This window comes from Bacillus sp. FSL L8-0199 (genome assembly GCF_038005705.1).
Taxonomy (GTDB): domain Bacteria; phylum Bacillota; class Bacilli; order Bacillales; family Bacillaceae_G; genus Bacillus_A; species Bacillus_A cereus.
In genome coordinates, this window is sequence record NZ_JBBOTS010000001.1 from 1063778 (window position 1) to 1121448 (window position 57671).

Consider the following 57671-nt stretch of genomic DNA (forward strand, 5'->3'; position numbering starts at 1 on the left):
TAGTGTCATTATTTCACACTATTTGCAATTGTACTTGCGATGTTTTGTAAATTTTCCATAGTGTATTCATTTTGATGTGATTTCCAAACAGCACCGAAACCATCTTTTTCACCGTAGCGTGGAATTAAATGAAGGTGGAAGTGGAACACAGTTTGTCCAGCTTTTTCACCGTTATTGTTAAGTAGGTTAAAGCCAACTGGATTAAACTCTGCTTTAATCGCATTTGCGATTTTTGGAACGACAGAAAAAATGTGTGATGCGATTTCTGGCGTTAACGCAAAAATGTCTTGTTTGTGAACTTTCGGAATAACAAGAGTATGTCCTTTTGTTACTTGACTAATATCTAAAAATGCAAGCACATGTTCATCTTCGTATACTTTTGAGCAAGGGATTTGCCCGTCAATGATTTTACAAAAAATACAATTGTCTGCTGTATGATTCATTGATCTCATCCTTTCAAATATCCTTAGCCGTATTTTACCATAATTACATAAGAGAACAAACACGAAAAACAGGAAGCTGACTCAGCTTCCTGTTTTCTGAAGAGGGATTGAAAAAGCATTATCGTAATTTACGTTTCGCAGACACCTCATTTATTTAAGAAATGCACGGTAAATCGGCTAAAGTTTCTGCCGTAGACACCCCATTTTCAAGTGAAATGAATTGCAATCTTTTTTAAAATGAAATTGTTTATTTTTTAAAACAGTATATGCTCTTTCAGAGACACCCCGTTTCGAAAATGAAACAAATAATCTGGTTATGTGTAAATTTCATTGTCCAACTTGGACACCCCATTTCATGATGACTTCACTATGTTGTTGTACTCATCAATTGGTGGTTGCTTTTTCAATGTGTTCCTTCTTCAATAATTATGATGTCCGCTTTCGGAAAAATATATGCTAATAAATTTAAAAATTTTTTTTGAGTACATGGATACTATGTAGTACAGCATAATTTTTGGTAAGATGAATATAGAATGAATACTAATGAAGAAAGTGGTGTCGTATGAGCGAGTTATTGCGTGTAGAAAATGTTACAGGAGGATATACGAAACGACCTGTATTAAAAGACGTTTCGTTCTCTGTTAATAAAGGCGAACTTGTCGGCTTAATCGGTTTAAATGGAGCTGGTAAAAGTACGACGATTAAACATATTATCGGTTTAATGGAACCGAAAAAAGGAACTGTCACAATTAATGGGAAAACAATTCGTGATGATATGACAGCGTACCGTTCTAGCTTTTCATTCATTCCGGAAACGCCAGTATTATATGATGAATTAACGTTAGAAGAGCATTTGAAATTAACAGCTATGGCGTATGGCGTTGATGAAAAACAATATGAAGAACGTGTAGGACAGCTACTACAAGAGTTTCGTATGAAAAATCGTTTAAAATGGTTTCCATCTCATTTCTCAAAAGGAATGAAACAAAAAGTAATGATTATGAGCGCATTTTTAGTGGAGCCATCTCTTTACATAGTAGATGAACCTTTCGTTGGATTAGATCCGTTAGCGATTCAATCCCTTCTTCAAATGATGGACCAAATGAAAAAGAGTGGTGCCGGTATTTTAATGAGCACACATATTTTAGCGACGGCAGAGCGTTATTGTGATTCGTTCATTATTTTGCATCAAGGTGAAGTAAGAGCGAAGGGAACGCTATCTGAACTGCAATCACAGTTTAATATGCCAGGTGCAACGTTAGATGATATTTACATCGCGCTAACAAAGGAAGAAGATTATGAATAGCACAGCGTTATGGAAAGAACGATTTCGTCACTTTCTAAAAGAAGTTCGTACATATAGTAAATACGTATTTAATGATCATTTGAAATTTATTTTCGTGTTCATCATTGGTGCGGGAGCGTATTATTACCAGCAATGGTTACAAACGTTAACACCTTCGTTTCCGGTGGCGCTCGTAATGGCAGTATTAATTGGACTCGTGTTAACGGCTGGATCCATTCAAACATTATTAAAAGAAGCGGATCTCGTTTACTTACTGCCAGTTGAAGAAAAGTTAAAACCTTACTTCACAAAGGCATTTCTTTTTACATTTATGATTCAGTTATACATAATCGCAATCGTAGCAGCTGCGCTTGCTCCGTTATACTTCCAGCAAATGAAGCAAACAGGAGCTGGCTACATATGGATCGTACTTGCATTTGTCATTGTAAAAGCGTGGAATTTATTTGTAGCGTGGGAAAAGTCATTTTTAACAGATCAAAATATACAAAGAGCGGATTGGTTCATTCGCTTTATCCTAAACGGTTTATTTGTATATTTCCTTGTAGAACGTACTTCAGTTCTTTTCATTGGTGGAATCGTCCTTCTCATGGTGTTATACCTTGCTATCATGCATCAAATGGTAAAGGGAAAGCCACTAAACTGGGAGTATTTAATTTCTGAAGAAGGTAAGAAGATGATGCTGCTGTACCGCATCGCGAACATGTTCGTTGATGTACCAGCATTAAAAGAAAGAGTAGCACGGAGAAAATGGCTCGATTTCATTCTTTCGATAATCGGTGAAAAGCGTACATATTTATACTTATATACGAGAACATTTTTACGATCTGGTAACTATTTTGGATTATATGTGCGTTTGCTCGCTCTTGGAGGAGTTATTCTTTACTTCATTCCATTTTTATACGGGCGATTTATCGTAAGTTTTATCTTCCTATATTTAATCGGCTATCAGCTCTTAACTTTATGGAAACATCACCGCATGAAAATTTGGCTTGATTTGTATCCAGTACGGGGAGAAGAGAAGAAGAAAGATTTTCTTACTTTATTAAACGCGGTTCTAATCATAGGGAGCGTAATCTTTACAGTTATATTTGCACTAGCAACGAAAGATTTCATGATGACAGGAATTTTACTTATCGTAAGCATATTATTTAGTATCGGTTTTGTTTACCAATACGGGGCGAAGCGCATTGAGCGTTTAAATTGAAAGGAATGAACCCATGATTACATACGAAGAGAAGGTTATAAAAGAATTGGAGCAGTGGAAAGCTACATTCATGAAAGATTCTTCTATGATGACACGGTTCTCCAAAAAAGTGCAGACGAAAGTGCAACAGCTCATTCCGGCGAAAGTACAAAAGGTACTAACAGAGACGATTCGTATGATGGTGCAAACGATCAGCGCCGGGTCAAACTTTATAAAGCCGAAGCTAAAAGAGACGACATGGTCATTGCAAAGACGAGACGATGAAGTACGTAAAAAAATGGATGAGTACAAAAAAATAGCAGCGGCAGAAGGGGCAGGGACGGGGGCTGGCGGTATTCTCCTCGGTCTTGCTGACTTTCCGCTTCTACTTACAATTAAAATTAAATTTTTATTCGATGCAGCAACGTTGTACGGATTTGATACGAGTAAACAAGAAGAGCGTCTTTTTATCCTTCACGTTTTCCAGCTCGCCTTTTCAAGTGACAATCACAGAAAAGAAATATGGAAAGCAATTGAAACGTGGGATACAGAAAAAGAAAATCATATGGACTGGGAAAAGTTCCAAACAGAATACCGAGACTATATCGATTTAGCAAAAATGCTTCAGCTCGTCCCGGTAATCGGTGCCCCAGTCGGCGCATATGCGAACTATCAATTGCTACAAAGACTTGGAGAAGTGACGATGAATTGTTATCGTATGCGATTGCTGAATAGGGATTAAAAAGAAGGCGTCCTACATGTGTAACGTAGGACGCCTTTTCTTAGAAGCCAAGTCCGATATAGCTAACTCCAACTATAATCAATACGATAAAAAGTACAATGATTAATGAAAATCCGCTCTTACCAGCTTGTCCTGCTTCACCGCCGCCATTACCACCACTACCGCCATTACCACCAAGTCCCATATGATATCCTCCTTATTGTTATATGTTGCTTTTACTTTATAACTTTCTGTAATTTCCAATAAACACCTTCTAGAACGCTAACTAAATTGAAAATCATTTCGTTTTATTTTATAATTTACTTACCGACCGGTAAGTAAAAACAAGTGAGGTACAGTATGACGAAGAATTTACAAACATCGCAAAACATTGTAGAGGCATCATTTAAACTTATGGCAGAACACGGCATTGAGAAGATGAGTCTTTCCATGATTGCGAAAGAGGTAGGTATTTCAAAACCGGCTATTTATTATCATTTTTCTTCTAAAGAAGCGTTAATCGATTTTTTATTTGAAGAAATTTTCTCTGGATATCATTTCGTGAGTTATTTCGATAAAGAGCAATATACGAAAGAAAACTTTGCAGAAAAGTTAATTGCTGATGGTTTACATATGCTCTCTGAATATGAAGGGCAAGAAGGGATATTACGCGTTATCAACGAATTTATCGTAACTGCATCGCGAAATGAAAAGTATCAGAAACGCTTATTTGAAATACAAGAAGATTTCTTAAATGGTTTCCACGATTTATTGAAGAAAGGCGTAGAACTTGACGTAGTGTCACAACATGAAACGGAAGAAAATGCTCATACGCTAGCACTCGTGATCGATAATATGAGCAACTATATGCTCATGGGATTCCAGTTAAAGTATAAAGAAATTTGGATTCGAAATGTGAAAAACGTCATGAAGGAGGAGTAAAAATGAAAATGCAAAAAAACTGGTGGCTCGGTTTTCTTGGATTTATTGGGGTTTATAAAATACCAGGTATGATTGAAGCTTTTCAAGCGGATGGAAATTGGATGAAGTTAATCGGTTTCATTTGGCTACTTTGGTTCGGATATTTTATTCCTGAGAAGAAAGAAGATTAAATTTCAATTTTCTGTAAAGTTACGTAAAATATAGATTGAGAGAATTCATATATTAGATTACTAGATTTGGAGTGGTTACATGGATCCATTGAAAAATGAAATTCACCCTGACATGGTCAAGGTGTGGAAAGTTCGTGCTGTAATTGAAGAAGGGATCGGTATACTCGTTATTTTAGCTTACCTTTTCCTCATGATAAAGTTTGATTGGTGGGCGTGGATTTTGTATGTGATGATTGGGCTAACAGTTGTGTTCGCACCATTTGCGTACTTCTTATTCCCGAAACTACGTCAACGTTATTACAGCTACCAACTAAATGAAGAAGAACTTGAAATTCAGCATGGTCTTTTTGTCGTAAAGCGCGTATTAGTACCGATGATTCGTGTGCAGCACGTAACGATTGAACAAGGACCAATTATGAGAAAATATGGCTTAGCAGAATTACACATTTCAACGGCAGCAACTTCTCACAGCATCCCAGGCTTAACGATGTATGAAGCAGAAATGTTGAAAACGAAAATCGCAGAATTAGCGAAAGTGAGTGATGAGGATGTATAAGAGGCAGCATCCAATCACGATGTTATTAGAATTAAAAATAACAGATTTTATACCACTCATTATTTTCATGTTTAGCTTAAACGGAAAATTCCCGTTTTGGTATTTAATTCCTGCAGCATTTGGTTTACTCACCGTTTTTTCAGCATTTGAAAAATGGTATTACACAACATATTGGGTTGAAAATAACGTATTACATGTGAAAAAAGGTCTCTTCGTGAAAAAGGAAAGCTACTTAAATAAAGAACGTGTTCAAACGATTAATACAAGTTCTAACGTACTATATCAAATGCTCGGTTTGAAAAAAATTCAGATTGAAACAGCTGGTGGGGGCGATGAAGCAGAAGTTAGCTTAGCTGGTATTACGGCAGAAGAAGCGGCGGAGCTTATTGCTTTGCTAAATGAGCCAACTCCAGAAGTGAAAGCAGAAGGAACGTTAGACGAAGCAACAGAAAATGTAGTAGAAAAAGCAATTGTTACAGAGGAAAAACAAACGACAGAATATAAATTAACTTGGAAAGAGATTTTATTAGCATCTGTTACATCTGGTCAATTTGGACTATTATTCTCTTTAATCTTTTTCGTTTATCACCAAGTAGATAAGTACATTCCGAAATGGATAGAGAATGGCGTAAAGTCGTATGTAATGGAACATGATATATATGGCTGGATTTTCATGGTAGCCATTTTACTCGTTCTTTCTTGGATTATATCTACAATCGGTTACGCGTTAAAACATGGCGATTTCACAGTGAATCGAAGAAATGACGAAGTTCGCATTTCACAAGGATTACTTGAGAAAAAAGAGCTCGTACTAAAATTGCATCGTATTCAAGGTATTACGATAAAAGAAAGTATTTTACGCCAACCATTCGGTTATTGTGCTGTGCAAGTAGAAGTCATTCAAAGTAAAGGAATGGGTGACGAAAAAGAAAAGGTTACACTGCACCCAATCATTCGAAAAGATCGAGTACAACAGTTACTCGCCCATTTACAATTACCATACGAACTGAATGCAAACATTATTGCATTACCAAAAGCAGCATTGCGCCGCTATCTCATTGATAGTTTTATCTTCTTCGCAATGCTAGCAATCCCGCTTCTTGGAATAAGTATATACTCTGAAAAGCACTTCATCATGTGGGCATTAATTCCGCTCGCAATCCTTATCTTTACACTTGGATACGCAACATTTAAAACAAATGGTTACAGTGTTAACGGAGAACAAATTACACTTGTCTATCGTAGCGTCGGAAAATATACAGGACTTATTAGAAGAAGACATGTCCAATCAATGGAGAAGACACAATCATATTTTCAGCGCCGTGCGGATTTATGTACGTATAAGTTTTCGAGTGCATCATCTAGTTACAAAATAGAGCATACGAGAGTAGAAGATGCGGAGAGAATGCAGGATTGGTATAAGAAGAAGTTAAGTGAGAATTAACCAGAGAAAGCTTGCCTATTATGAAGGGCAAGCTTTTTTGTTATAGGGAAAAGAGTGGTTTAATCCATATATTAGTACAACTACAGTATATGAAAAAAGGTAATTTGCTTCTATTTAAGGAAAATCTATGGGGTTTTTGATATAAATGGTATACTAAAATATAAATAGTATTAGGAGGTTATATATGATAAGTCAGTTGAAAAGAGAAGCACTTGATGCATTAAAAGGAAGATGGGGATTAGCGGTAGGGGCAACCTTATTAATCGGGATCCTTATTGGAGCTGTTGAAATGCTAACCACAGGTATTTTTTCGATATTTTGGGGTTGGGAAGAAGCAAGTGATTCACTTACAGTAAGTATTATTGTAATGCTTGTTATTGGTCCATTAACAATAGGTGCCTATTATCTTGTTTTAAATGCAATTCGTGGGACTGATGCTCGCATTGGTCATATATTTAGATGGTTTAGCGATGGAAGTAAGTTGATGAAGTCGTTTTTAACATATTTACTAATGTATGTATACTTGACTCTATGGACATTACTTCTTATTATTCCAGGTATTATTAAATCATTTTCTTATTCTATGACATATTTTATTTTGAATGATCATCCAGAATATACAGCGAATCAAGCAATTACTGAGAGTCGTCATATGATGAATGGACATAAAATGGATTACTTTTTACTATGCTTAAGTTTCTTAGGCTGGTTCATATTAAGTATTCTTACTATAGGAATCGGTTTCTTATGGTTAGCACCTTATTTCTACGCGACATCAGCCGCATTTTATGAAGAGATTTCAAAAGAATATTATAAAAAAGAAGGCACTACTTTCTAATAAAACATATAAACTATCTACCCTAAAGAATGTAGGGAGCAGATAGCAGATGGTTTAGGTGTTTTGATATTTGTCCTATTTTCGGGATTCACTTCAGGATAAGGTATAGATTTTTATATAGAAATGCTTCCCTCTATGTTTTATCATAGAGGGTTATTTTTTTATGTGAAAATGATAGGAAATAATGAATAATATATGTAAAGAAAAAAGCGAGGTGAATGAGAGTGAGCAAATTTTTAATACCGTATTCATTTTCTATATTAAGTTTCTTTATTTCAGCAACAGCACTTGATTTATATGATAGGATGGGAAACAATAGTGAGCTGGTTTCGCCGAACATAATTGGAAAGATAATTCAATCTACTGAGCAAATGGGAGTCCTTACATTGTATTTCGGAGTACCTATTATTTTAGGTGGCTGTCTACTTGGTGAGCTATTGTTTAGAGGTATCATTTTACGATTTAAACTAAGCTATATTATATCTTTATTATTATATCTATTTTTAGCTTTTAGTATTGTTTTCGTAACGGTAGGCATTCCAACTACATATGAAGATTCTAATACATTTTTCATGGGGATAACTATGATTTGTGCTGTTACATTCTTTGTGATTCGGAATATATGGGAAAACAAGTTAATAATGGAGTGACAAAATGAAATACACCTGTCCATGTTGCGGATATAAAGTTTCACTTTATTGGATCAGTTAGAAAACCGACTAGTGAAGATGTGAAGGATGCTAGTTGGCAGCGAATTTGTTAAGTAAAATGTTATTACTCAATTCAATGGGAGTAATAACATTTTTTATTTAGTGCTGAAAGAATTACTGCCGTCTTATAAAGTAATAAGAAGGACTAAATCGGTAAATTTTATTAATGGATATATTAGGAATGAATATGAAAGTATAGATGTATAGTCAATGTTGTGTATTTGATGTTATCATATTGAATGATATGGAAATTTTTAATAGAATAAGTAACTAAAAATTCAAAGGTAATGAAGCTTTTGTTGTATAAAGAAAATACTTAGTAGTAATCAACAATATTAAAAATAAGATTCGTATTTATATAAATTTAGTAGAAATGGGGTTTTAAAAAGGAATGAGTATAAGCATAACGCGGCAAAAGATTTTGGCGGCCGCTTCTCAAATTGTACAATGTAAAGGGGTTGCTAAATTAACTTTAGAAGCAGTGGCAAAAGAGGCGGGTTTAAGCAAAGGTGGATTATTGTATCACTTTTCAAATAAAGAAGCTTTAATAGAAGGTATGATAGTCCGAGGGGTAGAGGATTATGAAGGGGCCATTTACAATAAAGTAGCGGAAGACTCAGAGAGGAAAGGGAGATGGGTTCGCTCTTTTGTAGAGGAAAGATTAAGTAATGAGAGAAGAACAGAAGAGTTGTCTAGCAGTATGATGGCAGCACTCATGTTAAAACCTGAATTACTTGAGCCATTACAACAATCATTTCAGCAACTGCAAAAAAATATAGAAAATGATGAGATAGATTCAGTTTGTGCAACAATTATTAGATTAGCAGCAGATGGATTATGGTATTCGGAATATTTAGGGGTTGGAAGACTAAGCCCCGAGTTAAGAGAAAAAGTGATTCAAGCTCTTATTAGTAATTCATATAAATAGAATATACGAACTATATAATTTTAAAATGATTCACCATTGCTTCTTTAATGTAGTGGTGAATTATTTTTTTTATTAGAAAAATAGAACAATTTTATAGAGTATTGAATTATAACCGTCCAGACGGTATAGTAATATTTGGTTTAAGAGGAAAATGAAACAAAAAAAGAATAAAAGATATTTTTAGCACACTATTCGAAAGGATAGGCCGCAAAGCTTAGAGTCTACGGTAATACATATTGGTTACTAAGATCGTCTGGTTGCACATTTTTGATGCAACCGGACGGTCTTTTTTTGTTATATAAATATAAAAAAATAGGAGGGAACTATGCAAATGAAAAGTACTAAAACACATATTTCAATGGTTTCATTAGTTTTTCTAGTATTATTTTCAGTGCTGAATGTGTGGGCTCCAGTTATTCAAGCTGCTGTGATGAAAAGTCCAGTGGACGAAATTAATATTTCCCGTACTGATGGCACGACATCTGAACCATATCAAGCCTCAGATGGTATGAAAGTAGAAGTGAAGTGGTCAGCTAAAGAAAAAATAAAAAGTGGAGATCAATTCACAATTGATATGCCAAAAGAGTTTCGAAAAGACCTTATGAATATGAGTTTTCCTTTAAAAGATGCTGAAGGAAAAACAGTTGGTACATGTGAGATGAAAAAGGGTCTATTAACGTGTACTATGGGTGATTACGTAGAAGGAAAGAATAACATTAAAGGTTCTTTATTCGTAGAATTCTACTTTGGTCTAGAAGCATATGATGGTGTTAAAGAAATTCCATTAGAATTTAACGTTGATGGTCAAATCGTAAATAAAGAAGTAAATGTAAGTAATACTACAGAGAGACCGAAGCCACAGCCCAATACAGATAATCTATTGAAATGGGGTTCTTATAATCAAGAAGATCCGTCCATTGCTGATTGGCTTGTATATGTAAATGCGACTGGAACAGAAATGCAAGATCTTAAATTAACAGATACATTAGGACCTGGGCATGAGTTAATTACAGACAGCGTAGTATTAGAAGAGGCTGTATTTGAAGATGGTTATGCACCAACAAATATTAAGCCAGCAGATTTATCTAACATTAAAATAAATGCAACAAAGGCTGGATTTACAATTGAATTTCCAGACAGTTCAAAAGGTTATATTTTAAGATATAAAACAAAGATTACTAATCCTGCTGCAAAGCCTCATAAAAATACTGTGAAATTAGAAGGTAAAAATATTAAAACTGAAGAAAAAGTAGGACAAGTATTTGTAAGTGGTGGAGGGGGAACCGGTTCAGGTGACGATAATCCACCTAGCATTGAAAAAAATATAGTTGATGAGAATGGCAAGCTTGTAGAGAATGAGCAGCTAACACAAATGAATCAAGTTATTCAATATCAAGTTGGTACACATATACCAAACGATCCTCCTAAATACACATCAATGGTAATTAGTGATGATTTAGAAGATGTTTTAGAAGTATTAGAGGCAAAAGTGTATGATCAAAATGGCCAAGATATTACTTCTAAAGGAACGCTAAAGATAGATAAACAAAGAAGTGAAGTAACATTTACGTTTGATGAGAATTTTGACTATAAGTCATATGAAGACCAGATAATTAATCTTAGTATCAAGGCGAAAATTAAAAATAATGCAGACTTATCTTCTTACGTAGATAAGAAGATTCCTAATAAAGCGGAATTACATTTTGATGATAAAACATTAACATCAAAAGAAGTAACTATTACACCGCCTGAAGCTCCAAAAGATGGTACAGTATCGCTTCATAAAATAGATTCTGAGAATCCGAACAAAGGGTTAAAAGGTGCCGAATTTGAAGTTCGAAATAGTGCAAATGAAGTTGTTGCAAAACTGACAACGGACGAAAAAGGTTTTTCAGTATTTCAAACTTTAGCTCCGGGGACGTATAAAGTTTATGAAACAGTAGCACCAGAAGGATATCAAAAATTAACAAGCCCAGTAGAGGTTACACTTCAAGCTGGAGAAACAAAAACAATTGAAATTAAAAATACTGTGCAAAAGGGTCAAATTGAAATAAAGAAAATTGATTCGGAAAATGGTGAAAAACCATTAGCAAATGCAGAGTTTGATATAGTAAAAGACGGTGTAGTAGTCGAACATATTGTTACAGATAAAGATGGTAAGGCAACCTCTAAACCGTTAGCACTAGGAAAATATATTTTAAAAGAAACGAAAGCACCTGAAGGATACCAATTAAAAGAAACAGAGTTCGAAGTAAATGTAACAGGGGACGGCATATTCCCAATACAAGTGGAAAATGCAATGGTTGACAAAGGGAATATAGAAATCACAAAAGTGGACAAAGAAAACGGGGCAGTATTAGCGGGTGTCGAATTTGAAGTCCAAGATGAGAATGATGGAGTAGTAAGAAAAGTAGTAACAGATAAAGATGGAAAAGCAAACGTTTCAGATCTATCAGTAGGAAAGTACAAATTAGTAGAGACGAAAAGCTTACCAGGTTATAAAAAGCTAACAGAACCAGTACCATTTGAAATTACAAAAGGTATGACAAAAGCTTTAGCAATAAAAGTAGAAAATGAGCAGTTAGACAAAGGCTCAGTAGAAATTACAAAAATAGATAAAGATAGCCAAAAAGTATTAGAAGGCGTAGTCTTCGAAGTGCAAGATGAGCAAGGCAAAGTAGTAACAGAAGTAAAAACAGATAAAGATGGTAAAGCAAAAATCTCTGATTTATCAGTAGGGAAGTACAAATTAGTAGAGACGAAAAGTTTACCTGGCTACAAAAAGCTAACAGAACCAGTATCATTCGAAATTACAAAAGGTATGACAACAGTCCTATCATTGAAAGTAGAAAATGAACAGTTAGATAAAGGTTCAGTAGAAATTACAAAAGTAGATAAAGACAACAAAAAAGCATTAAAAGGCGTAGTCTTTGAAGTGCAAGATGAAGCTGGAACAGTAGTAAAGGAAGTAAAAACAGATAAAGATGGTAAAGCAAAAATCTCAGATCTATCAGTAGGAAAGTACAAATTAGTAGAGAAAGAAAGTTTACCAGGCTATAAGAAACTAACAGATCCAGTATTATTTGAAATCAAAAAAGGCATGACTGAAGTTCTATCATTAAAAATAGAAAATGAAATGGTAGATACGGGAAATGTAGAGATAACAAAGATAGATAAAGATAATAAAGCACCGTTAGCGGGAGTAACATTCATCGTCCAAGATGAAAAGGGTAATGAAGTTACAAAAGTAACGACAGATAAAGATGGAAAAGCAAATGTTTCAGATTTACCTGTAGGAAAGTATGAATTAGTAGAGGTAGAAAGTTTACCTGGTTATAAAAAGCTAGAAAAACCAGTATCATTTGAAATCAAAAAAGGCATGACCGAGGTTCTATCATTAAAAGTAGAAAATGAAATGGTGGATACAGGGAATGTAGAGATAACAAAAATAGATAAAGATAGTAAAGCTCCATTAGAAAATGTTGTATTTGAAGTACGTGATTTAAAAGGAAAAGTAGTTGCAAAAGTAACGACGGATAAAGAAGGAAAAGCAAACGTTTCAGATTTATCTATCGGGAAGTATGAGTTGGTGGAAGTAGAAACACCGGCAGGATACAAACCACTAGAAAAGCCAATTTCATTCGAAATTGAAAAGGGTAGAGTAACAGCGCTAAAGCTAACAGTAGAAAATGAATTAGTGGATACAGGAAATGTAGAAATTACAAAAGTAGATAAAGAAAATAAAGATGCTTTAGCTGATGCAGTCTTTGAAATTCAAGATGAAGCAGGACAAGTAGTCGCTAAAATAACGACAGATAAAAAAGGACAAGCACAAGTTACTAATTTATCAGTCGGCACATACAAGTTAGTAGAAGTAAAAGCACCAAAAGGATATAAACAATTAGTAGATCCGATTACTTTCCAAATTGAAAAAGGCATGACAAAATCTCTTGCTTTAACAGTAGAAAACGAAATGTTAGACAAGGGAAATGTAGAAATCACAAAAGTAGATAAAGAGAGTCAAAAAGTATTAGAAGGCGTAGTCTTCGAAGTACAAGACGAACAAGGAAAAGTAGTAACGGAAGTAAAAACAGATAAAAATGGTAAAGCAAAAATCTCAGACTTATCTGTAGGAAAGTACAAATTAGTAGAGAAAGAAAGCTTACCAGGCTACAAACAATTAACAGAACCAGTATCGTTTGAAACCAAAAAGGGTATGACAAAAGTTTTATCATTGAAAGTAGAGAACGAACTGTTAGATAAAGGTTCAGTAGAGATTACAAAAGTAGACAAAGAAAGTGGCGCAGTATTAGCGGGCGTAACATTCGAAGTGCAAGATGAAAAAGATAAAGTAGTAACAAAAGTAACGACAGATAAAGAAGGAAAAGCAAAGATTGCTGATTTATCAGTAGGAAAATATAAGCTAGTAGAGGTAGAGAGCTTACCGGGATATAAAAAACTAGCGAAACCAGTATCATTTGAAATCAAAAAAGGTATGACAGAAGTCTTATCACTAAAAGTAGAGAATGAACTAGTAGATAAAGGTTCAGTAGAAATTACAAAAGTAGATAAAGATAGTCAAAAAGTATTAGAAGACGTAGTCTTCGAAGTGCAAGACGAACAAGGAAAAGTAGTAACGGAAGTAAAAACAGATAAAAATGGTAAAGCAAAAATCTCAGACTTATCTGTAGGAAAGTACAAATTAGTAGAGAAAGAAAGCTTACCAGGCTACAAAAAACTAACAGAGCCAGTATCATTCGAAATTAAAAAGGGTATGACAGAAGTCTTATCATTAAAAGTAGAGAATGAACAGTTAGACAAAGGTTCAGTAGAAATCACAAAAGTAGATAAAGATAGTCAAAAAGTATTAGAAGACGTAGTCTTCGCAGTACAAGACGAACAAGGAAAAGTAGTAACGGAAGTAAAAACAGATAAAAATGGTAAAGCAAAAATCTCAGACTTATCTGTAGGAAAGTACAAATTAGTAGAGAAAGAAAGCTTACCAGGCTACAAAAAACTAACAGAGCCAGTATCATTCGAAATTAAAAAGGGTATGACAGAAATTCTATCATTAAACATAGAAAATGAAATGGTAGATACGGGAAATGTAGAAATTACAAAAATAGATAAAGATAATAAGGCACCGTTAGCAGGTGTAGTCTTTGAAGTTCAAGACGACAAAGGCAAGGTAGTAACGAAAGTAACGACAGATAAAGCTGGAAAAGCAACAGTTTCAGATTTATCAGTAGGAAAGTACAAGTTAGTAGAAGTAGAGAGTTTACCAGGCTACAAAAAATTAGAAAAGCCTGTACCATTTGAAATTAAAAAAGGTATGACAAAATCTTTAACGTTCACTGTAGAAAATGAAATGGTAGATACGGGGAATGTAGAAATCACAAAAATAGATAAAGACAGTAAAGCACCATTAGAAAATGTTGTATTTGAAGTACGTGACTCAAAAGGAAAAGTAGTTGCAAAAGTAACAACGGATAAAGAAGGAAAAGCAAACGTTTCAGATTTATCTATTGGAAAGTATGAGTTAGTAGAAGTAGAAACACCAGCAGGCTACAAACCACTAGAAAAGCCAGTTTCATTCGAAATTACAAAAGGTATGACGAAAGTCTTATCATTGCAAGTAGAGAATGAACAGTTAGACAAAGGTTCAGTGGAGATTACAAAAATGGCTGCTGAAAGCAAGGAAGTCTTATCAGGAGCTGTGTTTGAAGTTCATGATGAAAAGGGAAAAATAGTAGTGAAAGTAACAACAGATAAAGATGGAAAGGCAAAAATCACAGATCTATCTGTAGGTAACTACACACTAGTAGAAGTAGAAGCACCAAAAGGATATGAAAAATTAACTAATCCAATTCCATTTGAAATTACAAATGGAATGATAAATGCAGTTCAATTAGAAGTATTAAACAAATTGAATCATTTAGCGCCACCAGGCCCAGAAACACCAGATCCAGAAAAACCTGGAACACCAGATCCAGAAAAACCTGAAACACCAGATCCAGAAAAACCTGGAACACCAGATCCAGAAAAGCCTGGAACACCAGATCCAGAAAAACCTGGAACACCAGATCCAGAAAAGCCTGGAACACCAGATCCAGAAAAGCCTGGAACACCGAATCCAGAAAAACCTGGAACACCAGATCCAGAAAAGCCTGGAACACCGAATCCAGAGAAACTTGAAAAAGAATTACCGAAGACAGGGCAGAAAATGCCTGTGGAACCATATATGGGAGCACTTCTTGTAATGATGAGTTTTGGATTACTCATATTAGGTAGAAAACAGCAGAGATAATAAAGGTGAAAAGGTATCCTCAAAGTATTTGAGGATACCTTTTTTAGCATAAAAAAAAGCATCTAGCAAAAGTACTAGATGCAAATAAAAACACAAGGGAAGACAAAATTCTTCCCTTTTCCCGTATGTAATTATATCAAAAAATTTATAAAAAACTAGCTATATTTAAAATATAATTTTTAAAAAAGTTATATACATAAATAATTGCAATACGCGCAGTTTTATCTTTCTGAAAAATCTATTTCTTTATTTTTGAATATTAAGACTAATGTTGATAAATCTTCAGATAATTAGAAAAAATATCCAAAAGGATATATAATATTGCTTAATAAATAATTTTAATGAATTACGTATATTTCATTTGGTGTATTAATTGAATATCATAATTTTTAATTTTATTAAGCAAGAATCTCGGTTACTTATTGCATTTCTAACATAGGGTGAGATAGAAAAATACAATAGTGTGGAGGTTTTTATAATGACGTTTGTTCTTAGTAAAATGAGTGGCTTTAGCATAGAAGAAAAGGTACATGAATTTGAATCTAAAGGATTCCTTGAAATCTCAAATGAAATCTTTTTACAAGAGGAAGAGAATCATCGTTTATTAACACAAGCACAGTTAGATTATTATAATTTGGAAGATGATGCGTACGGTGAATGCCGTGCTAGATCTTATTCAAGGTATATAAAGTATGTTGATTCACCAGATTATATTTTAGATAATAGTAATGATTACTTCCAATCTAAAGAATATAACTATGACGATGGCGGGAAAGTTAGACAGTTCAATAGCATAAATGATAGCTTTTTATATAATCCTTTAATTCAAAATATCGTGCGTTTCGATACTGAATTTGCATTTAAAACAAATATAATAGATACAAGTAAAGATTTAATTATAGGGTTACATCAAGTAAGGTATAAAGCTACTAAAGAAAGACCATCTTTTAGTTCGCCTATTTGGTTACATAAAGATGATGAACCAGTAGTGTTTTTACACCTTATGAATTTAAGTAATACAGCTATTGGCGGAGATAATTTAATAGCTAATTCTCCACGGGAAATTAATCAGTTTATAAGTTTGAAGGAGCCTTTAGAAACTTTAGTATTTGGACAAAAGGTCTTCCATGCCGTAACGCCACTTGGAACAGAATGTAGTACTGAAGCTTTTCGTGATATTTTATTAGTAACATTTTCTTATAAGGAGACAAAATGAGAGAGAATAAAATAATTATGATTTCTGGAGCCAATAGCGGTATAGGTCATGCTTGTATAAAATACTTTTTAGAAAAATCATTTCATGTAATAGCGCTTGATATTAATAATAATAACTTAATAGATTATATGAAAACAGATATGCCTTTGAAAGTAGTGCAAATTGATTTAAGTAATAGCGAAGCGATTCATAATCTTTTTACTCAATTAGATTTAGAAAAGCTTTCTCCTGATATATTAATAAATGCAGCTGGTATTCGAGAGATAACACCTGTTTTACATTTATCCGATGATATGTTTAAAAAAGTAATTGATGTAAATTTAGTAGCCCCATTTATCCTTTCTAGGGAAGTAGCTAAGCGATGGTGTGAATCGAAAATAAAAGGTTGTATTGTGAATATAGCATCGGTTTCTGGATTAATGGCTGAACCAGAGCGAGCTGCTTATGTTGCATCAAAGCATGCTTTAATCGGATTGACTAAACAGATGGCTATGGAATTTGGGAAGCAAAATATAAGGGTGAATAGCATTTCTCCCGGTGTTATTAGAACTGAACTTACAGAAGAATACTTTAGTAATACAGCTTTGATGTCTATGATAAAAAGTAATCAATCTTTAGATACTTGGGGGTTGCCGCAGGATATTGTTTCATGTATTGAGTACTTGATTTCTGATCAGGCCCGCTTTATTACTGGTTCTAATTTTGTAATTGATGGTGGTTGGACTGCTGGGAAAAATTTATAATTGAGTGTTTTTGAGGAAAAGCACCTGTCCTTTTTTAGGCTGGTGTTTTTCTCACTATAAACCGAGTTTTTATTGGAGGGGGATTAATTTGCTTCAAAAAAGTTTTAAGCAAGAGAAAACGGTACCGGCTTTAAAGATGATAGCATCAATGGTTATCTTTGGATCAGTTGGATTCTTTTCAGTTCAAACAAACTTACCTTCGTTTGAATTAGTGTTTGTAAGGTGTATTTTTGCGACAATATTTTTAAGTGTATGCTGGTTGCTTACAGGGCAATATAAACAAGATAAATGGGAACGAAAAGAAGTTATTCAAGTTTTAATATGTGGCTTTTTCTTAGTATTTAATTGGGTTTTCTTATTTAAAGCCTTTGAAAATATGTCAGTTACAATTGCTATCTCGGTTTATCATCTTGCACCAGTAATTGTACTGTTAATTGGAAGTATCGTCTTTAAAGAAAAATTAACATTAATATCTATCATTTCAATAGTTGTGTGTTTTGCAGGAGCTTTATTAATTGCTGGTATCGATGGAAGTTTCTCTGTCGGTTCATTAATGTCTTCAGGTATGATATGGGGATTTCTTGCAGCTCTCTTTTATGCATTTACAACTTTATTTGGTAAAGGGATTAACAAAATGAGTGCGTATGCAATGACATTTTTACAAACATTCTTGGGGATATTTCTTTTAATACCATTTATAGATTTAGATGCTTTTAGTGGCCTCACTCAAAGTAATTGGACATATATTATAGCTACTGGTTTTATTCACACAGGGATAGTATATTATCTGTTTTTTGATAGTTTACGCTATTTATCTACAAAAACAATCTCAATATTAGTTTTTTTGGATCCGGCAGTGGCAATATTATTAGATACTGTACTTACTGGATTCCGTCCAACTTTAATGCAAATAACAGGAATTCTTTTTATTTTTATTGGTATGACTTTAACATTAAAAAAATCTAAAGATAAAAAACTGAGCCAAAAAGAAAAGCGAATTGAAAGCGATGCTAGTATATCTCAACAATAATGAAATATATTGTGTATAAAACGATAAACCTTGCATGAATCATGTAAGGTTTATTTTAGTTCAATATAATTCATATGTATAATATATAATTTTCAAAACTGAGGTGTGTGTTTCTTTAATATGCTTTTAATTCATATATTTTTATTTGACTATAAATTTACAAAAATGTATATAAAATCTTATTTTTTGATAATATATAAGTAATAAATTTATAGAATTGGAGTGATGAGATGCAGCCGTTAGAAAGGGAGATTCATTCTAATATGCTGAAAGTGTGGCGAATTCACGCTTTAATTGGGACGGCAGTTATACTAACAGTCGTAATTGCGTATTTCTTTTTTATGATTAACTTTAACTGGTGGGGCTGGTTGTTTGGACTATTAGTAACAGGAGCTATTACATTTATTCCACTTGATTATTTTGTGTTTCCAAATTTACGTCAGCGCTATTATAGTTACAGATTAAATGAAGAAGAGATTGAGATTCAAAAGGGAATGTTCGTTGTAAAACGCGTACTTATTCCGATGATCCGTGTGCAACACGTAACGATTGAGCAAGGGCCGATCATGAGAAAGTATAATTTAGCAGAATTACACATTTCAACAGCCGCAACTTCTCATAGTATTCCAGGTTTAACGAAAGAAGAAGCAGAACAGCTAAAAAGACAAATTGGAGAACTTGCGAAAGTGAGTGATAAGGATGTATAAGAGGCAACATCCGATTACGATATTGTTAGGTATTAGAGTTGCGAGTTTGTTGCCTCTTATCATTCTTGTTTTATTTAAACCTGATGAACAAGTGGAACCTTGGTATTTATTTTATCTTTTTCTTCTGGTTGTTTTATTCATCATGGCTATTTTTTCAGCAATTAAATGGTATTTTAAAGTGTACTGGATTGAGAATAATATTTTACATATAAAGCACGGTGTTTTTGTAAAGAAGGAAAGTTATTTAAATAAAGAACGTGTGCAAAATGTTAGTACGTCTTCTAACGTCATTTATCAGATGCTTGGGCTTATGAAGTTAAATATAGAAGTAGCGGGTGGTGGTAGTGAACCAGAAGTGATGTTGGCTGGTATTAAAGAAGACGAGGCAAAACATTTAATCTCTTTATTACATAAGAAAGAAACTACTGTAAAAGAAGAAATAGAAGAGGAAGAAAGCAAGACGGTTTATCAGTTAACAGCGAAAGAGGTTTTAGCAGCAGCGATTACATCTGCTCGGTTCGGACTAGTGTTTTCTGGACTGGTACTTCTTTACACAAAGTTTGATTTTGTTCTTCCTGAAGGATTCACAAGTAAAGTAGAAGCGTATGTGATGGGAAACGGTGTTTATAAACTAATTGTAATAGCATTAATTTTAATGGCAATTTCATGGATTATTTCCACGGCTGGATATGTGTTGAAATATGCAAACTTTAAAATTGAGCGAAAAGGGGAAGAAATTCGTATCGTTCAAGGGTTATTTGAAAAGAAAGAGTTTGTCTTAAAATTGCACCGAATTCAAGCGATTACTGTAAAAGAATGTATGCTTCGCCAGCCATTTGGTTATTGCGCTGTTGAAGTGGAAGCAATTCACAGTATTGGAGCAGCAAGTAATGAAGTGATGCTGCATCCTTTTATGAAGAAAAAAGATGTACAGCACCTTCTCACATATTTAGAGTTACCTTATGAAATTGAAGCGGAGATCGCTCACTTACCAAAAAAAGCGTTGCGTCGTTATTTCATTATGGGCTGGTTAATAAGTATCATACTCACAGTTCTAATTGCTAGCGTGAGTATATATTTAAAACAATATATTGCATTGTTTGTTATATTACCGTTATTTATCGTGTTTTCGTTACTTGCGTATGCTAGATATAAAAGTGGCGGTTATGAATTAAGAGAAAATCAACTAACGGTTGTATATCGTAATTTTTCGAAATATACAGGAATAATGCGAAGAAGACATGTTCAAGCAGTAGGTTATAATCAATCGTATTTTCAAAGAAAGGATGAATTATGTACAACTCTTGTAGCGATAGCTGGGCGAGGTTATGAAGTAAAGCATATGAGAAAAAAAGATTCACTTCGTATATATAATTGGTACAAAGAAAAAGGAAACACCGGTGTGTAATGGTGTTTCCTTTTTGTGTCATGATTTGTCGATAAGTCGATATATTCGAAGAATCGCTGATATAATTCGAGTTGCGCTGATATAATTCGAGTTGCGCTGATATATTCAGAAAAACGCTGATATAATTCGAGTTGCGCTGATATATTCGAAAAATCGCCGATATAATTTCACATACCGCGGTTTCCGAACTCCAAACTCAAAAAAAATTAAACTAATACATCAAAAGTAGTCACAAAAGAAGGGCGAGAGAAAATACTTTTCTGATGTTCCGCATGTGGATGCGCCTGAGCCTGAGCTTGTCCTTCTGCTTGTGCAGGGCGTTTTTTATGAGCGTTTTCGAATGAACGTGATTCTGTCCAATCTTTAAAGTTTTGCTCTGTTTCCCACATCGTTAAGATGACATATGTATCGTTACTTAATGGGCGTAGAACACGGATCGCTTGGAATCCTGGTTCGTTTTCAATAAGGCCTGCGCGGTTTTTAAAGCGGTTTTCAAATACAGGGCGACCTTCGTCTGTTACAGAAATATTGTTACAAACGATATAGCCAGGTTGTCCTTTAAATTCACCGACAGCATCTAGTACGTCATACTGAAGTGAGCCTTCTACAGATTCTTCTGTATTTTCTTTATAAAACATATTTTTCTCATCATTTTTTGCAGTGAAATGTGCTTGTTCTAGAGGTGTTTCGTATGAAATAATAGCCTTCATTTTAATGCCCCCTTACTAGTTTGTTTCTATTATATCAACTCTCTTAAAAAACTTCGAAGATTATATACATAAAGATACTTCTTTTTCAAATAATAAATGTACCATCATTTGGAAAGAAGGACGATGTATGAAGAAAGTAAAGTGGACTTTATTAGGCGGCGTCGCAACGTTCGTAGTAGCGATTGTACTCTATAAACTTATCGTGTTAGCTGGTGGCTATATGATGGATGAAAAGCAGCTCGTTTTCCACTCTTCATCACGTATCGTTGACCAGAAAGGGAAAGAAATTACGAAATTATACGTAGAAAATAGAGACCTCGTACCGATCGAGCAAATTCCGAAGTATGTGCAGCAGGCGTTTGTTGCGGTGGAAGATTCTCGTTTTTATGAGCATCAAGGGATTGATTATCCCTCTATATTCCGTGCTCTTTATAAAGATACGTTAGCTAGAGAGAAGGTAGAGGGCGGTAGTACCATTACGCAGCAACTCGCTAAAAACGTCTTTTTAACTCGTGAAAAAACATTTACGCGCAAATTGAAGGAAGTCGCAATTTCTCTTCAATTAGAGCAAAAATATACGAAGCAACAAATTCTTGAAATGTATATGAATCATATTTATTTTGGTCATGGGGCTTACGGTATTCAAGCGGCAGCAAAGTTGTATTTTAATAAAAATGTTGAGGATTTAACAGTAGAGGAAGGGGCAATGCTTGCAGGCCTTCCGAAGTCACCAAACGGATATTCACCGTACTATTCTGCAGAGAAGAGTAAGGAACGCCGCGATCTAGTATTGTCACTTATGCATAAACAAGGCTATTTGACTGCCGAAGATAGCGTTCGTTATCAAGGAAAGACGATTGCTTTATATAAAAACTTAGACGAAAATGAGCTTGCATATATGCCGTATATTGATATGGTCATAGATGAAGCCGCTCGTTTATACGGGTTGTCTCATCAAGAAGTACTTCGCGGAGGATATACGTTTGTCGTACCTATGGATGAAAAGATTCAAAAGGTAGCATATAACCAGTTTCAAGATGCAAGGAATTTTCCTGGGAAAGAAGAAGGGGCGCAAGGTGCATTTTTATTAATGGATAATCGTACGGGCGGAATTAAAGCGGCGATTGGCGGAAGAAAGTACGTCCCGAGAGGTTTTAATCGTATTTTCGCAAAAAGACAGCCAGGTTCTGTGCTTAAACCACTTATTGTCTATGCACCAGCACTAGAAACGAAAAAGTATAATCCGTATTCTTTATTAACAAATGAAAGAAATTCTTTTGAAGGGTATGAACCTCGAAATTATAATCATGAGTATTCAAAAGAAATGACGATGTATGATGCGATTTTAGAGTCGGCAAACGTACCGGCAGTTTCTTTATTAAATGAGTTAGGGGTAGAAGAAGGAAAGCAATATTTAGAAAAAGGAAATGTCCATATTGCAGATGCTGGTTTAAGTACAGCGCTTGGGGGACTAAAAAATGGCGTTTCAACATTTGATCTTGTAAAAATGTATCGTTCATTTTTAGCAAATGGAAATATTATTGAGCCGCACGTTATTGATAAAGTATTAAACAGACACGGTGCAGTCATTGGGGAATCTCCAAAAGTAGAGACGAAAATCTTCTCGAAGCAGACAGCATGGTATATGACGAAAATGTTAGAAGGAGTTGTGAAGGAAGGAACAGCGAGAGTTGGTGTATATAACGGTGCGTTAGCTGGAAAAACGGGTACAACTTCATTGCCAAATGACGATAAGGGAGCAAGAGATATGTGGTTCGTCGGCTATACACCTAACTTAGTAGGCGCTGTTTGGATTGGTTATGATCGCACGGATAAGGAGCATCAGTTGCAAGGAGAAAGTGCATCTGCGACAAAATTGTTTAAGAAAATTTTAACGAAGGCTAATGTAGAACATAAAGAGAAGTTTATGAAGCCTGAAGGTGTAGAAACAATCGGCGCTCCGATTCGGCTGCGCAAAATTGAAGATGTAAAAATGAAACTAGCATTTAGCCCTTTCGGTTTATTTAAAGCAAAATTAAGTTGGACGCCACTTCCAGATAACAGAATTATGTACCGAATCTATAGAGTGGAGAACGGAATTCATACACATGTTAGCACTGTAAATGGTGCTGGGGAATATGAGGAAAAGTTCGTTAACATATTTTCAAAACCGAGCTTTTACGTTGTACCATATAATACACAAACGAATCGTGAAGGAGAAAAGTCAAAAGTAGCTAAACCATAGTTTTTCTCTGTGTTATAATAAGAATGTTGTGAAAATAGTAAGCGTTTTTAAGAATGTTTGTGTCAATTTAATGAACAACGTACATAATATTATGCATTTTGTTTTTACAAGCTGTATAGTAAAAAAAGATAAATATCGAACGTATTCGAAGCATTGGTAAGGAAGGGAGCAAGGGTCTTGGTAAGAACTATAAATGAGACATTTTTAAAAGCATGTAGGGGGGAACGTACCGATTATGTACCAGCATGGTATATGCGTCAAGCAGGTCGTTCACAGCCGGAATATAGAAAGATTAAAGAAAAGTATTCTTTATTTGAAATTACACATAATCCAGAGTTATGTGCTTACGTTACAAAATTGCCGGTTGATCAGTATAACGTAGACGCAGCAATTCTTTATAAAGATATTATGTCACCACTACCTGCAATTGGTGTGGATGTAGAAATTAAATCAGGTATTGGCCCAGTTATTGATAATCCAATCCGTTCTTTACAAGACGTAGAAAAACTAGGGGAAATCAATCCAGAAGATGACGTACCGTACATACTAGATACAATTCGTTTATTAACGACAGAAATGTTAGACGTACCGTTAATCGGTTTTTCAGGAGCTCCATTTACATTAGCGAGCTATATGATTGAAGGCGGTCCATCTCGTAACTACCATAATACGAAAGCGTTCATGTATGCAGAGCCAAAAGCTTGGTTCGCTTTAATGGATAAACTAGCAGATATGGTTATTACATATTTAAAAGCGCAAATAAACGCAGGAGCAAAAGCAGTTCAAATTTTCGATTCTTGGGTTGGAACAGTAAATGTAGCAGATTATCGCGTATTTATTAAACCAGCAATGGAGCGTATTTTTGCAGAAGTTCGTAAGATGGGTGTACCGATGATTATGCACGGCGTAGGAGCTGCACACTTAGTGAATGAGTGGCACGACTTACCGCTTGATGTAGTCGGCTTAGACTGGCGCTTACCGATTGAAGAAGCACGTGCACGTGGCGTTCATAAGGCGGTACAAGGTAATATGGACCCTTCATTCTTACTTGCGCCATGGTCTGTTATTGAAGAACATGTAAAAGGTATTTTAGATCAAGGGATGAAACAGCCGGGTTATATCTTTAACTTAGGTCACGGTGTATTCCCAGAAGTAAATCCGGATACATTAAAACGTTTAACTACATTTATTCATGAATACTCTAAAGGGCAGTTAGCGAAGTAAAGGAGAATTGCTGTATGAAAAAGAAAATTGGTTTGCTTGTAATGGCATACGGAACGCCATATAAAGAAGAAGATATTGAACGTTACTATACACATATTCGCAGAGGAAGAAAGCCAAGTCCTGAAATGCTAGAAGATTTAACAGAGCGTTACCGTGCAATTGGTGGTATTTCTCCTTTAGCTACTATTACATTAGAGCAAGCTAAGAAGTTAGAGAAGCGTTTAAATGAAGTACAAGATGAAGTAGAGTACCATATGTATCTTGGCTTAAAACATATTGAACCGTTTATTGAAGATGCGGTCAAAGATATGCATAACGACGGAATACAAGATGCAATCGCACTTGTTCTTGCACCTCACTATTCTACGTTTAGCGTGAAATCATACGTTGGACGAGCACAAGAAGAAGCTGAGAAACTTGGAAACTTAACAATTCACGGCATTGATAGCTGGTATAAAGAGCCGAAATTCATCCAGTACTGGGTTGATGCAGTGAAAGGTATATATAACGGTATGTCAGATGCAGAGCGTGAAAAAGCAGTATTAATCGTATCTGCACATAGTTTACCAGAGAAAATTATTGCAATGGGCGATCCATATCCAGATCAATTAAATGAAACAGCGGATTATATCGCGCGCGGAGCGGAAGTAGCAAACTATGCAGTAGGCTGGCAAAGTGCAGGGAACACACCAGATCCTTGGATTGGTCCAGATGTACAAGATTTAACGAGAGAACTAAATGAAAAGCACGGTTATACTTCATTCATATATGCACCAGTTGGATTTGTTGCGGAACATTTAGAAGTTTTATATGATAACGACTTTGAGTGTAAAGTTGTAACGGATGAAATTGGTGCGAAATATTATCGTCCAGAAATGCCAAATGCATCGGACGCATTTATTGATTGTTTAACAGATGTTGTATTAAAGAAAAAAGAATCTGTACTGTAAGAAGAAAGGGGGAGCCTGCTTGAGGAAAAAAGTTGTGATCGTCGGCGGAGGCATCACTGGATTAACAGCAATGTATAACTTACAAAAAAATATTCATGAAAAAAACTTGCCGATTGATACATTACTTATAGAAGCATCGGGTAAACTTGGCGGAAAAATTCAAACCGTTCGAAAAGATGGTTTTACAATTGAGCGCGGACCGGATTCTTTCTTAGCAAGAAAAGAAAGTGCAGCTAGATTAGCGAGAGAATTAGGTCTTGGCGATGAAATTGTAGAAAATACGACTGGTCAATCATTTATCCTCGTAAAAAATCGGTTACATAAAATGCCGAGCGGATCAATGATGGGAATTCCAACGCAAATTACTCCGTTTCTATTTTCCGGGTTATTCTCCCCAATTGGTAAATTAAGAGCTGGTTTTGATCTATTAATGCCGAGATCAAAGCCAGTATCTGACCAATCACTCGGACAATTTTTCAGACATCGTCTTGGAAACGAAGTGGTTGAAAACTTAATAGAACCGTTACTATCGGGTATTTATGCAGGGGATATTGATGAAATGAGCTTAATGTCAACATTCCCGCAAATGTATCAGATTGAGCAGAAACATCGTAGTATTTCGCTCGGTATGCGTACGCTCGCTCCGAAAAAAGAGAAAGCTGAACCGAAAAAGGGAATCTTCCAAACAGTGAAAACAGGTTTAGAATCTATCGTAGAATCTCTCGAAGTAAAGATGCATGAAGGTACGATAATAAAGGGAACTCGCATTGAAAAAGTTGCAAAACAGGGTGATGGTTATACGATTACTCTTAGTAACGGAAAAGAAATAGAAGCGGACGCCATCGTAGTGGCAACTTCGCATAAAGTATTGCCGTCCATGTTTGCTCAGTACAAGCAGTTTCGTTTCTTCCGTAATATTCCATCCACATCCGTTGCCAATGTCGCACTTGCTTTCCAAAAATCCGCAATCCAGCGTGATATTAATGGTACAGGATTTGTCGTATCACGAAATAGCGATTACACGATTACAGCATGTACGTGGACGCATAAAAAATGGCCGCATACAACGCCAGAAGGAAAAACACTCCTTCGCTGTTACGTTGGGCGTGCTGGTGATGAAGCGGTTGTAGAACAAACTGAAGAAGAACTCGTTCAGCTCGTACTAGAAGATTTACGAAAGACGATGGACATTACAGAGGATCCAGAGTTTACAATCGTAAGTCGCTGGAAAGAAGCGATGCCTCAATATACAGTAGGCCATAACGAGCGAATGAAACAGCTCACAACATTTATGGAGAAAGAGTTGCCAGGTATATACTTGGCAGGTAGCTCCTATGCTGGCGCTGGACTTCCAGACTGTATTAATCAAGGTGAGGAAGCTGCAAAGCGTGTATTATCTCATTTGGAGAAAGTAATAGATGCTGAATTAATCGCACAATAAACGAAACGCCTTCAATCATATTGAAGGCGTTTCGTTTGTTATATAAAATACTTATTCGCCAATAAACATATATAAGTTATTTGGCTTTATAACAGCATCTCCTGCATAAATAACCCACTCTGTTAAGTTATCAAAATCTAAATGATAACTATTTCCTTCACTCATATCTTTTATAAAATATGGTTCATTAATAAGTATTCCTTGAATGAAATCTTCCGTAACGTTTTGCATTTCAAACCACATATGTTCACTTTTTCCTTCTTCGTAGGAGACACCAAACTTAGCAAGGAAACGAAAATCTTCATTTGATTGTTCAATGTGAAAAATGTTGCTGAAATACCCAAAAGTATTTTTCGCATTGTAAGCCATACGATCGGTTTCACTATTTGTTTTATAGAACATGAGCCCTGTAGCTTCCTCGTGTTCTTTGAAAAAACTTTCAATATATTCTTCTGAAGTATTAAATTTGAATAAGAGAACGGATGGAGATTGATGGTATTCATCTCGGGCATCCATTCCGCCTAAGAATGTATTTTGTGCATCTATTGGTTGTAGTTTCACTTCTTCATCTTCGATTGAAGATAATTGGTCCATACTCGTTTTATGCCCTATATAAGATAATCCTTTTTCCCACGGAACAGCGACTGTATGTATAGAACCTTGCTGACTATGCGCGATAACGATAGGCTCATTCATAGGGACTTGTCCATTCTCAACGGCATTATTAGCAAATGTTTGAAAGAGATCGCTAATGCCGTAGTAGGAAGAAATGCGATTTGGAATAATTAACTCTATTTCAGTTACGCCTGCTCTTAAAAGACCATGTGTATGAAACCAATATTGCGTAGGCTCACCGTCTTTATCGTCTTCATAAACGGAATGAATAACGTATAAGTCAGGAATGTCAGGTAATAATTCATTTTCAACGTGATATTCAATATAGCTTCTAGATATCACTTTCATTGCTGCACTTGAATCGATTACAAATAACAAATCTGGGGCGAGATTCCATAAGAACTGTAACTGCTGGAAAAAGCAGTCCAGTACATCGCCTACAAATAGCGTACGAGTGAAAATTTCAGTGCCGAAAGCTGCATCTTCAAAATTACGATCTACGATTGTAGAATCTTGTCTATTGTACATTTTATATCCTTCTGGATCGTTCGGTTCATCAATATGCAGTTCATACGGTATGACTGTTTCACCCATATGTAATTCAACAATAAGGCTTGTCTCATCACTATAAACAATTTTTAAATCATCAACTTTAGTAGCGATCGTTTCTAGTCGCTGTTTTAACTGCTCAATTGTAATTCTAGTTGGTATAACGGCAATCATATCTGAAAAATGACGTTCTAATGTTCCATTCATAGCTGCGCGGTATGTTTCTGTTTGCACTTCCATCCAATCACTCCTATTCAAATGAATCCATTTTACATGCCAATCAAATGTCGATATTTTCTGTTTTCTCTCTCTAACATTATAGAGTGTATTTGTAGAAAGTGTAAAATTATTATTTTGTATTGTAGTTTGAAAGCTTGTAAATTAAATAAATTTTTTGTAAAACTTGTCGAAATATCATTCTATATAACGAATCATTTGTTATGATAGAAATGCTGAGAAAATATGAAATAGAGAGAGGAAAATGGCTGTGAAGAAATTGTTAAGTGTCTTTTTATCATTCTTGCTATTGCTTTCATTTACTGGAACTTTAGCGCAAGCAGAAGAAACTGCTTCTATGTCAGTAGAAAAAGCAATTCAAGTATTTAAGCAGCAAGGGAAAACGAAGGGGATAGTAGAAGGATATATTGTTGGATATACGCAAAGTTCTTCTAAATATACGAAGGATCCAGCTAAGTTTGATGATACAAACGTAGCAATTGCAGATTCGCCAAACGAAACGAATCCAGACAAAATCATGCCCGTTCAGTTACCGAAAGGTGATGTGAGAACGGCAGTGAATGTAAAAGATCACCCTGAAAATATCGGGAAGAAAGTTAATTTGACTGGGACTCTTGAATTATATTTTAGTAACCCAGGTCTAAAATCAGTAACAGCTTATAAGTTTCAAGGTGAAGGACAAAACCGTGTTAGCGATGTAGTAGCTTCACCGAACGGTGGAGAAGTTGCTAAAGGAACAGCGGTAACATTAACGACGAATACAGAAGGCGCAACAATCTACTATACGTTAGATGGCTCTAATCCTACTAATAAAAGCGTTCGTTATAATGGACAAATTATAGTGAATGAAAATAGTGTAGTGAAAGCAATCGCAGAAAAAGAAGGACTTACTCCTTCAGCAATTTCGACATTTTCATTTATTATCGTAAATAATGAACAGGTTCGTATTCATGACATTCAAGGGAAATCACATATGTCTCCTTACAACGGGAAGAAAGTAAACAATGTGGAAGGCGTTGTCACAGCGCTTGATAAAAACGGCTTTTATATAGAAGATAATCAGCCAGATAATGATCCAGCTACTTCAGAAGGTATGTACGTATATAAAAAAGATGCGAATGTAGCAGTAGGAGATCTTATTCAAGTTGATGGAGTAGTAGAAGAATATGTTGGACCAGGATATGCAGAACGATTTGAAACAGACTTAACGACGACTGAAATTAAAGCGAGCCGCGTTGCTGTAATCGCAAAAGATCAATCTTTGCCAGCACCGATTGTACTTGGGGAAAACGGTGTGAAAATCCCGGACCAGATTATTGATAATGATGCATTTGGTTTATTTGATCCAAATGAAGATGCAATCGACTTCTATGAAAGTATAGAAGGTATGCGTGTTACGATGCCAACACCAAAAATTATTACACCTCAGAAAAACGGAAATTTATATGTAACAGTAAAAAATGGTGGAGATAAAATAGTAACACAATATGGCACACCTCTATTAGATGAAAATCAATTAAACCCAGAGCGCCTTTCTGTAAAAGTACCTCGCGATTATGTAGCAAAAGTAGGAGATACTTTTACTGGAGATATAACAGGGGTAGTAGGATATGATTACGGTTCTTTCCGTATTTCGCCAATAACAGAACTGCCAGCTGTAGTGGATGGTGGATTTAAGCAAGTAGGGGCAAATATTCAGCCACGTCTTGATAAGTTAACGGTTGCTACATATAACATTGAAAACTTCTCGGCGAATAAAAAAGAAACAACAGATGAAAAAGTAAAAGCGTTAGCGTATTCTATTAAATACAATTTAAAAATGCCAGATATTATCGGTGTAGAGGAAATGCAAGATAATAACGGATCAATTAATGACGGTACAATAGATGCGTCATTAAGCGCAAAACGTATCATTGATGCAGTTCTAGAAATTCGTGGACCGAAGTATGAGTATGTAGAAATCGCTCCAAACAATAATCAAGATGGAGGAGCACCAGGAGCGAATATTCGCGTCGGCTTCTTCTATAATCCATCACGCGTGAAATTAGCGACGGTACCGAAGTTACTTGATAAGAATGTTGTTCGTATTGGAGACGAAAATCCATTGTTTGAAAGTACACGTAAACCGCTAGCGGCAGAATTTATGTTCCAAGGACAAAACATTGTTGTCGTTGCAAATCACTTAAACTCAAAACTAGGAGATGCAACGCCATTTGGAAAAGTGCAGCCGCTCGTATTAAAGAGTGAAGACAAACGAATTCAGTTAGCGCAAGAAGTAAATCATTTCGTGCAAGGAATTCAGAAAAAGAATACGAATGCACCAGTTGTTGTGTTAGGTGATATGAACGATTTCGAATTCTCTAAACCACTAAAAACACTAGAGGGAACAATCTTAAAAGATATGTTAAACACAGTGCCGAAAGAGAACCGCTACACGTACATTCATGAAGGAAATGCACAAGTGTTAGATCATATTTTAGTAACAAACAATATCGCACCACACACAATTGTAGACCCAGTACACTTAAACTCAAACATTATGAAAGAACACGGACGTGTAAGTGACCACGACCCAGTACTTGCTCAAATTGATTTGAAGAAGGCTTCTTAAAGTGGGGAACGCTTAGGTGACTAAGCGTTCTTTTTTTGCATCGTTATAGAATAGTATAAAGAGATGATTCCTTTTTTTGTAATCTAATGATAAAATTGATTGAATATTTAGTTTTTAATAAGGGGGACAACAATGCAGTTACAAATAAATGGAAAGGTAATGAATCAGTTTGCAATTTTTTTTAGTACAATCATCATGCTTCAGTTTGTAGCTGATATAACAGGACTTACAAGCAATCTAGATATTACGTATAACTTAATACATACAGCAGCTTCTTATATAACATTTAGTTTGGCGGTTATTTTCACTTTAATAGGTGCAAGAAGAGAATTAAGTAAATATGCAATTGTTTCATTATGTTTAGTTGTAGGTATTAAAGCGATTTATTTTGTAGCGGTCGTTATTTTATGGGGGTTGGCAGGTACGCCATAAGTGAATAGTAAATAAACCCTAATTTCCAATATAGTAAGGAAATTAGGGTTTTATTATACTTGAAACGCTTTTCTACACCGCTCTCTTTTTTGCAGTCTTCTTTTATATTTTTTTCTATCCCGCTTTACTCCTTGTATATACATAAGTAAGCTAACGAAAAGGAAGAAAGCACATTGCGTCATTAAAATATATGGTGACATGCCTTGCAATGGTTGTTTCGGATCATATAAATGAAAAGGTGCTCCGCCTATTGAAGGAAGTATTGTATTTAGCAGGACGTACGGAATGGAGGCGGCTGCGAATGGAAAGAGAATTGCCATATAGTCTTTTTGTGACCATACAGATGCAGCAAGTCCTAAAAGGGCCATTAAACCTGCAAATAAAAAATTAATTCCGATATATACAGCAATGTAAGTGAGAGGCGCATCAAAATATAGGTTTGCGAACATTCCATCAGCATTTATGATGCCTGAACCAACCGTAGGTGTTCCGTCTGGAATGGTTAATTTGCAAAATAATAACGATAAGATGAATGGAAGTGTATAAAGAAATCCTCCGCAAAAAAAAGTAACGATATATTTCGCTACTGAATAAGGAAATATAGAAATCCCCTTACTCACAAACGGTTTAAAACCATCGGACTTATCCGAATTGTAACTTGTACTAAAGGGGAAACTCGCAATAACTGGCATTAATAATAAATAAACATCCATTTCATTGTCGCGAAATCCAATCCATTTTAAATCTGTTGATATAGGACCATTTGCTGCGTTTCCTAAATAACGAATTACATAATAATAGTGATAAATGCAAATAAGAACGAATCCACTAAGCATCATAATTAAAGAAATACGACTACAAAAAGCTTGCTTTATATTTAAACGAAGTGCACGCATCATGACTGAAAAAGCCTCCACTGTTTTGATAAACTTGTCTATTTTCTATATTACTATTAATTGTAAAGATTTTCTTGTTTTTTTATTTGATTATTTGAAAAAAAGGAAATTTGTTGTTGGTAAGTAAGGTTTAGCTGTATATCTCTAGAACATCTTTTCCTTTTCTCTTTTCTTCTGATAAACTATGGAAAGTATGATATACACTGACTGGAATTTTTTTATACTGGAAATAATAAAAAGAGAACTTGTATAGAATGTAAGCGTGTGGTAATATCAAAGATGTACTGATTGACTATATTATCCAATTGGTCATTTTTGGAGGTGATGATGTGGCAATAGATCGAAAACGTTCTATTATTGAGGCTGCAACAAAGTCTTTTTCAGCGTTCGGCTATAAAGCAACAACGATGGATCAAGTAGCGAAGTTAGCGAATGTAGGGAAAGGAACGATTTATACTTTTTTCAAAAATAAAGAAGAGTTATTTGGTGAAATTATTTCTAATTTAATTACAGAAATGAAGCAAGTTGCAGAAAGTGCAATTCGTTCAGATGTTTCATTTTTTGAAAATGTACATAGAGCATTATATAGCATCTTGGAATTTAGAAAAGAACATCAGCTCATGATTAAATTAATTCAAGAAGAGCGCGATATGGGAACGAAAGAAGTACAAGAAGTGATGCAACAAGTTGATGTGGAAATCGTTTCTGTTATTCAATCGTATTTAAAAATTGCGATTGAAAAAGGTGAAATTAGCAAATGTGATCCAGAAATTACAGCATTTATTATGCTTCGTCTATATGTATCGCTTATTTTTGATTGGGAAAAAAATCACGAACCGCTAGAAAAAGAAAAAATTGCAGAGTTATTTGAACTTTATTTACTAAAAGGATTGTCAAACTAAGATAATCCTTTTAATTTTATAAAAAATGACCAAATGAACAATACGGTCATATATTTAAGTTAAGGGGGGATATAGAAAAATTATAATCATAATAAGAAAAAGTTGCATAGTAATAAATTCAGGGATAAGGCATATGTATGAACAAGTATAGCCTTTTTGTTTGGGTAAAAATGACTATATGAACATTTTGGTCATTTTATAAAAGGGGGAGAAATTATGAAAGGGAATCAGTTACTTCGGAAAGAGTTCACGGAAATTATAAAAAGTAAAAAAATATTAATTCCAATTATTGCGGTCTTATTCGTACCAATTTTATATGCAGGGATGTTTTTGTGGGCTTTTTGGGATCCGTATAAACAGTTAGATGACTTACCAGTTGCAGTAGTCAATTTAGATAAAGGCGCAGTATTTGATGGGAAACCAATTGAGGTCGGAAAAGGGCTCGTTGATAATTTAAAAGATAATAAAAGTTTTAAATGGGAGTTCGTAAGTGAAAAAGAAGCGAAGAAAGGAATGGAAGGTAGAAAGTATTACATGTTAGTGCGCATTCCAGATGACTTCTCAAGTAACGCTACAACGTTACTAAAAGACGATCCGAAGCCATTAAACTTAGAATATATTCCAAACGAAAGTTTGAACTTCTTATCTTCACAAATTGGCGGAACAGCCATTGAAAAAATTAAAGGTGAAGTAGCAAGCACGTTAACGAAAACATATGCAGAGAAAATGTTTGATTCCATTCAAGACGTCTCAAAAGGATTAGCAGATGGGGCGGAAGGAGCAAATAAACTACACGACGGATCAAGTGAGCTGCATGATGGTTCAAGTAAAGTGACGGATGGCCTTCATACACTGCAAGGGAAATCTGGGGAGATGAAGGATGGCGTTGGGAAACTATTTGATGGATCTGGGAAAGTGACAGCAGGTTTAAATACGTTAAATAGTAAAACAGGTGAGATGCAAATAGGTATCGGAAAATTAGTAGATGGATCAGGAAAAGTAACAGATGGTTTACATGTATTAAATAGCAATGCAGGTATCGGAAAATTAGTAGATGGATCAGGAAAAGTAACAGATGGTTTACATGCACTAAATAGCAATACAGGTATCGGGAAATTAGTAGATGGATCAGGAAAAGTAACGAACGGTTTAAATACGTTAAATAGTAAAACAAGTGAGATGCAAACAGGTATCGGAAAATTAGTAGATGGGTCAGGAAAAGTAACAGACGGTTTAAATACGTTAAATAACAAAACGGGTGAAATGCAAAAAGGTATTGGCGAATTGCGTAATGGATCTGAGAAAGTGACCGGTGGTTTGAACAAATTAGTAAGTAAATCCGGTGAATTAAAAACAGGAACAACTGATTTATCAAATGGTATGGAACAACTGGTTGGGGGACAAAACCAATTAGAGGTAGCTTCTCAAAAAATTGAAAAGGGTTTGCAAGATTTAAATAGTAAAGTGAAAAATTCTGCTGCAGGTTTAGAGGAAATACAGTCGAAAGGCCCTTCTATATTGAATACAGTAAATGAGAAAATAGATGGAGCTGGGGCGAATGTAAATCAGTTAAATGAACTTACGCAATCAACAGCAGGAGATGCAAAAAATGCAGCGCAAGATGTAGCGAATTTACAAAAGCAAATCGAGAGTTTACCGAAAGAATATCAAGAGCAGTTACAACCATTTATAACAAGTGCTGCAAAAAGTACAGCTACAGTTCAACAAAAATCTACCGGAGTAGCAGGTGGAACAAATAAATTAAATGAAGAAGTAAAACAATTAAAAGGCGAAATAAATCAAAAAACAAGTGATGCACAAAACAAACTACCGAATACAGCGAAATTGGACTCTTTAACAGAGGGTATTGAGAAATTAGCCAGTGCACAAAAAGGATTTGTTGAAAATTTCCAAGGGTTTGGTAAGAATTTAAATGTAGCAAAAGAAGGCGCAAATAAATTTAAAAATGAATCCGATCAATTAATTGATGCGATAAATCAATTAGCAGATGGCTCTGGTCAAGTAACAGGCGGTTTAGGTGCATTATCTGTAGGAGCAAATCAAATGGCAGGTGGTGTACATCAATTAGCAGATGGCTCAAGTCAAGTAACAGACGGTTTAGGAACATTGTCTGCAGGAGCAAACCAAATGGCAGGTGGAGTAAATCAATTAGCAGATGGCTCAAGCCAAGTAACAGGCGGTTTAGGAACATTATCTGTAGGGGTGTCCAAATTAGCAGATGGCTCCGGTCAAGTAACAGGCGGTTTAGGAACATTATCAGCAGGGGTATCCAAATTAGCAGATGGTTCAAGCCAAGTAACAGGTGGTTTAGGAACATTATCTGTAGGAGCAAATCAAATGGCAGGTGGAGTAAATCAATTAGCAGACGGCTCCGGTCAAGTAACAACAGGCTTAGGCACATTATCAACTGGCTCAACCCAGCTAATCGATGGCGTTAATAAACTAGCAGACGGATCAGGAAAAGTAACGGATGGTCTCGTAAAAGTAAACGATGGTTCAGGTGAACTTGCTGAGAAACTTGGCGAAGGAGCAGAAAAAACTGGTGAAGTAAAAGGGACGGATAAAACGTATGATATGTTTGCAAGTCCTGTAAAAGTGAAGACGGAAAAAATAGCGGAAGTTCCAAACTATGGAACTGGATTTACACCATATTTCTTATCACTTGGTTTATTCGTTGGGGCATTACTACTATCTATCGTATACCCATTACGCGATACAGTCGGTGTTCCAAAATCAGGGTTTAGCTGGTTTATTAGTAAGTTCGGTGTTTTACTATCCGTCGGTATTATTCAAGCGATAGTAGCAGATGTTATATTACTGTTCGGATTAGGTGTAGAAGTACAAAGTATTCCGTACTTCATACTCTTTAGCATCGTTACAAGCTTAGCATTTATCGCATTAATTCAATGTTTAGTAACAGCATTCGGTGATGCAGGCCGTTTTATCGCCATCATCACATTAATTATGCAGCTTACAACAAGTGCCGGAACATTCCCACTAGAATTGATTCCGAAGTTTTTACAACCATTCAATGCTTGGTTACCGATGACATACTCTGTATCAGGATTGAAAGCAGTCGTATCGAGTGGAGACTTTGACTTCATGTGGAAAAACATAGGAATGCTCATGATCTTTATCGTTGTATTATCACTTGGAACAATCGCTTCCTTAACTTTGATGCACAAACGACAATTTAAAAATGTTGCTGAAAATCAATCGGTTGAAGCATAGATAAAAGCACCTTTTTGGTGCTTTTTTATTTTAATAGAGGGCATCTTTTCCGTAGTTCATCTATAAATCTTTCTAAAAGCTATAGAAACGAAAGAAAAGGAATTACAACAATTTACAGAGAAACATAGGGTAGAGGAGTTGATATGATGAAAGGCAATCTTACTTATTATTTTATCGTAAATCCGCTAATAATCTTTCTTGTTTATGCCCTTTCACCTATATTGTTTGATAAAGAAGTATATACAAGTATGAAAGATGCATTTGGAATACTTACGTTCTACTATGTGTTAATGGGTGGATATTACTTTATTGATATTTTAAGTGAAAAGATAAAGAAAAAAAGTGATAGAGGATAAAAAATGACTGAAAGTGAAATGAAATTCCGCGATACGACCATTCGTAACTTTTTCGATAAAGAGGATCGTTTAAAATCGATTCCAGGTCAAAAGAAGAAAAAACTAGTATTGTTAGAGCATTTAATTAGCAAGTTAGATGCTGGAAATCAATATACAGAAAAAGAAATTAATACATTTATAAAACAATATCATGATGATTTTTGTACAATTAGACGTGAATTTATTGTACATAGGTTTATGGATAGAGAGGATAATATGTACCGTATAAACGGGAGAGAAGTTTGGACGAAGTGGGAGGAGTTAAAATAATGAATCAGCGAGGGGATCCCCGCTGATTATAAGCCTGTGCTAGTCTTGCTGTTTCTTTGTAGTAAGTCTATGAACGCTTCAACATTCGAACTTGTAATGTATCCAAGCGTTATATATTCATCTTCATAGTAAAATATTATTTTTTTGTCAAAGATTCTTCTCTTCGTTTCTATGGATAGAATTTTTTCATAATCAAATTCGGCAATGAATGTGTTTTTATATTGGCTAAAAAAGAGAAGTCTTTTATTAGTAGCAAGTAACATGCCAGGATATGGGACTTTATGCGTAATCATATAGCCAGTAAGTGAACATTTTAAAGTAGATAAAATCTTTTCTTCTTTATGTAATAGTTGTTTTGCAGCTGTTAAGATTGGATTCATTGCATACATTCCTTTTATTTTGATGTATGAATATTGTATCAAGAGTAAAAAGATTCTCAATATGCAATATTGCATATTGGACGTTTTATAGTTGTAATATTATTTTTAAAAAGAAAAAGTACGAGGTGATTCAATGATACGGTTAGTAAAAGAGACTGATGCAGAAGCAATTATGAATATTAGAAAAGAAATTATATTATCGGAAAATACTACAAAGTTTTTCATAGTATCTCCAAAGAAATTACCGAATGATATTGATGCAGAAAGAGAAAAGATACGGAAAAGTAATGAGAAAGGTAATCTTTATATTGTGTATGAAGTAGATTATAAGGTGGTAGGCTTTTTACTTTTCAACCGATATGAACTAGAACGGTTACAACACGCAGGCACAATGGGAATGGGGATTAAAGAGGCGTATTGTAATCAAGGCATCGGCACGAAATTAATTGAATTTCTTATTAGTTGGGCTAAAGGGCAGAAAGGTTTAGAGAAAATTTGCTTAGGTGTAGTTTCTGTTAATGATCGGGCAATTAAAGTGTACAAACGTATGGGTTTTGTAGAAGAAGGAAGACAACGAAAGCAAATTAAATATGAAGATGGATCATATGGAGATGACGTATTGATGGGGTTTTATATTGAATAAAGGATATATGGTATTAAGAAAAGGAATGTACATAACGTAAATTTCTAAAAGCAGTATATTGCCCATGCATTAACAGACTTTTACCTATGTATAATATTAATATAGTAAAATCATAACAACCGATATTGCAGTTTCCAATAATATACTATATAATCAATTTAAGAAAACGTTTTCATGCAAAGGGGGAGAATTTCGTGTCGACTATAGAGGACGTGGCGAAATTAGCAGGGTTATCAAGGACAACGGTTTCTAGGGTGATTAATAATCATCCATATGTTTCAGATGAGAAGAAAAAAAGGGTTCAATTAGCAATGAAGCATTTAGGCTTCGTTCCTAATTCTGCGGCGAGAAGGCTTCGTAAACAAAAAACGGAAACAATTGCGGTGCTAGTTCCAAGGATTACAAATCCTTTCTTCAGTAGATTTATTGAAGCAATCGAGATTGCTGCTTCTGAACATAAATATAAACTGATTATTTGTCAAACAAGATATTTACCGGAAAAAGAGATGGAGTATTTACAATTATTATCTACGAAACAAGTAGATGGGATTATTCTATGTTCACTAGAAAATCCGTGGGAAGATGTAGAGCCATACTTACAGCACGGTCCAATCGTGTTGTGTAATGAATATATTGAGGAAGCAAATATTCCAACAGTGAAGTTTGATCATGCGCAAGGAGCATACATAGCTGCGAAGCATGTGTTAGATCAAGGATATCGTAATCTTATTTTTTGCCGTGGTAACGAAACCAAAGTCGTTAGCCAGCAGCGAAAAATGGGCTTTTTACGTGCAATAACTGAGAAGAGCCGCCAAGTAGAAGCGATTGACTTTCTTGAAAACGCTTTCTCTTGGGAAGATGGAAAACGAATATTCCATGAAGTATTAAAGGACAAAAAAAATCCTACCGCGATTTTGGCAGGAGGCGATGAGGTAGCAGCTGGAATTATCTCAGAGGCGAAACGCCATAACTGGAGCATTCCAGATGATCTTGCTGTTATCGGTTTTGATAATCAAATATTATCGCAGATTACAGAACCAGGTATTACGACAATTGAACAGCCAATTGATGAAATGGCCCGAAAAGTTGTCGACCTAATGATGGATAAAATCCATACGAAAAATTATCGAAAAAAAGAATTGTATGAGTTTGAACTGGAGCTCTTGGTGAAAGGTTCAACGATGAAGGATAAGATGTTATTAGCCTAGTAGACTATGTCTGCTAGGTTTTTTTATGTTCACAAACTACTATTCTTCGTGAACGCAATCGTCACATTTGTTATGGTATGCTTCGTGCTGCTCATCAATTTCTTTCCCGCAGTGTGCGCAAGTTTTCGTCGGTAAATTTCTGAAAAACTCCATTGGTTGATCGATCATGTCAATCCCTCCATTTCCATTTCTTACTATCATTGTATTAGTACAAAAAATAAAAGTCAACAACTGTTTTATAACAAAATTGAAAATTAATGAAAAAGTTTAGGAAATGGATTATAGTTAACAATGTAGGATGTAAGTAAAACATGCATTTCTACTCGGTTTTAGAAAGGATGGATACATATGAAAATGACTGTTGTCGGCTTTTGGGGCGGCTTTCCAGAAGCGGGAGAAGCAACGTCGGGGTATTTGTTTGAACACGATGGTTTTCGTTTACTTGTAGACTGTGGTAGTGGTGTACTAGCACAGCTTCAAAAATATATAACACCATCTCATATAGATGCAGTTGTACTGTCACACTATCATCATGATCATGTTGCGGATATCGGGGTATTGCAATATGCGAGATTAATTATGAGCGGGGCGAAGGGGCAACTACCGGAATTACCAATATACGGCCATACCTTTGACGAGAATGGATTCCATTCTTTAACGCATGAACCACATACGAAAGGAATCGCGTACAATCCAGAAGAAACACTTCAAGTTGGACCGTTCTCGATTTCGTTCTTAAAAACTGTTCATCCTGTTACATGCTTTGCGATGCGTATTACAGCTGGAGATGATGCTGTAGTATACAGCGCTGATTCAAGTTATATTCCTGAATTCATTCCATTCACGAAAGGTGCTGATCTTTTCATTTGTGAGTGTAATATGTATGCACATCAAGAGGCTGCAAAAGCAGGGCATATGAATAGTACAGAAGTAGCAAGTATTGCGAAAGATGCAAATGTAAAAGAACTTTTATTAACGCACTTACCGCATACAGGCAACCCAGCTGATTTAGTAACAGAAGCAAAACAAATTTTCAGTGGCCATATTACGCTAGCGCATAGTGGCTACGTATGGAACTCATGAGGTGATACGATGTTATTTATTGATAATAAAGGAATTACAGACCCTAGAATAAACTTAGCAATTGAAGAATATTGTGTGAAGAATTTAGATATTAACGAAACATATTTACTGTTTTACATTAATGAGCCTTCGATAATCATTGGTAAAAACCAAAACACAGTAGAAGAAATTAATGCAGATTACGTAAAAGAAAAAGGTATTCATGTCGTTCGTCGTCTATCAGGTGGAGGCGCAGTATATCATGATTTAGGAAACTTAAACTTCAGTTTTATTACGAAAGATGATGGAGACAGTTTCAGCAACTTCAAAAAATTTACAGAACCTGTAACGAAAGCGCTTAGTAAATTAGGCGTAAATGCAGAACTAAGTGGTCGTAACGACATTTTAGCTGAAGGTAGAAAAATTTCAGGTAACGCACAGTTCGCAACGAAAGGTCGTATGTTCAGCCACGGTACGTTACTATTTGACTCTGAAATCGATCACGTCGTATCAGCGTTAAAAGTAAAAATGGATAAGATTCAATCAAAAGGAATTAAGTCAATCCGTAGCCGCGTTGCGAACATTACAGAGTTCCTAAACGAAGAAATGACGACAGAAGAGTTTAGACAACTTCTTCTAGAAACAATTTTCGAAGGAGAAACAGAAATCCCAACGTATGAATTAACAGAAGAGGATTGGAAAGCAATCCATAAACTTTCTGAAGAACGTTACCAAAATTGGGATTGGAACTACGGAAAATCACCGAAGTTCAACTTACAACATTCACACCGCTTCCCAGTTGGACAAGTTGACGTTCGTCTTGAAGTGAAAAAAGGAACAGTAACAGAATGCAAAATTTACGGCGACTTCTTCGGTTCACTAGATGTTCATGATATCGAAGAGCGTCTAACAGGCGTTCAGTTCGATAAAGATGCATTCACTGCAGCTTTAGAAGGCGTAGATATCGCACGCTACTTCGGTAACATTACAACAGAAGATTTCTTACATTTATTCTTCTAAAAATGAGGGAGGCTTCCATAACGGGCAGCCTCTTTCTTTTTTGCGTAGATTGTCAGGTTTTGTCGGTAAGTCGATATAACTGAAAAATCGCTGATATAAATTGAGTTGCGCTGATATATTTGGAAAATCGCCGATATAAACCGAGTTGCGCTGATATAACTGAAAAATCGCTCATATAATTTCATTTACCACAAAACATAAAATCACAGGACATTTGCCCCTCGTAAAGGAATATATATATTCAAAAGGAGGCGGATCGAAATGAAAAGGGTAATGTACGTTGTATTATTACTCAGCTTAGTTATCGGAATGACAGCGTGTAGCAGTGGATCGCCCTCAAGTCGTACAATTTTGTCTATCGGAAAACCAGCGGAGATAATGTCATATATTTTACGCATACAGATAACAAACGAAAGATACATGATATACAAGACATGTTTCAAAATAAGAAGTGGAAAAGAAATGAAACATTCAGCACTGTTAATAAAACATCAGATGTCGTCTTATCAATAGATGAAGACAATATAGGGTTACCGGCATTATATGTTACAGTTTATTTTCATGAAGATGGAGCGGATGCTCTTAACTTGCACGGAGAGCATACGACGTTAAATAAAGAGGAACTTAATAAACTTAGAGAAAAGATGAATGCATATTATCCTAAAATGATTTCTGGTCTAGTTTCATAAATTACTTGCGAACAAAATTCCCTTATCTTTCCAAAGTAAACTAAGAGAAGGTGATCTGTCTATATGCAGTTAATAGAATATCACTTGCTACTTTAATTTTCTTTTAATATAATTAATTTAGAATTTTTAAATATTCTAAATTTTATAAAGGTGGGGTTTTTGTGAATCTCGTTCAATCTTTGGCTGAAACGGCAAAAAAGAAGGGGGAAAAACCGGCTTATATATTTATGGATCAGTCGGTCTCATATGACCAATTAAACAAAATGGTCACAAGGTTTTCTAGCAATTTAGCAGAAATGGGCATTGGAAAAGGGGACAATGTCGCATTAGTTGTTGGGAACTCACCACATTTTTTGGTCGGTTTATACGGAACAATGAAAGCCGGAGCAACTGTTATTCCAGTTAATCCAATTTATACAGCAGACGAAATGCATTATATTTTACAAAATGGAGATGTAAAAACAATCATCGTACTCGACGTCCTTCTACCTGTTATACAATCTCTTACAACAAGACTTCCTTCATTAGAAAACATCATCATATGTGAAACCTCATCAGATTTTAACCATACAGAAACCGAAAAAATGAAAACGTTTACTAGTTTTGTGGGGACTGGAGATACAACTTACGAAGGTCCTGAACTAGATGAAGAAGATGTAGCGGTTATTCTATACACTTCGGGCACAACTGGAAAACCGAAAGGCGCTATGTTAACACATAAAAATTTATATAGTAATGCGAACGATGTGGCGTCGTATTTACAATATACGGCTAATGACCGCGTTGTTGCGGCACTGCCTATGTTCCATGTATTCTGTTTAACAGTTGCGGTAAATGCACCGATTGTGAACGGGGCAACGATTTTAATGTTACCGAAATTTAGTCCGAAAGAAGTATTCCGTATTTGTCGCACGTACGAACCAACGATCTTTGCTGGCGTACCGACAATGTACAATTATTTATATTTATTTGAAGAAGCAAGCGCAGAAGATGTGAAGACGCTTCGTCTTTGTATTTCCGGTGGTGCATCGATGCCTGTTGCTCTTCTGCAAAACTTTGAAAAACGTTTTAACGTTATTGTTTCAGAAGGATACGGTTTATCAGAAGCATCACCAGTTACTTGTTTCAATCCGCTAGATCGTCCTCGTAAACCAGGATCAATTGGCACAAATATTTGGCATGTAGAAAATAAAATTGTAAATGAACTTGGGGAAGAAGTACCTGTCGGCGCAGTCGGCGAATTAATCGTTCGCGGACCTAATGTTATGAAAGGATACTATAATGCACCAGAAGATACAGCTGCGACATTGAAAGACGGCTGGCTATATACAGGTGACTTGGCGAAAATGGATGAAGAAGGTTACTTCTATATCGTGGATCGTAAAAAAGATATCGTCTTAGTTGGCGGTTATAACGTATACCCTCGTGAAGTAGAAGAAGTATTATATACGCACGAATCAGTAGCGGAAGTTGTCGTAATCGGTGTTCCTGATGAAAACTTAGGAGAAGCTGTGCGAGCGTACGTCGTTTTGAAGCAAGCAAACGTAACAGAAGAAGAACTAATGCATTACTGTACGTTACATTTAGCGAAATATAAAGTGCCGAAAAGCATTGAGTTTTTAATAGAATTACCGAAGAATACGACTGGTAAGTTGTTAAGAAGAGCATTGAGAGAGAAAGCGATGCAAGTATAAAAATAGGGGCAACCATCTTTATGAAGGTGGTTGCCTTTGTATTTTTTAGAATCGGTTAAGCTATAACCCCATATATTTAAACCGTAATATGACTAATAAGGAGGAGATATAAGTGGAGCAGAAGGAATTACGTTTGCGGCGAGTGCAATACCTTATTTGTGACATTATGGATGAAATGAACGCGGAAAGTGAGAAGAAAAACTTAGAAATACTGCAGCAAGTCATTGATCAACTTTCAGGTGCGATAGGTGATTTAGTTGATCCATCAAGCTCGTATTCTATCGATTATTTGGAAAGAAAAGTGCACACGGCTCATTATTTATTATTTAAAAATGAGCGGAAAGCGTATTTGTGTAGGAAATGATATTTTTTATTGATAATTATTATCAATAAAGGGATTGTGTTGCGTATATTCATATAGAAGCAGCTGATACATACGATGTTAATTTTAAAACTTATAAAGAGCAAACAAATGAAAATATAAAACTACTAAAAAATGTGCTGCTTAAAAAATTATTGGGGTGCGAAGTATGTTAATAGTTTAATTCAAGAAAATATTTCAATTGGAGCAGATAAGGGCTGGGTTCCAGATGAAGAGGTAAGCCGCGCGGAAGCAGTACAATAACATAATATATTTTATCAGTAGATATTCAGTCGGGGGGATAAGGATGATTGTGTTACGAAAAAATGAATATTATATATTTTTACCTAAAAGAAATGAAAAGTTTGCTGTTCACATAAAAAACCGAACCACCATCTAAATAGCGGTTCGGTTTTTTTATTTTTTCTCTACTAATTTCTTATTCTTCCAATCTAGTGTGAACAATTTATTAAATGTTTTTTGATCAACGTCTTTTACGTTGTTTCCAACCCAGTTTGCAGTTCCGAATGTGAAGCCTGGACGAAGTTGGTAGTCATCGGCGTGTTTTGTATAAGCGACTTGTAAGTTAGATTGATCTGTATTTTTTTCAGAGATAACAACAGCAATCATACCAGGAGAGAAACCGCTATTTGTTAATGCTGGAAGTTGATCCATCGGTATTAAATTACCTTTTGCATCAGATTCATATAGGTATGTGCGAGAGTACATGAACAGTTGGTTTCCATATAAAGAATGATAGGAGTCACGTGTGTAAATACCCCAGTTTTGATTGTTATATCCGTTAAAGAATACGTTCCACTTTACGTTTTTGTTCGTTTGGTCAATTAAATTTGTTTTATAACTAGTTTGTTTATAGCTTACAGAGTCAGACCAAGTGACTTGACCAGTTGCACCAGCTTCACCGCTAGGGCCATTAGGCGTTACAGAAGCTTTAACAGAGCCACCAAGTTGATAAGATACGCTAGATGTTACAGTCGTTTCTTCTACAGCATTTGTAGGTGCTACGTTAAAGAAACGAGCGCTGTTATCTTGAAGGTTAAATGCAACATCATATTGTGAAGGATAACGTAATGTTGCACTAGCGCCAGGGATTGGGTAGTTATCAATAGGTGCATCACTTATAGTAGGATTTGCTTTTAGAAAACTACCAGTTGTATTAATAACGGCAATCTGTTTATCAGCGCTTGGGTCATCGATAAAAGTTACCTTTAAAGACATTGTCATATTATCAGCTTGATCATTATTAAATGTATTATAGCTCGTATGTGTTTTTGCATTTTGTCCGATATCTGTTACAACTTGCGATGTTGTTTGAGCATAAGCAGCAGGTGTTGAAAGAGTTACAGCGCTACTAGCAAAAACAGCGGATAATGCTAAATATTTTAAGTATGTTTTAGAACGTTTCATACAATCACTTCCTTTTATCTTTGTCGATATATGTCGTATTACATTTATATCGTAACATGAAAATAAAACGGAATGGATGGTTATGCATAATTGCATAGATGAGTTTTGAAGGATAAAGATAATAGAATTTTATCCAACACTTAAGACTCAAAAATGTCCATTACAGCCGTTCTTAAAAATTTTAAGACAATATGTTTATCAATGTTCTTATTCTGAAGATTGAAGTGCTTAATATTTACGTTATAAGTGCATAACAAGATATAATAGAAGAAATCAAGAAGGAGGCTGGCTGTGAAAAATCTTCGTTATTTTAATATATTCACTATTTTAATTGTATACACACTACTCATGTTTTACATCGGCTGGAACGGTTGGGTTTGGCTTCATGCGGTGTTTGGCTGGGAATCTTGGGGATATTATGCTTTTATAGTTGCATTTATTTCATATGCGTACATTCTCGTGCAAGTGTTTAAGTTTTTGCCATTTCTGCGAACGATAGGTTCGATTTGGTTTGCGGTTATTCAATATGCGCTTATGCTGTTGCCATTAGCTAATATTATGGTCTTTCTTTTACAGTTTTCAGTAGAGAAAGAAGCGGCAATTATTTGGACAGGGGCGGCTGTGATAGCTGCATTTATCTTTATCTTTGCGTATGGAGTATTTAATGCGTATAGTCCGGTAGTAAGAAAGTACGAGGTGCACATACCGAAAAAGGTAGAGGGGCGTAAAAGTTTATGCATTGCGATGGCTTCTGATATGCATTTCGGTAAACTGTCTGGCGTTTCGCATTTAAAAAGACTTGTTCGTCATGTAAATGAGATGGAACCTGATATTATTTTACTGCCAGGTGATATTATCGATGATCATCCAGGTGTGTTCATTCAAAAGAATATGGGACCAATCATGAAACAAATGAAAGCACCATTAGGCGTATATGGCGTATTAGGAAACCATGAATACTACGGTAGAGCGGTTCCAGAGTTTTTACAAGAGATGGATAAGATTGATATTCGTATTCTTTTAGATGAAGTAATTACAATTGAAGGTGACTTTTATCTCGTTGGAAGAAGAGATAAAACAGAGCGAGATCGCCAAAGCTTTGAACAATTAATGAGTACGGTAGATAAATCGATGCCTGTTATCGCAATGGATCACCAGCCATTTGAGTTGAAACAAGCAGCGGAGGCGGGTGTTGATTTACTATTATCAGGTCACACGCACCGCGGACAAATGGCGCCGAATCATATTGTAACGAGAAGAATGTACGAATTAGACTGGGGATACGCACAAAAAGGTGCATTCCACGCGATTGTTTCTTCTGGATTTGGGTTTTGGGGACCACCGCTTAGACTTGGTAGTAGGTCGGAGATTGTGCAGGTAGAAGTTACATTTGAATAGGGGTTATGAAATAGAGAGCTGATGGCTCTCTATTTTTTTTAATAAAAACAAATAACAATAAATATTTATGTTGGTGCTAATTTCATAAAAGAGATACGATTATAAGACTCGATTAAAATAAAGGGGGATTGTAAGTGATCATATCAGATGTACTATACGGAGAATTTGAAGTGGATCAAGTAGTAGAAGAATTAATTTCAAGTAAGTCTATGCAAAGACTAAAGGGAATTCATCAAGCAGGCGCAAGTTACTTAATGAACGAGAAATGGAATGTAACGCGCTTTGATCATTCAGTTGGTGTTATGTTGTTAGTGAAAAAACTTGGTGGTTCAGTAGAAGAACAAATTGCAGGTTTACTGCATGACGTATCACATACTGCTTTTTCTCATGTGATTGATTATGTTTTTGATAATATAAATGAAAGTTATCATGAAGAGATATTTAGCTCCGTTGTGAAAAACTCAGAAATTCCAGTGATTCTTTCAAAGCATGGTTATAACTATAAAGATATTTTGTTAGATGATTCGAAATGGACGTTACTCGAAAGGTCAGCACCAGAATTATGCGCAGACAGAGTTGATTATACGTTACGAGATATGTATACATATGGGTATGTTTCTTTAGAAGAAGTTCACAGTTTTTTAGAGGATGTCATTGCTGTAGATGGGAAAATGGTCCTTCAAAATATCGAAATAGCTGAATGGTTTGCAGAAACGTATTACAAAGAAGTAATCGATTTCTTTATGCAACCAATGAATATTTACGGAAATGATACGTTAGCAAAAACGCTAAAGTTAGCTCTACACAAAAAGGTTATTCATGCAGATGATTTTCTTCTTGAAGATGATGAGCTAATTTCGAAATTGCAGCAATGTACTGATTCAGAAGTACATGCTTTATTAAGAAAAGTTCATCCGAATGTAAAAGTAAAAGAAGATAGAAACGATTATGATTTGTATCAGAAAAATAAAGTCCGTCTCATTGATTCTCCATTATTTCGTGAAGGTGAAGTTGTTCCATCGTCTGTTGTGTCGGAAAAAATAAGACAGATGAGCGAGGTCGCTTATGAAAAAGCGGTGAGAGGGATGTATGTGAAAGTGATTTCGGATTAAAAAGGAGAGCATATCTTTGCTCTCCTTTTCCTCATCACTGATCAAACCAATTCCAAACCTCAATATCCCCAAGAGTCGCATAACGCACATTCGGTGAGTTTTGTAATTTCAATAATTCTTTCGACGGGCCAGTAATGACCATGCCGTATACTTTAACGCCGTTATCTTTTATATACTGATAGCGCTTATCTAAGTTCAGATCCTTTTCACGAGTCCAAGTCGTTTTACTTACAGTTTCTTTATTTATAGAAAGAATGCGCATCATTTCGATTACTTCATCTTCTTTTGTGTGTAGTTTTTTTGTTTCATTTTCAGGAAGATTTATATGTTCTCGAAATCCGATAACTTCTCCGCTATGCAAGAGAAAATCGTCTTCATTTATTCTTTCTTGTCCTGTGTCTAAGGCGTACCATAAAGGAGTTGGTGGCATTTCTTGTGTTTCAAATGCGCTATATAGAATGGATTCGACTTCTTGTAAAGTGTAAACTTTATCGAAAGATATCGCTAATTCTGCAACGGTACCCTCATGTATCTTTCCAAGTGTATCCCAAACTTTTTTAGATGATTCTTTCAAAGAAGCTTCTTCCTTAATTTTTGGATGAACAAAGGAAAGTTTTTTTGAATAGGCTCTGTTTTCCCAAGATTGATTTGTGACAGTTACAGATGATAAGAAACTACGCATTGTTACTGTACCAATTGGAAATTCTTTTTTACCGATCGTTTTATATAAATCCATTTCAGTTTCTGTACGAAAGAAAGGTTTAACCTTCGTATTTCCTCCAGCGGAACGACTATTTGGCATTGTTGCTTCTATTGCGAGTGCTGGTATATCATCCACTTTCCGGAAGTTTTTCATTTCGTTCGAATAGAAGTAAAAGGAAGATGCAAAATGACCAACAAAATAGATTGCTATACAAACAGCAAGGACAAAACTAACGGTTTGCCAACGCTGTTTCCATTTTATTTTCCAAAACGGGACTTTTAGATTTTGTGGTGGTAGTCTTTTCTTTATCGGTTCACTTTTTGAAAGCAAATCATCTAAGTAATCGTCACACTCTTCACATGTTTCAATATGACTTTCTAACCGCTCTTGTTCATCCTGCGTGAGCGTTCCGTTTTCGTATTTCTCCCATAGTTTTTTAAACTTTGTACAACCCATCCTAATCACTCCTTTATGCCTTGTGTTTCTTTTCGTCCCCTGTGTAATTCAATTTTCACTTTCGCTAGTGAGAGACCAGTCATCTCTGCTATTTCCTTATACGAGAATCCGTAGTAATCTCGTAATAGTAGAACATTTCGTCTTTCAAGGGGAAGCGAAGATAAACTGTCTAACCAACTAGCAATCTCATGTTTTACAAAATAAGAGTGTTCTGTACTTGGTACGTTTGGTAAATGGAATTCTTCCACTGTCGTTGTTTTATATCTTTTTTCTTTTCGATACCAATCGATAAAGGCGTTGTAGGCAATTGTAAATAACCACGGCCTAATTTCTTCTCCTTTATAATAGTCAATATGGATGAGCATGCGGTAAAACGTTTCTTGCATGAGATCTTCCGCGTAGTGAGAATCTCCGGTTAGGGAGAGAAGATAGCGAAATAAATCTTGCATGTGCTCGGAGTAAATGTCTTCTAATGATTGTTTGCGTTTCACTACATTTCCCTCCCTTCATACATAACAACGAAATACATATCAAAAAGTTACATTTGTTTTTAAAAATATAGTAAAAAACGTCAAGAATTGGATAGGATTCTCTTTTATCATAGTACATATAAGGCGGGTGAACAGAGATGGAAAGCTATGAAACACAAATTCAAAGGTCAATTGATTATATTGAGGAAGATGTCATGGAAAAACAGACGCTGCGTAATTTAGCACGTATTGCAGGTTTTTCTGAGTCGCATTTTCATCGTGTATTTCAGGCGTTAGTAGGTGATACAGTAATGGAGTATGTTCGAAAGAGGAGGTTAGCCCGGGCAGCTTATCAACTTTCTCATACGGATGAAAAAGTTATTGATATCGCATTTGAGCATGGCTTTCAATCTCACGAAACGTTCACGAGAGCCTTTAAGAAATTATTTCAAATGACACCGAGTGAATATCGAAAACAAGAAATTGAAACACCGATGTATTACAGCGTGAATGTAAAGCAAAGAAAATTAAATCCGTATTTAGGAGGCATACAAATGGAATATCGTATTGTAAATAAACCAGAATTTTTAATGGTAGGTTATGAACTGAAGACGACAAGTAAAGAAGGGAAAAACCATCAAGACATCCCAGCATTTTGGCAAGAATATTTACAAAAAGATCTTGGAACAACGATTCCGAATCGTAAAGATACGAGCCAATGGGTAGAGCTTGGATTATGTACTGATTTTAATTTAGAAACAGGGGACTTCACTTATATTATCGGAATGGAAGTTACAGACTTTGAAAATGTACCAAATGAAATTGCAAAGCGTACTTTCCCTGCAGCAACATATGCAGTATTTACAACGCCGAAAGTTCCTCATAAAGAAATGGTATCGTCTATTCACCAAACTTGGAATGCAGTATTCTCAGAATGGTTCCCACATTCAGGGTATGAACATTGCGGAGTTACAGAGTTTGAACTGTACGATGAGCGTTGCCACGAAGATAAAAGTGAGTTCGCTCAAGTAGAACTTTGGATACCGGTGAAGAAAAAATAATAGGGTAAGAGCGAATCATTGGGAGATGGTTCGCTTTTTTTATAAGTGGATTGTTAAATTTGTATTGTTTTATCTGTAATACATATGAAAATGGTAAAATAAAACAGCAATTAAATATTGCGGGTGGAAGGTTATGCCCTTTCTTCATTTGGTGAAGAAAGGAGGTGTAATCGTATGGAATTTCTTTTGCAAATTTTGTTGGAAGTCACAAAAACTATAGCTAGAGAAGGTATAGTTTTGGGATTTAAGAAATTAACGGCAAAAAAGCGTAAAAAGAAGACCACCCGTCTGCCTGCGAAGCGTGGGAAGTCTTCTAAGCTCAAATAAGCTTTAGTTGCAACCTTCCACCTTACGGTAATTAGTTGCAGTGACGGGGTGTTGGAAGCACCTCGTCTACTTCATTTTATGCAAAACTTAGCTAGTTTATACTTCTATTTATAGTATAACAGTTTAGAAATGTATTTGTTAATAGTTTTATTTTTACTTTGTATAGTAGGGAGGTAGGTTAGTATTGTCGGTTTTTGTCGGTAAGTCGATATATCTAGAAAATCGCTGATATAATTCGAGTTGCGCTGATATATTCAAAAAATCGCTGATATAATTCGAGTTGCGCCGATATATTCAAAAAATCGCCGATATAATTTCATATACCGCTAAAACACCTCAAAAAAAACGATCTGCATAATTTCAATTACCGAAAAACTCTCCCAGAAAAGAAAAAAAGACGCCACATAGCGTCTTTCTTACGAACGAAACGGAAATACAAGAATAATCGTCGTTCCTTTTCCGAGTGCACTATCAACGGAAATTGTTCCGTTATGAGCATGAACGAGCTGTTTTGTAATGGCTAGGCCAAGTCCAGTTCCAATGTTGCTTTCTTCTGTGTTTGTTCCGCGGTAATATCGTTCAAATAGAAGTTCTTTCGTTTTTTCATCCATTCCTTTTCCATCATCTGAAATGGAGAGTGTAAAGGAATTAGCGTTTTGTGATAGTTTTACGGTGACAGTAGTTGTTTCGTTATTATGTTTTACCGCGTTTACGAGTAAGTTTTCGATAATACGCTGGAACCATTTTTCTTCAATGAAATATTGAATTTTATTTGAGCTCGGTACGAATTCAATATTTTGATTTTGGAGTGTTGGATTGTTAATAAATTGCAATAATACTTTTTGAACGAACTGATTGATTTCAACGTTTACGTGTTGGGCAGGAAGGCTGTTATTTTTTAATTGATACGTTAAGCTTAAATCATCAATTAATGTCGTCATATATTGAGATTTCTCTTTCATAACACTACCAAATTGCTGAATATCACGATCAGTCCAGTTATATTGATTCGATTCGAGTAATAATGCGTAGCCATATATAGAGCTAAGTGGTGTTTTTAAATCATGCGTTAGACCGGTAATCCATTCTTCTCGTGTTTGCTGGAGGACATGTCTCATCGCATCATTTTTTTTGAGTGTAATAGAAAGGTGTTCTAGTGAACTTGTTACATCTCTAAACAAACGGAATGACCATTTTTCTTTACCAGATCGCCGGAACCTGACAGGTTTTCCTTTTTTACTAATAGGTTCTTCATACTTTCCACCAGCGATATTTTTAAGCCAGCGCATCGCATGTAATAATGGTTTCCCGAATTTATTACCGTACCAAATAGAAAGAATGACTAAATAAACAAATACGATAAGAAGGATTAATCCGCATCCGATGAGAAACTTCTTAGTAAATACATCTTCAATTTCGTCATTTGGATAGTAGTGCTCATTTTTTGCAGTTACAACGAGAAGGTTGCCGCTATTTGCATCGTAAAAGCTAGAAGTGTTTTCTTTATGATTCCACGGTTCTTTTTCATTAAGGGCAATTTGTATTGCTGAAAATATTTTTTTCTTTCCAGTTGGATAGGAAAAAACCTCTTCGCCATTTTGATTAAATATTTGAAGTGTTGCTTTTTCTTTAGATAGTAACTGTTTTTCTTGGTCTGTTAATGCGAACGAATCCATCGTTAAAGAGGAATGCTCCTTTTGAATTGCTGTCAGTAACGCATTGCTTTTTAACATACCACCATAAATAACAAGTGCTTTCTTTTCTTCTAATTCAATTTCCCAATATGTAAATTTATAATTGCTTTCGATATGATGTTGTATATATGCGACTAAAGATGTCTTCGTATAAGCATCCGGAACATCATTTGGTGTATTAAAGTGGTAGAGGATCTTTCCGTTTTCATCTACAACTTGGAGCCAATCATTTTTCTCCTTTATTAAATCTTGTACTTCAGATTGTAACGAAATATGCCCATCTTCTGAAGAGATGTATCTTGAAATTGTAAAACTATCAGAATCCGGAATGTTAGGTTCGTATAAAGTACTAGTAAGAAGAAAAATTAAATAAGTAAAAGCAGCAACTACAGCGATAAGTAATGTAACTAAAACAAAAACGTGTTGCATGATAAATTGAATAATAAGTCGTTTATTAAAATTCATATCGTCACCCTACTTTGTAACGAACTTATAACCAAGCCCGCGAACGGTTTTTATATATTCTGGTTTACTTGGATCGTGTTCAATTTTTTCACGTAGTTTTCGAATGTGGACCATAACAGTGTTGTCATCGCCATTATAGGCAGGTGCTCCCCAAACTTTTTCATATATTTCCTCTTTCGAAAATACGTAGTTCGGATTCTCGCAAAAGAAGAGTAGTAGTTGAAAGAGTTGAGCGGAGCATTCGACAATGTGCCCATCTACTGTTAGTTCTGCAGAGTGCTGATTGATTTCAAATCTTCCAAATGAAATTGAGTGTGGTTTTTGTTCGTGTGGTACGGTTTGTTTCATATGTCTCCGAAGCTGTGCTTTCATACGTGCTACTACTTCTAATGGATTAAATGGTTTCGTAATATAATCATCTGCACCGTATGAAAATCCGGATATTTTATCTAAATCAGATGCTTTTGCTGATAGGAAGAAAATTGGACAATCTGTTTGTTGGCGAATGATTGGACAAATATCAAAACCAGATTGTCCAGGAAGCATTACATCTAAAATAATTAAATCGTAATGGTTTTGCTTAGTTAGAGATAAAGCTATTTCAGCTGATGTTGCAGTTGTAATATGAGAAAAGCCTTCTTTTTCAAGAATGGTAGTTAGTAATTGTAAAATTGCTGTTTCATCATCAACGAGTAAAATATTTGCTTGGTACATAAATATCCCTCCTAATTTTCTCGAATATCATATCATCATTTTGTAACTTATGGAATTTTTAAGGAAATTTTAAGGTTTTCTTTCGCAAAAAATTAAGAATCAAATGATATGATAAAAGTAACATAGGGGAGGAGATGAGTGTGAACCCGTTTCAAGTGATGCGAGCTAGATATTTTTTAATTGTATTTGCACTATTAATTTTAATAGCGAGAAGTAGTGGCGATTTGCTAACAAGTATATTTCATATACAAAATTCTTCTTTTATAAATATCCTTATATTCTATATCCTTCCGATGGTATGGATTTCTTATGAGTATAGAAAGCACCACATTTCATTTTCATTATTTGTTAATAAAAATGAAACATTTAACTTGGTACAAGTTTTATACATTACGGTTATGTTATGCATGTTTAGTTACGGGTATCTTATTTTGTATATGTATAGTTTTGCATGGATTACACCGGACTTTATTATGAACGCCCTGCATGAACCAATTGTAGATAGTACTGGGGGATATGTATCTCAAGTCATTAGGGTCGTATTCATCGCACCAATTATCGGGGAATTTGTTTTTCGCGGATTTTTACTTCAACGTTTTGCAACAAAATGGGGAACGAGCATAGCGACCATCGTTGTAGCAATATTGTTTGCGTTGTTACATGTTGATTTCCTCGGTGCAGCCATATTCAGCATCGTATTGTCAATCGTATATATTCGTACGAAAAGTTTACTCATGCCAATTGCAATACATATGTTAAACAATGCATTTGTAATAGGTGCGTCTTTTCTAATAAGTAGAGAAAAAATTATGAGTTTTGCCGATTTCTCAAATTATACGACATTCTTTCCTGGACTTATTATTTTTATAACAGGATTAAACTTAGTACTTATCTTTTTATTTGTTAATCGCAAATATTGGAGTAAAGAAGTGCCAGTTATATATGCAGAGCAGAAAAAGAGCTTTTCAGATGTAGTCGGGAGTAAATAAGATGAAGAAGACGGTTGAAAAAATATTAAAAGACATTATAGATGCTACGTCTATTACAGATATGTGTGATAGAAGTGTTTGTCATTGGCTTCAACCTGTAGTAGATACGATTGTGTTTCCAGAGTATTACGTATTTTCTAGTACTCATTTAAAAGAAAATATTATTTCTCTTCTTATTGTGTTCGGGGTTTTACTAATATTTGGTCTAATTGTAGAAGAAATGATGAAGCGCATCTTCAAAAAGAATGAAGAGAAGTATATGTGGATTCATAAAGTATTCGAGAAAGTAATGGTGGCTTTCCTTTTGTTTTATGGTATGAAAACAATCATTTACTTTATAGCTTTGAAACATCATTAATTCGAAATTTGAAAGGGATGTATAAAATTATATGAATGAAACGATATCATCAAATAAGTTTTTTTATTTGATTTTACTTAGTCTAGTGTTAATAACGACAGTGAATGTTATTTTGCGCTGGGAGGAAGCTTATTTTTTCATGTATTTAGCGCTCCATTTGCTAGGGATTTTATGTATAAGTGGTGGAGTGGTTACTGAAAAAAAGAATGAAGAAAGCGTTAACTATATGTGTGTGATCGGTCTTGTTTTACTTTTAGCTGTACAGGGTATTATGAAATATAGTTCTTTCTCTTTACAAGATTTTAGTTTATTAATAGATGTACTTCCTTAAAGAGGCTTTTTATTTTATCTAAAAAGCAAGTAGGGTACGTGTTGGTTTGTAAGTGTGATCCTTATTACGGATTGTGAACCGAAGAAAGTGTCTAAAGGTAGGTAAAACTCTTCTATTTGTAGAAGAGTTTTTTTATGTAAATAAAAGGCTCTCGAGCAATTCGCATAATAAGCTTGTTCTAATTTAGCGTATACGAACTTACAATAATAATAGACAGGCAGCATAGAGGAGGGAATAGCGTGAGGAAGGTTATCGGTTGGTCGTTTTTTTTGTACGTTGGATTTGCGTTACTTATATATTGGTATTTATTTGGATGGAATCATGAACTTATTCCGGACATGTATAAAGGAACGAGTGCAGATCCAGAAACGTTTATGAGTGCTAGAGAGCTTACGCTAAGCCAAGATTATTCGCGCGTGAAAAATTTACTATACTTTTTAGCGACGCCTCTTGAATGGATTATTTTATTATTTGTACTTGTGCTAGGTATTTCAAGAAAGTTTGAGAAATGGTCGAAGGAAACGACTAAAATAAGTGTTTTGCAAGTTGCGATTTATTTCTTTTATTTATCATTATTGACAACAGTGCTTGCCTTACCGATGCAATGGATTGGCCGGAAAGTGTCCGTTGATTACGGCATTTCAACACAAAGTACACAAAGCTGGATAAAAGATCATGTTATCGGTTTTTGGGAAAGTTATGCGACTATGTTAATCGTAGTTACCGTTCTATTATGGCTTATCCGTAAATTTCCGAAGAGATGGTGGCTCGCAGGATGGGCGCTCTCTGTTCCATTTACAATCTTTTTAACATTCATACAGCCTGTCGTTATTGATCCACTGTATAACGACTTCTCGACGCTGAAAAATAAAGAATTAGAAACGAAAATTTTAGCGATAGCAGACAAAGCGGACATTCCTGCTAAACACGTATATGAAGTAAACATGTCAGAAAAAACGAATGCATTAAATGCTTACGTAACAGGAATTGGTCCTAACGCTCGTATTGTAATGTGGGATACAACGCTTAAGCAGTTAAAAGATAAAGAGATTTTATTTATAATGGCTCATGAAATGGGGCATTATGTTATGAAACATATATATTTTGGCGTTGCAAGTTATGTATTGCTATCGTTTATAGGTATGTTTTTAATTAGTCGTATTATAAATATGTGTATTCGCAAATGGGGAGATACATTGCAAATTTCAAAAGTAGCATGTTTCTCCATTTTACCTTTATTTTTCTTAATTTCTTCTGTCCTCTCTTTTGCAGCACAACCAGCAACAAACTACGTTTCACGTATAGAAGAAAGAGCCGCAGATCAATATGCTTTAAATATGACGAAGGACGGGAAATCTGGTGTGAAAACTTTTCAATATTTATCAAAAACAAGTTTAAGCCAAGTAAATCCGCCTGCGTTAGTAAAATTTTTCTTATACACGCACCCACCAATTTTTGAAAGAATTCATACGTTTGAACAATATGAGAAACAAAGCAAAAAGGAGTAGCATGATAGCTACTTCTTTTTTTATAGGGATATAAGTTTGATATTGGGAATATTTATCATTGCTTTTTATTGCGATTTTGTAAATAATAAGCTATAAAATTCTAAAAATCTATATATAAAGGAATAAAGGTGGAAAAATGTATTTTTTACAAAATTTAAAAGTGAAATATAAATTATTAGCGCTTATTTCATTAGCAGTTTTAGGTATGGTAATTATGAG

At 35.2% G+C, this 57671-nt stretch carries 52 protein-coding genes, 3 pseudogenes and 1 riboswitch (1 of these 56 cut by a window edge); of the genes and pseudogenes, 42 read left to right on the forward strand and 13 right to left on the reverse strand.

From position 1 onward, the window contains the following. Nucleotides 1–8: 8 nt before the first annotated feature. A complete protein-coding gene (locus tag NST86_RS05580; RefSeq protein WP_001016835.1) occupies nucleotides 9–443 on the reverse strand; it encodes an HIT family protein in 435 nt (144 codons plus the stop codon). A 562-nt stretch (nucleotides 444–1005) separates the two neighbouring features. Between NST86_RS05580 and ecsA the strand changes: the two genes are divergently transcribed. The 3 genes from ecsA to ecsC are packed head-to-tail and all read left to right on the forward strand — an operon-like array spanning nucleotide 1006 to nucleotide 3674. Beyond that, nucleotides 1006–1749 carry an ABC transporter ATP-binding protein EcsA gene (gene ecsA, locus NST86_RS05585; RefSeq protein ID WP_001292603.1) on the forward strand — a complete coding sequence of 248 codons (744 nt, stop codon included), beginning with the start codon at nucleotides 1006–1008 and terminating at the stop codon, nucleotides 1747–1749. Beyond that, a complete protein-coding gene (gene ecsB, locus NST86_RS05590) occupies nucleotides 1742–2953 on the forward strand; it encodes an ABC transporter permease EcsB (protein ID WP_061663874.1) in 1212 nt (403 codons plus the stop codon). The genes ecsA and ecsB overlap by 8 nt, the downstream gene beginning before the upstream one ends. A gap of 13 nt (nucleotides 2954–2966) precedes the next feature. Continuing rightward, on the forward strand, nucleotides 2967–3674 hold the full coding sequence (ecsC, locus tag NST86_RS05595; protein ID WP_000634143.1) for an ecs operon protein EcsC: 708 nt from the start codon (nucleotides 2967–2969) through the stop codon (nucleotides 3672–3674). Nucleotides 3675–3714: 40 nt separating this feature from the next. Here the strand turns inward: ecsC and NST86_RS05600 are convergent, their stop codons facing one another. Then, nucleotides 3715–3858, reverse strand: a complete 144-nt coding sequence (locus NST86_RS05600) for a YjcZ family sporulation protein (RefSeq protein ID WP_000522760.1) — start codon at nucleotides 3856–3858, stop codon at nucleotides 3715–3717. Nucleotides 3859–4013: 155 nt separating this feature from the next. Between NST86_RS05600 and NST86_RS05605 the strand changes: the two genes are divergently transcribed. From NST86_RS05605 to NST86_RS05665, 13 genes are all read left to right on the forward strand, one after another. Further along, the gene (locus NST86_RS05605; RefSeq protein ID WP_000164831.1) at nucleotides 4014–4595 is read left to right on the forward strand and encodes a TetR/AcrR family transcriptional regulator; all 582 of its coding nucleotides are present in this window, start codon (nucleotides 4014–4016) and stop codon (nucleotides 4593–4595) included. 2 nt (nucleotides 4596–4597) lie between these two features. Then, the gene (locus NST86_RS05610; protein ID WP_000783813.1) at nucleotides 4598–4765 is read left to right on the forward strand and encodes a hypothetical protein; all 168 of its coding nucleotides are present in this window, start codon (nucleotides 4598–4600) and stop codon (nucleotides 4763–4765) included. A 79-nt stretch (nucleotides 4766–4844) separates the two neighbouring features. Then, a complete protein-coding gene (locus NST86_RS05615) occupies nucleotides 4845–5321 on the forward strand; it encodes a PH domain-containing protein (RefSeq protein WP_000371357.1) in 477 nt (158 codons plus the stop codon). After that, nucleotides 5314–6765 (forward strand): PH domain-containing protein, encoded by a 1452-nt coding sequence (locus tag NST86_RS05620; protein WP_098389533.1) that lies wholly within the window; start codon nucleotides 5314–5316, stop codon nucleotides 6763–6765. The genes NST86_RS05615 and NST86_RS05620 overlap by 8 nt, the downstream gene beginning before the upstream one ends. Before the next feature lie 184 nt (nucleotides 6766–6949). Next, nucleotides 6950–7603 carry a DUF975 family protein gene (locus NST86_RS05625; RefSeq protein WP_000625399.1) on the forward strand — a complete coding sequence of 218 codons (654 nt, stop codon included), beginning with the start codon at nucleotides 6950–6952 and terminating at the stop codon, nucleotides 7601–7603. 224 nt (nucleotides 7604–7827) lie between these two features. Continuing rightward, on the forward strand, nucleotides 7828–8253 hold the full coding sequence (locus NST86_RS05630; RefSeq protein WP_033682783.1) for a hypothetical protein: 426 nt from the start codon (nucleotides 7828–7830) through the stop codon (nucleotides 8251–8253). 451 nt (nucleotides 8254–8704) lie between these two features. Further along, a complete protein-coding gene (locus NST86_RS05635; RefSeq protein ID WP_000028010.1) occupies nucleotides 8705–9241 on the forward strand; it encodes a TetR/AcrR family transcriptional regulator in 537 nt (178 codons plus the stop codon). Between the two features lie 172 nt (nucleotides 9242–9413). After that, nucleotides 9414–9506, forward strand: a riboswitch (cyclic di-GMP riboswitch). A 60-nt stretch (nucleotides 9507–9566) separates the two neighbouring features. Continuing rightward, nucleotides 9567–15548, forward strand: coding sequence for a SpaA isopeptide-forming pilin-related protein (locus tag NST86_RS05640; RefSeq protein WP_340933318.1), 5982 nt, complete (start codon nucleotides 9567–9569; stop codon nucleotides 15546–15548). Between the two features lie 478 nt (nucleotides 15549–16026). Further along, complete coding sequence (locus NST86_RS05645) at nucleotides 16027–16764, forward strand: 2OG-Fe dioxygenase family protein (RefSeq protein WP_000144820.1); 738 nt, start codon at nucleotides 16027–16029, stop codon at nucleotides 16762–16764. Then, nucleotides 16761–17507: an SDR family NAD(P)-dependent oxidoreductase gene (locus NST86_RS05650; RefSeq protein ID WP_001208941.1), complete on the forward strand. Its 747-nt coding sequence runs from the start codon at nucleotides 16761–16763 to the stop codon at nucleotides 17505–17507. Before NST86_RS05645 ends, NST86_RS05650 begins: the two co-directional genes overlap by 4 nt. An 88-nt stretch (nucleotides 17508–17595) precedes the next feature. After that, the gene (locus tag NST86_RS05655) at nucleotides 17596–18537 is read left to right on the forward strand and encodes a DMT family transporter (protein WP_000939630.1); all 942 of its coding nucleotides are present in this window, start codon (nucleotides 17596–17598) and stop codon (nucleotides 18535–18537) included. Between the two features lie 230 nt (nucleotides 18538–18767). Next, nucleotides 18768–19244, forward strand: coding sequence for a PH domain-containing protein (locus NST86_RS05660; RefSeq protein ID WP_001182725.1), 477 nt, complete (start codon nucleotides 18768–18770; stop codon nucleotides 19242–19244). Beyond that, nucleotides 19237–20652: a PH domain-containing protein gene (locus NST86_RS05665; protein ID WP_227593277.1), complete on the forward strand. Its 1416-nt coding sequence runs from the start codon at nucleotides 19237–19239 to the stop codon at nucleotides 20650–20652. Before NST86_RS05660 ends, NST86_RS05665 begins: the two co-directional genes overlap by 8 nt. A 206-nt stretch (nucleotides 20653–20858) precedes the next feature. On the opposite strand, the gene hmoB is transcribed toward NST86_RS05665, so the two are convergent. Next, the gene (gene hmoB, locus NST86_RS05670) at nucleotides 20859–21362 is read right to left on the reverse strand and encodes a heme-degrading monooxygenase HmoB (protein ID WP_016117384.1); all 504 of its coding nucleotides are present in this window, start codon (nucleotides 21360–21362) and stop codon (nucleotides 20859–20861) included. A gap of 127 nt (nucleotides 21363–21489) precedes the next feature. On the opposite strand from hmoB, the gene NST86_RS05675 reads away from it, so the two are divergent. The 4 genes from NST86_RS05675 to hemY all read left to right on the forward strand — a co-directional run bounded on the left by NST86_RS05675 (nucleotide 21490) and on the right by hemY (nucleotide 27222). Next, entirely contained in the window at nucleotides 21490–23607 is a 2118-nt protein-coding gene (locus tag NST86_RS05675) for a transglycosylase domain-containing protein (RefSeq protein WP_016117385.1), read from the forward strand. 177 nt (nucleotides 23608–23784) lie between these two features. Next, entirely contained in the window at nucleotides 23785–24831 is a 1047-nt protein-coding gene (gene hemE, locus NST86_RS05680) for a uroporphyrinogen decarboxylase (protein WP_000252605.1), read from the forward strand. Nucleotides 24832–24845: 14 nt separating this feature from the next. Beyond that, nucleotides 24846–25781 (forward strand): ferrochelatase, encoded by a 936-nt coding sequence (hemH, locus tag NST86_RS05685; protein WP_000726774.1) that lies wholly within the window; start codon nucleotides 24846–24848, stop codon nucleotides 25779–25781. A gap of 19 nt (nucleotides 25782–25800) precedes the next feature. Then, on the forward strand, nucleotides 25801–27222 hold the full coding sequence (hemY, locus tag NST86_RS05690) for a protoporphyrinogen oxidase (RefSeq protein ID WP_001228096.1): 1422 nt from the start codon (nucleotides 25801–25803) through the stop codon (nucleotides 27220–27222). Nucleotides 27223–27273: 51 nt separating this feature from the next. Here hemY and NST86_RS05695 read toward each other — a convergent pair whose 3' ends face one another. Next, nucleotides 27274–28626 (reverse strand): DUF4026 domain-containing protein, encoded by a 1353-nt coding sequence (locus NST86_RS05695; RefSeq protein WP_227593276.1) that lies wholly within the window; start codon nucleotides 28624–28626, stop codon nucleotides 27274–27276. Nucleotides 28627–28867: 241 nt separating this feature from the next. Between NST86_RS05695 and NST86_RS05700 the strand changes: the two genes are divergently transcribed. Further along, nucleotides 28868–31234, forward strand: a complete 2367-nt coding sequence (locus tag NST86_RS05700; protein ID WP_227593275.1) for a DUF6359 domain-containing protein — start codon at nucleotides 28868–28870, stop codon at nucleotides 31232–31234. Between the two features lie 132 nt (nucleotides 31235–31366). Then, nucleotides 31367–31666 (forward strand): hypothetical protein, encoded by a 300-nt coding sequence (locus NST86_RS05705; RefSeq protein WP_001176844.1) that lies wholly within the window; start codon nucleotides 31367–31369, stop codon nucleotides 31664–31666. Nucleotides 31667–31719: 53 nt separating this feature from the next. On the opposite strand, the gene NST86_RS05710 is transcribed toward NST86_RS05705, so the two are convergent. After that, on the reverse strand, nucleotides 31720–32565 hold the full coding sequence (locus tag NST86_RS05710; RefSeq protein ID WP_000984174.1) for a hypothetical protein: 846 nt from the start codon (nucleotides 32563–32565) through the stop codon (nucleotides 31720–31722). A gap of 326 nt (nucleotides 32566–32891) precedes the next feature. On the opposite strand from NST86_RS05710, the gene NST86_RS05715 reads away from it, so the two are divergent. From NST86_RS05715 to NST86_RS05730, 4 genes are all read left to right on the forward strand, one after another. Then, the gene (locus NST86_RS05715) at nucleotides 32892–33464 is read left to right on the forward strand and encodes a TetR/AcrR family transcriptional regulator (protein ID WP_000963381.1); all 573 of its coding nucleotides are present in this window, start codon (nucleotides 32892–32894) and stop codon (nucleotides 33462–33464) included. A gap of 216 nt (nucleotides 33465–33680) precedes the next feature. Next, nucleotides 33681–36716, forward strand: a complete 3036-nt coding sequence (locus NST86_RS05720) for a YhgE/Pip family protein (RefSeq protein WP_340933329.1) — start codon at nucleotides 33681–33683, stop codon at nucleotides 36714–36716. Between the two features lie 143 nt (nucleotides 36717–36859). Further along, nucleotides 36860–37072, forward strand: a complete 213-nt coding sequence (locus NST86_RS05725; RefSeq protein ID WP_016117390.1) for a hypothetical protein — start codon at nucleotides 36860–36862, stop codon at nucleotides 37070–37072. Between the two features lie 3 nt (nucleotides 37073–37075). After that, nucleotides 37076–37381 (forward strand): DUF2087 domain-containing protein, encoded by a 306-nt coding sequence (locus NST86_RS05730; protein ID WP_000140286.1) that lies wholly within the window; start codon nucleotides 37076–37078, stop codon nucleotides 37379–37381. A 26-nt stretch (nucleotides 37382–37407) separates the two neighbouring features. Here the strand turns inward: NST86_RS05730 and NST86_RS05735 are convergent, their stop codons facing one another. Continuing rightward, on the reverse strand, nucleotides 37408–37761 hold the full coding sequence (locus tag NST86_RS05735) for a PH domain-containing protein (protein ID WP_001068217.1): 354 nt from the start codon (nucleotides 37759–37761) through the stop codon (nucleotides 37408–37410). Nucleotides 37762–37894: 133 nt separating this feature from the next. Between NST86_RS05735 and NST86_RS05740 the strand changes: the two genes are divergently transcribed. Together NST86_RS05740 and NST86_RS05745 are read left to right on the forward strand one after the other, a co-directional pair. Then, nucleotides 37895–38404: a GNAT family N-acetyltransferase gene (locus tag NST86_RS05740; RefSeq protein WP_144597554.1), complete on the forward strand. Its 510-nt coding sequence runs from the start codon at nucleotides 37895–37897 to the stop codon at nucleotides 38402–38404. A 194-nt stretch (nucleotides 38405–38598) separates the two neighbouring features. Then, nucleotides 38599–39612 carry a LacI family DNA-binding transcriptional regulator gene (locus NST86_RS05745; RefSeq protein WP_000103715.1) on the forward strand — a complete coding sequence of 338 codons (1014 nt, stop codon included), beginning with the start codon at nucleotides 38599–38601 and terminating at the stop codon, nucleotides 39610–39612. 39 nt (nucleotides 39613–39651) lie between these two features. On the opposite strand, the gene yhfH is transcribed toward NST86_RS05745, so the two are convergent. Then, on the reverse strand, nucleotides 39652–39780 hold the full coding sequence (yhfH, locus tag NST86_RS05750) for a protein YhfH (protein ID WP_000567010.1): 129 nt from the start codon (nucleotides 39778–39780) through the stop codon (nucleotides 39652–39654). Between the two features lie 180 nt (nucleotides 39781–39960). Between yhfH and NST86_RS05755 the strand changes: the two genes are divergently transcribed. The 5 genes and pseudogenes from NST86_RS05755 to NST86_RS05775 all read left to right on the forward strand — a co-directional run bounded on the left by NST86_RS05755 (nucleotide 39961) and on the right by NST86_RS05775 (nucleotide 44441). Next, nucleotides 39961–40695 (forward strand): MBL fold metallo-hydrolase, encoded by a 735-nt coding sequence (locus NST86_RS05755; RefSeq protein WP_098518964.1) that lies wholly within the window; start codon nucleotides 39961–39963, stop codon nucleotides 40693–40695. 9 nt (nucleotides 40696–40704) lie between these two features. Next, nucleotides 40705–41694, forward strand: a complete 990-nt coding sequence (locus tag NST86_RS05760; protein ID WP_000897275.1) for a lipoate--protein ligase — start codon at nucleotides 40705–40707, stop codon at nucleotides 41692–41694. 261 nt (nucleotides 41695–41955) lie between these two features. Then, a pseudogene (locus tag NST86_RS05765) lies at nucleotides 41956–42383 on the forward strand (hypothetical protein). A gap of 161 nt (nucleotides 42384–42544) precedes the next feature. Further along, a complete protein-coding gene (locus tag NST86_RS05770; RefSeq protein WP_016117393.1) occupies nucleotides 42545–44077 on the forward strand; it encodes a fatty acid--CoA ligase family protein in 1533 nt (510 codons plus the stop codon). A gap of 112 nt (nucleotides 44078–44189) precedes the next feature. Further along, the gene (locus tag NST86_RS05775; RefSeq protein ID WP_061664466.1) at nucleotides 44190–44441 is read left to right on the forward strand and encodes a hypothetical protein; all 252 of its coding nucleotides are present in this window, start codon (nucleotides 44190–44192) and stop codon (nucleotides 44439–44441) included. Between the two features lie 414 nt (nucleotides 44442–44855). Here NST86_RS05775 and cytK2 read toward each other — a convergent pair whose 3' ends face one another. Together cytK2 and NST86_RS05790 are read right to left on the reverse strand one after the other, a co-directional pair. Continuing rightward, the gene (cytK2, locus tag NST86_RS05785; protein ID WP_227593273.1) at nucleotides 44856–45866 is read right to left on the reverse strand and encodes a beta-channel forming cytolysin CytK2; all 1011 of its coding nucleotides are present in this window, start codon (nucleotides 45864–45866) and stop codon (nucleotides 44856–44858) included. A 143-nt stretch (nucleotides 45867–46009) separates the two neighbouring features. Further along, nucleotides 46010–46123, reverse strand: a pseudogene (locus NST86_RS05790) (TetR family transcriptional regulator); the annotation flags it as partial. Between the two features lie 34 nt (nucleotides 46124–46157). Here NST86_RS05790 and NST86_RS05795 point away from each other — a divergent pair. Both NST86_RS05795 and NST86_RS05800 read left to right on the forward strand, forming a co-directional pair. After that, a complete protein-coding gene (locus NST86_RS05795; RefSeq protein ID WP_227593272.1) occupies nucleotides 46158–47264 on the forward strand; it encodes a metallophosphoesterase in 1107 nt (368 codons plus the stop codon). 134 nt (nucleotides 47265–47398) lie between these two features. Continuing rightward, complete coding sequence (locus tag NST86_RS05800; RefSeq protein WP_000587062.1) at nucleotides 47399–48376, forward strand: HD domain-containing protein; 978 nt, start codon at nucleotides 47399–47401, stop codon at nucleotides 48374–48376. A gap of 34 nt (nucleotides 48377–48410) precedes the next feature. On the opposite strand, the gene NST86_RS05805 is transcribed toward NST86_RS05800, so the two are convergent. Together NST86_RS05805 and NST86_RS05810 are read right to left on the reverse strand one after the other, a co-directional pair. Beyond that, the gene (locus NST86_RS05805; RefSeq protein WP_227593271.1) at nucleotides 48411–49535 is read right to left on the reverse strand and encodes an anti-sigma factor; all 1125 of its coding nucleotides are present in this window, start codon (nucleotides 49533–49535) and stop codon (nucleotides 48411–48413) included. Between the two features lie 5 nt (nucleotides 49536–49540). Next, nucleotides 49541–50026 (reverse strand): RNA polymerase sigma factor, encoded by a 486-nt coding sequence (locus NST86_RS05810; protein WP_000823978.1) that lies wholly within the window; start codon nucleotides 50024–50026, stop codon nucleotides 49541–49543. Nucleotides 50027–50163: 137 nt separating this feature from the next. Between NST86_RS05810 and NST86_RS05815 the strand changes: the two genes are divergently transcribed. Continuing rightward, complete coding sequence (locus NST86_RS05815) at nucleotides 50164–51066, forward strand: AraC family transcriptional regulator (RefSeq protein ID WP_000446847.1); 903 nt, start codon at nucleotides 50164–50166, stop codon at nucleotides 51064–51066. Nucleotides 51067–51240: 174 nt separating this feature from the next. Beyond that, entirely contained in the window at nucleotides 51241–51393 is a 153-nt protein-coding gene (locus tag NST86_RS05820; protein WP_000394953.1) for a hypothetical protein, read from the forward strand. 416 nt (nucleotides 51394–51809) lie between these two features. Here NST86_RS05820 and NST86_RS05825 read toward each other — a convergent pair whose 3' ends face one another. Both NST86_RS05825 and NST86_RS05830 read right to left on the reverse strand, forming a co-directional pair. Then, nucleotides 51810–53552 carry a sensor histidine kinase gene (locus NST86_RS05825; protein ID WP_001010438.1) on the reverse strand — a complete coding sequence of 581 codons (1743 nt, stop codon included), beginning with the start codon at nucleotides 53550–53552 and terminating at the stop codon, nucleotides 51810–51812. A 9-nt stretch (nucleotides 53553–53561) separates the two neighbouring features. After that, complete coding sequence (locus NST86_RS05830) at nucleotides 53562–54266, reverse strand: response regulator transcription factor (protein ID WP_000283862.1); 705 nt, start codon at nucleotides 54264–54266, stop codon at nucleotides 53562–53564. Nucleotides 54267–54406: 140 nt separating this feature from the next. Here NST86_RS05830 and NST86_RS05835 point away from each other — a divergent pair, with 140 nt between their 5' ends. From NST86_RS05835 to NST86_RS34810, 5 genes and pseudogenes are all read left to right on the forward strand, one after another. Further along, nucleotides 54407–55255 (forward strand): CPBP family intramembrane glutamic endopeptidase, encoded by an 849-nt coding sequence (locus NST86_RS05835; RefSeq protein WP_001067986.1) that lies wholly within the window; start codon nucleotides 54407–54409, stop codon nucleotides 55253–55255. Between the two features lies 1 nt (nucleotide 55256). After that, a complete protein-coding gene (locus NST86_RS05840) occupies nucleotides 55257–55613 on the forward strand; it encodes a hypothetical protein (RefSeq protein WP_000754331.1) in 357 nt (118 codons plus the stop codon). A 31-nt stretch (nucleotides 55614–55644) separates the two neighbouring features. After that, nucleotides 55645–55944 carry a DUF2101 family protein gene (locus NST86_RS05845; RefSeq protein WP_001006050.1) on the forward strand — a complete coding sequence of 100 codons (300 nt, stop codon included), beginning with the start codon at nucleotides 55645–55647 and terminating at the stop codon, nucleotides 55942–55944. Nucleotides 55945–56183: 239 nt separating this feature from the next. Further along, on the forward strand, nucleotides 56184–57452 hold the full coding sequence (locus NST86_RS05850; protein WP_001233273.1) for a M48 family metallopeptidase: 1269 nt from the start codon (nucleotides 56184–56186) through the stop codon (nucleotides 57450–57452). A gap of 136 nt (nucleotides 57453–57588) precedes the next feature. Further along, nucleotides 57589–57671, forward strand: a pseudogene (locus NST86_RS34810) (MCP four helix bundle domain-containing protein); its annotated part runs 697 nt beyond the window's last position; the annotation flags it as partial.

Excerpts from the sequence above, each read along its gene's own strand:
- ecsA (WP_001292603.1), top strand. The coding sequence starts at position 1,006 with ATGAGCGAGTTATTGCGTGTAGAAAATGTTACAGGAGGATATACGAAA.
- NST86_RS05845 (WP_001006050.1), top strand. The coding sequence starts at position 55,645 with ATGAATGAAACGATATCATCAAATAAGTTTTTTTATTTGATTTTACTT.
- NST86_RS05720 (WP_340933329.1), top strand. The coding sequence starts at position 33,681 with ATGAAAGGGAATCAGTTACTTCGGAAAGAGTTCACGGAAATTATAAAA.
- NST86_RS05710 (WP_000984174.1), bottom strand. The coding sequence starts at position 32,565 with ATGATGCGTGCACTTCGTTTAAATATAAAGCAAGCTTTTTGTAGTCGT.
- NST86_RS05645 (WP_000144820.1), top strand. The coding sequence starts at position 16,027 with ATGACGTTTGTTCTTAGTAAAATGAGTGGCTTTAGCATAGAAGAAAAG.
- NST86_RS05675 (WP_016117385.1), top strand. The coding sequence starts at position 21,490 with ATGAAGAAAGTAAAGTGGACTTTATTAGGCGGCGTCGCAACGTTCGTA.
- hemH (WP_000726774.1), top strand. The coding sequence starts at position 24,846 with ATGAAAAAGAAAATTGGTTTGCTTGTAATGGCATACGGAACGCCATAT.
- NST86_RS05700 (WP_227593275.1), top strand. The coding sequence starts at position 28,868 with ATGGCTGTGAAGAAATTGTTAAGTGTCTTTTTATCATTCTTGCTATTG.
- NST86_RS05610 (WP_000783813.1), top strand. The coding sequence starts at position 4,598 with ATGAAAATGCAAAAAAACTGGTGGCTCGGTTTTCTTGGATTTATTGGG.
- NST86_RS05820 (WP_000394953.1), top strand. The coding sequence starts at position 51,241 with ATGGAATTTCTTTTGCAAATTTTGTTGGAAGTCACAAAAACTATAGCT.
- NST86_RS05725 (WP_016117390.1), top strand. The coding sequence starts at position 36,860 with ATGATGAAAGGCAATCTTACTTATTATTTTATCGTAAATCCGCTAATA.
- NST86_RS05760 (WP_000897275.1), top strand. The coding sequence starts at position 40,705 with ATGTTATTTATTGATAATAAAGGAATTACAGACCCTAGAATAAACTTA.
- NST86_RS05840 (WP_000754331.1), top strand. The coding sequence starts at position 55,257 with ATGAAGAAGACGGTTGAAAAAATATTAAAAGACATTATAGATGCTACG.
- NST86_RS05735 (WP_001068217.1), bottom strand. The coding sequence starts at position 37,761 with ATGAATCCAATCTTAACAGCTGCAAAACAACTATTACATAAAGAAGAA.
- NST86_RS05830 (WP_000283862.1), bottom strand. The coding sequence starts at position 54,266 with ATGTACCAAGCAAATATTTTACTCGTTGATGATGAAACAGCAATTTTA.
- NST86_RS05660 (WP_001182725.1), top strand. The coding sequence starts at position 18,768 with ATGCAGCCGTTAGAAAGGGAGATTCATTCTAATATGCTGAAAGTGTGG.
- NST86_RS05640 (WP_340933318.1), top strand. The coding sequence starts at position 9,567 with ATGCAAATGAAAAGTACTAAAACACATATTTCAATGGTTTCATTAGTT.
- hmoB (WP_016117384.1), bottom strand. The coding sequence starts at position 21,362 with ATGAAGGCTATTATTTCATACGAAACACCTCTAGAACAAGCACATTTC.
- NST86_RS05600 (WP_000522760.1), bottom strand. The coding sequence starts at position 3,858 with ATGGGACTTGGTGGTAATGGCGGTAGTGGTGGTAATGGCGGCGGTGAA.
- ecsB (WP_061663874.1), top strand. The coding sequence starts at position 1,742 with ATGAATAGCACAGCGTTATGGAAAGAACGATTTCGTCACTTTCTAAAA.
- NST86_RS05625 (WP_000625399.1), top strand. The coding sequence starts at position 6,950 with ATGATAAGTCAGTTGAAAAGAGAAGCACTTGATGCATTAAAAGGAAGA.
- NST86_RS05740 (WP_144597554.1), top strand. The coding sequence starts at position 37,895 with ATGATACGGTTAGTAAAAGAGACTGATGCAGAAGCAATTATGAATATT.
- NST86_RS05825 (WP_001010438.1), bottom strand. The coding sequence starts at position 53,552 with ATGAATTTTAATAAACGACTTATTATTCAATTTATCATGCAACACGTT.
- NST86_RS05605 (WP_000164831.1), top strand. The coding sequence starts at position 4,014 with ATGACGAAGAATTTACAAACATCGCAAAACATTGTAGAGGCATCATTT.
- NST86_RS05615 (WP_000371357.1), top strand. The coding sequence starts at position 4,845 with ATGGATCCATTGAAAAATGAAATTCACCCTGACATGGTCAAGGTGTGG.
- NST86_RS05705 (WP_001176844.1), top strand. The coding sequence starts at position 31,367 with ATGCAGTTACAAATAAATGGAAAGGTAATGAATCAGTTTGCAATTTTT.
- NST86_RS05730 (WP_000140286.1), top strand. The coding sequence starts at position 37,076 with ATGACTGAAAGTGAAATGAAATTCCGCGATACGACCATTCGTAACTTT.
- ecsC (WP_000634143.1), top strand. The coding sequence starts at position 2,967 with ATGATTACATACGAAGAGAAGGTTATAAAAGAATTGGAGCAGTGGAAA.
- cytK2 (WP_227593273.1), bottom strand. The coding sequence starts at position 45,866 with ATGAAACGTTCTAAAACATACTTAAAATATTTAGCATTATCCGCTGTT.
- NST86_RS05620 (WP_098389533.1), top strand. The coding sequence starts at position 5,314 with ATGTATAAGAGGCAGCATCCAATCACGATGTTATTAGAATTAAAAATA.
- NST86_RS05635 (WP_000028010.1), top strand. The coding sequence starts at position 8,705 with ATGAGTATAAGCATAACGCGGCAAAAGATTTTGGCGGCCGCTTCTCAA.
- NST86_RS05755 (WP_098518964.1), top strand. The coding sequence starts at position 39,961 with ATGAAAATGACTGTTGTCGGCTTTTGGGGCGGCTTTCCAGAAGCGGGA.
- NST86_RS05695 (WP_227593276.1), bottom strand. The coding sequence starts at position 28,626 with ATGGAAGTGCAAACAGAAACATACCGCGCAGCTATGAATGGAACATTA.
- NST86_RS05815 (WP_000446847.1), top strand. The coding sequence starts at position 50,164 with ATGGAAAGCTATGAAACACAAATTCAAAGGTCAATTGATTATATTGAG.
- NST86_RS05665 (WP_227593277.1), top strand. The coding sequence starts at position 19,237 with ATGTATAAGAGGCAACATCCGATTACGATATTGTTAGGTATTAGAGTT.
- NST86_RS05650 (WP_001208941.1), top strand. The coding sequence starts at position 16,761 with ATGAGAGAGAATAAAATAATTATGATTTCTGGAGCCAATAGCGGTATA.
- yhfH (WP_000567010.1), bottom strand. The coding sequence starts at position 39,780 with ATGATCGATCAACCAATGGAGTTTTTCAGAAATTTACCGACGAAAACT.
- NST86_RS05805 (WP_227593271.1), bottom strand. The coding sequence starts at position 49,535 with ATGGGTTGTACAAAGTTTAAAAAACTATGGGAGAAATACGAAAACGGA.
- NST86_RS05580 (WP_001016835.1), bottom strand. The coding sequence starts at position 443 with ATGAATCATACAGCAGACAATTGTATTTTTTGTAAAATCATTGACGGG.